Here is a 56,735-nt window from a genome sequence, read left to right as displayed (position 1 = left end):
GCGGCCCTGACTGTGTTCGGCGGGATCCTCGCCTCGGGCGTGCAGGCCGACCCGGCCGACGATGCACTGGCAAAGCTCAATGAGCTGTCGCATCAGGCTGAGATCGCCACCGAGAACATGCACGCCGCCCAGCTCGATCTCGATACCAAGCTGGTCGCGCAGCGCGCCGCCGAACAGAAGCACGCGGCCGACACCGCGGCGGTCGAGGCCGCCAAGGCTGATCTGGCAAAGTTCCAGACCTCCGTGGACAAGATCGCCGCCGCGCAGTACATGGGCGGCCGCACCGATGGTCTGGATTCCATGCTCACCGCGAGCTCCCCGCAGGTGCTCATCGATCAGCTCGCCGTGCAGCGCGTGATGGCCACCGAGATGTCGGCGCAGATGCAGAACTTCCGGAACACCAGCGTGCGGGCCGCGCAGGCCGAATCGGCCTCGGCCCAGTCCGCCGCCAACGCCAAGACCGCCGCCGAGCAGGCCGCCGCGGTACGCGCGGACCTGCAATCCAAGCAAAGCAAGCTGCAGGTCGAGATCGCCGTCGTCAAGTCGCAGTACGAGGTGCTGACCCCGGCCCAGCGCGAGGCGCTGGCCGCCATCCCACCGGTGCCCGCCGCGGTCCCGGCGCCGGCCCCCGAGGCGTTGCCGAACAACGATCCCGGTGTGCTGGCCGCCCCGCCCGAGGGCATCCCGCCCGGTGATGTCGCCCCGCCCGAGGCGGCGCCCGGCGCCGGCTCCGGCACGGCCGCGGTGGCCATGCAGGCCGCACTGACCCGGATCGGTTCGCCCTACTCGTGGGGCGCCGAAGGCCCCGGCGCGTTCGACTGCTCCGGCCTGGTGAAGTGGGCCTTCCAGCAGGCCGGAATCTCCCTGCCGCACTCCAGCTATGCGCAGGCCGCCGGTGGCCAGGCGGTCTCCACCGACCAGATGCAGCCCGGTGACGTCGTCTCCTATTACTCGGATGCTTCGCACGTCGGTATCTACATCGGCGATGGCATGATGGTGCATGCCTCGACCTTCGGTAAGCCCGTGGTGGTCGCCCCGGTCAACAACGCGCCGATCTACAACGTCCGTCGGTACTGAAGCGTCCGTCGGTACTGACGGGCTGAGAGCCCTCGGCTCCGTCGCGCTCATCGCCGCGGTCCTGCTGTCGGGTTGCCAGTACGAGTCGCCGTCCGCGCCGTCGCCACAGAGTTCGCCATCGAGCACCGCCACCACGACCGGCATCTCGCTGCCCGACGGGCGCACCGCACAGCTGCGCGGCCTCGGCGGTGAGCGCAGCGCGCCGATGATCGACCGGATCGCGGCCGAACTGCCCGGCGCAGCGGCCGCCGTCACCGGGTTCTGGGGACCGGACTGGCCCCGCGAGATCGTGGTCGTGGTGACCGAATCCGATGAACAGTTCCGCGTACTCGCCCACGGCAGTCCCGATATCGCGGCAGCCACCACCGCCGACGGCATGGTGTTCGCGCCGGGCGCATCGGGGATGAGTGACGATGCCCTGCGGATCGTGGTGCGCCACGAACTGTTCCACTACGCGGCCCGCCCGCACACCGTCGCCGACGCGCCGCTGTGGGTCACCGAGGGCGTCGCCGATTACGTGAGCCGGCCGGCGGACGGCTGGCCCGCCCGCGAGCAGGCCGAGGAACTTGCCCAATTGCCCACGGACGCCGATCTGCAGACCGAAGGCGCGGGCCGCTCGCTGGCCTACGACCGGGCCTGGTGGTTCAGCCGCTTCGTGGCCGAACGGTACAAGCAGGAGACGCTGCGAGCGCTGTACGTGCGCGCCTGCGGACCCGGGCATCCCGACCCGCCCACAGCCGTCCGCGAGACACTGCACGAGGACCTCGATGCGGTGCTGGCGCAGTGGCGCCAGTGGATGACCGATCGCGTTGTCAGCCGGTAGCTAGGAGAACGATGACCCGGGTCCTGTTGGTGACCAACGACTTTCCCCCGCGCCGCGGCGGCATCCAGTCCTACCTGGAGGCCTTCGTCGGCGAACTGACCGCGGCGGGTGGCCACGAGCTGACCGTGTACGCGCCCACGTGGAAGGGTGCCCCGGAATATGACGAACGTGCCGGTTACCGGGTGGTGCGACACCCCACCACCCTGATGCTGCCCGAGCCGACGGTCGCCAACCGGATGCGTGCCCTGATCGCCGAGCACGATGTCGAGACGGTGTGGTTCGGCGCGGCGGCGCCGCTGGCCCTGCTGTCGCCGTTGGCCCGCAGCGCCGGGGCGTCCCGGGTGGTGGCCAGCACGCACGGCCATGAGGTCGGCTGGTCGATGCTGCCGCTGGCGCGAAATGCGCTGCGCCGCATCGGCGACGATGCCGACGTCGTCACCTACGTCAGCGGTTACACCCGGGGCCGGTTCGCCGCGGCCTTCGGCCCGCGGGCCTGCCTGGAGCGGCTCTCACCCGGGGTCGACATCGACCGCTTCGCCCCCGATTCGGTGTCGCGTGCGCGGCTGCGGGCCCGCTACGAGCTGGGGGACCGGCCGGTGGTGGTGTGCCTGTCCCGGCTGGTACCGCGCAAGGGGCAGGACATGTTGATCCGCGCGTTCGGCCAGATCCGTGCGCGGGTGCCCGACGCCGCGTTGGTGATCGTCGGCGGCGGGCCGTACCGGGAGGATCTGGAGAAACTCGCGCAGCGCACGGGCGTCGCCGACGACGTGCTGTTCACCGGCGGCGTCCCCGGTGAGGAACTACCGGCCCATCACGCGATGGCCGACGTTTTCGCAATGCCGTGCCGCACCCGCGGCGCGGGTCTGGACGTCGAGGGCCTGGGCATCGTGTTCCTGGAGGCCTCGGCGTGCGGCGTGCCGGTGGTGGCGGGCCGCTCCGGCGGCGCCCCGGAGACGGTGCGCGACGGTGAGACCGGCTGGGTGGTCGACGGCACCGACGTGGATGCCATCGCCACCGCCGTCAGCGATCTGCTCGCCGACCCGGCCACCGCCGCCCGGATGGGGGCGGCGGGGCGGGACTGGGTCGTGCAGAGCTGGCAGTGGCGCACCCAGGGTGCGCGACTGCAGCGGCTGCTCGGGGGTTAGGCGGTCAGGCGTAGATCGCCGCGATCTGATCGGCGAACTTCTCCGCGACCACCTTGCGCTTGACCTTCAGCGTCGGGGTGAGTTCGCCGGTGTCCTCGGTGAAGTCGACCGGCAGGATCCGGAACGTGCGGATGGCCTCGGCCTTGGACACCGCCTGGTTGGCGTCCTTGACCGCCAGTTCGACCTCGCCCTTCAGGTCCGGGTCCTCGGCCAGATCCGCCACCGACGCCGACTCGGCCTTACCGTTGCGCTGCTTCCAGCCGACGAAGGCCTCCGGATCGATGGTGATCAGCGCCGCGATGAACGGCTGTGCGTCGCCGACCGCCATCGCCTGGCTGATCAGTGGGTGCGCGCGCAGCCGGTCTTCCAGCACTGCCGGGGCGACGTTCTTGCCGCCGGCGGTGACGATGATCTCCTTCTTGCGGCCGATGATCGTCAGGAAGCCGTCCGCGTCGATCGCGCCGAGGTCGCCGGTGTGGAACCAGCCGTCGGTGAACGCCGCCGCGCTGGCCTCTTCGTTGCGCCAGTAGCCGCCGAACACCACGCCGCCGCGCAGCAGCAGCTCGTCATCGTCGGCCAGTCGCATGCTGTTGCCAGGCAACAACTTCCCGACCGAGCCGACCTTGACCGCGCCCACCTGGTTGGCGGTGACCGCGGCGCTGCTCTCGGTCAGTCCGTAGCCCTCGTAGATGGTCAGCCCGACACCGCGGTAGAAGTGCCCGAGCCGGGCACCCAGTGGCGCGCCACCGGAGATCGCGGCGCGGCAGTTGCCGCCGAGCGCGGCCCGCAGCTTGCCGTAGACCAGCTTGTCGAACAGCGCGTGCTTGACCTTCAGGACCAGCCCCGGCCCGTTGCCGTCCTGAGCCTGGCTGAACTCGATGGCGGTGTTGGCGGCGATCTCGAAGATGCGGCCCTTGCCGTCGTTGCGTGCGTTCTGCTCGGCGGTGTTGTAGACCTTCTCGAACACCCGGGGCACCGAGACCACCAGCGTCGGCTTGAACACCCCGAGCGCGGGCACCAGGTTCTTGATGTCGCTGGTGAATCCCAGCGCCACCTTGTTGGCGAACGCGCCGATGGTGATCGCCCGGGCCAGCACGTGTGCCAGCGGCAGGAACACCAGCAACCGCTCACCCTTCTGTAGCAGCGTCGGGAAGGCCGCCTTGGCGCCGCGGATCTCGTAGAGCAGGTTGGAGTGGGTGAGCTGGCAGCCCTTGGGCAGGCCGGTGGTGCCCGAGGTGTAGATCAGCGTCGCGGGATCGTCTGCCTTGATCGCCGCCACGCGGGCATCGACCGCGGCCGCGTCTTCGGACTCCCCGGCCTTGGCCAGCACGTCGAGGGCGGCCTCGGTGGTGCTGCTCTCGATGCGCAACACCGCGCGCACCTCGGGCAGCTGGTCGGTCAGCTGCTCCACCCGGTCGGCATGGGCATCGGTCTCGGCGATCACCAGCACCGCACCCGAATCGTTGAGCACGTGCCGGATCTGTTCGGGCGCCGACGTCTCATAGATCGGCACGGTGACCGCACCGATGGACAGGATCGCGAAGTCGATGATCGGCCATTCGTAGCGGGTGGCCGACAGGATGGCGACCCGGTCACCGGCCTGGACGCCATGGGCGATCAAACCCAAAGCCGCCGAACGGATCTGGGCGGCCGCCTGGGCGCAGGTGACATCGGTCCAGGCGCCGTCGACCAGACGCTGGAAGATCACATGGTCGGGATCCTCGCGTTCATGTGCATAGACCGAGCTGACGACGGTGTCATACTCGGCGATCTCAAACGACGCCGGAACGGTGAACTCACGCACGATCTTGGCCCCTCGGGTCCTGGTTACGGGTTACTGGCGAGTAAGCCTAATGGCAGCACGTCGGCTAGGTCACAGTGCTGCCGTCCGGTATGTGAAGCTAGAGGGCGATGAACAGCGTGCAGATCGCCGATGAGACCTTTGTGTGCGCCGACCCGGCCGACGTCGGGCGGGCGGTCGCGGACCCGGCCGGCTGGCGGCGCTGGTGGCCGGATCTGCGGCTCACGGTCGTGGAGGACCGCGGTCCGGCAGGTCACCGCTGGACCGTGGCCGGCGGGTTGACCGGCACCATGGAGGTCTGGCTGCAGCCCATGATGGACGGCGTCATCCTGCACTACTTCCTGCATGCCGAGCCGGCCGGTGACCCCGCGCGGCTCGATCTGGCAAAGCTGAACCACCACCGCCGGGTGGCGGGCAAGAAGATGGCCTTCGAGATCAAGACGCGGCTGGAGGCGCAGCGCCCGGTAGGGGTCTCCCGCCTGGTCTGATGCGGCCGGCGCTCGACGGAGCGCAGGGCCTCTTGGCGTGAGGGTAGATTTCTGGGCGTGGCGGAAAAGACGGCGCAGACGATTTACATCGAGGCTGATCCCTCGACGGTGATGGACGCGATCGCCGATATCGGTTCCTACCCGGAATGGGTGGCCGAATACAAGGAAACCGAGGTGCTCGACACCGACGCCGCGGGCAACCCGAAGACGGCCCGGCTGGTGCTGGACGCCGCGGTGCTCAAGGACACCATGGTGCTGTCCTACGACTGGCCCGCCGACCGTAATTCCGTCACCTGGACCCTGGTGTCGAGCTCCCTGTTGAAGGCGCTGCAAGGCGCGTACCGGTTGTCTCCCAAGGGTTCCGGCACCGAGGTGACCTACGAGCTGTCCGTCGACCTGGTCATCCCGATGATCGGGCTGCTCAAGCGCAAGGCCGAACGCCGGCTGACCGACACCGCGCTGAAGGATCTCAAGAAGCGAGTCGAGGTGCAGTGAGCTGAGTGCCGAGCTTTCACCCGCGCCCGCCCGGGTCAGCCTGTTCGTCGGCAAGGGTGGGGTAGGCAAGTCCACGTTGGCAACCGCCACCGCTGTGCGTGACGCGCGCAGCGGTCTGCGGGTGCTCATCGTGTCCACCGACCAGGCGCATTCCACCGGCGATGTGCTCGGCGTCAGCATCGTCCCGACCGGTCGGCGTGAGCCCACCCGGGTGCTTGCCGACCTGGACATCGGGACCGGTGACGGCGGAGGCGGCTTCCTCGACGCGCTGGCGCTGGACACCCTGGCATTACTGGAGACCCGCTGGCGTGAGATCGCCGGCATTCTGGTGGAGAAGTTCCCCCAGTCCGATCTGGGAACCGTTGCCCCTGAAGAGCTTTCGGCGCTGCCCGGTATCCAGGAGGTGCTCGGGCTGCACGAGGTCGGTGAGCTCGCCGACTCCGGGCGGTGGGACCACGTGGTGGTGGACTGTGCCTCGACCGCCGACGCCCTGCGGATGCTCACCCTGCCCGCCACCTTCGGCCTCTATCTGGAGCGGGCCTGGCCCCGGCACCGCCGGCTGGCCCAGCCGGCCGCCGACCTTGCCTCGGCCGCCGCGGTCACCCTGCTGGAACGTGTCGCCGACGGCACGGAGAGCCTGACGGCCCTGCTCGCCGACGCCTCGCGGGTGAGCGCGCACCTGGTGCTCACCGCCGAACGGGTGGTCGCCGCCGAGGCCGCCCGCACCCTCGGGTCGCTGGCGCTGATGGGTGTACGGGTGGCCGAGCTGCTGGTCAACCAGATTCTGGTACAAGATGATTCGTTCGAGTACCGCAACCTTCCGGCGCACCCCGCATTCGACTGGTACTCCGAGCGCATCGCCGAGCAACAGGTGGTGCTCGATGAGCTGGACACGGCCATCGGCGACGTGAAGCTGGTGCTGGTGCCGCACCTGGCGGGGGAGCCGATCGGGCCCAAGGCGCTCGGTGAACTCCTGGATGCCGCCCGGCTGCGCGACGGCTCGCCGCCACCCGGACCGCTACGCCCCGTGGTGGACCGCGAATCCGGAACCGGCCTCGATGCGGTGTACCGGATGCGGTTAGAGTTGCCGCAGGTCGACCCCGGTGCGCTGACACTCGGCCGGGTCGACGACGACCTCATCATCGGCTCCGGCGGGATGCGGCGACGGGTGCGGTTGGCCTCGGTACTGCGGCGCTGCGTCGTGATCGGCGCACAGTTCCGGGGCGGGGAGTTGACGGTACGTTTCAAGCCGAATCCGGAGGTGTGGCCGAAGTGAGCGAGCACTCGGACATCCCGCCGGAACTGCGCCAACTCGCCCAGGCCATCCTGGACAAACTCGATCCTGCGGTGCGGCTGGTGGCCGCCCGCGCCAGTGCCGAAGGCGCCGGACCCGGTCCGTGCCAGCAGGTGTGGTGCCCGGTCTGCGCGCTGGCCGCGCTGGTGAACGGCGAACAACATCCGCTGCTGTCGGTGATCGCCGAGCACAGCGTGGCGCTGCTGACGGTGGTCCGCGCGATGGTCGGCGACCAGGAGCCGCCTCCACCTCCACCGCCGCCCGCCGACGGCGATCGAGGGCCCAACGGATTCAGCCGCTACGAGCAGATCCCTGTGACGTTGGACGACTGACGGCTCACCGTGTGGTCGCACTCACCGACGCTGGGTACAGTTGACCCCGTCCGGCCCGGTCTCGGAGTCAGGCGCCGTTGCAGGAGGGTCCATGTTTTTCTGGTTCTACAAGTACATCTTGATGGGCCCGTTGCTGTCCCTGTTGGGCCGGCCGAAAGTGCAAGGCCTGGAGTATGTTCCGGACTCCGGCGCGGTGATCCTGGCCAGTAATCACCTGGCCGTCGCGGACAGCTTCTACCTGCCCCTGGTACTGAAGCGTCGCATCACCTTCCTGGCTAAGGCCGAGTACTTCACCGGCACCGGCCTCAAGGGCAAGCTGACCAAGTTCTTCTACTCCTCGACCGGCCAGGTGCCGATCGACCGCACCGATGCCGACTCCGCGCACGCTGCGCTGACGACGGCACAGCGAATCCTCGGTGAGGGCAAGCTGCTCGGGATGTACCCCGAGGGCACCCGCTCACCGGATGGGCGGCTGTACAAGGGCAAGACCGGCCTGGCCCGCGTCGCCCTGGAGAGCGGCATCCCGGTCATTCCCGTCGCGATGATCGGAACCGACGTCGTCAACCCGCCGGGCAGCAAGATGTGGCACTTCGGCCGCGTCGAGGTCCGGTTCGGCAAGCCGATGGATTTCAGCCGGTTCGAGGGGCTGGCTGGCAACCGGTTCATCGAGCGCGCCGTCATCGACGAGGTCATGTACGAGCTGATGCGCCTCGGCGGTCAGGAGTACGTGGATCTGTACGCCGCCGATCTCAAACTGCAGGCCGAAGAGGCCAAGGCCCCGGCCGCGGTCACCGCGAAGGCCGGCTAGGTCGCCTTCGCCGCGCGCAGCGGGTCAGCGGGCTGTTCGCCTGCGACCGTGGCCCGGGACGCGGGCACCGTGCCCGCCGCGACGATCACCGCCAGCGCCCACCACAGATAGGACCCACCGGCCAGTCGCCGCCACAGCGAGGCCGCGGTCTCCTGGTGCTCGGGCATCAGGGTGATCGGCGTCCAGATCGTCAGCGCCAGGCCGGCCAGCCCGATCAGCGTCAAAGGCAGGTGGTGCCGGCGCAGCCCGACCACCACGGTGACCACCACGGTGGGCAGCGCCCACACCCAGTGATGTGACCACGACACCGGGGACACCATGAGGCCGAACATGGCCACGCAGATCACCGCCAGCACCGCCTCATCGCTGTCGGCACCGGCACGCAGCAGCCGCAGCACCGCCCAGACGGTCAGACCCAGCACCGCGAAGCACAGCACCACCCACAGTGCGAAGCGCGCATCCTCGCCGGCGCCGAGCCGGGCCAGCATGCCGGAGATGTTCTGGTTCGTGTTCAGCGTGGCGGACCCGATGCGGTCGGTGTCGCGCAGCGTCTCGGTCCAGTACACCCACGAGTCGCGCCAGGCCAGGGCGAACCCGAGCAGGGTCGCCGCCACCGCCGACGCCGTGGTCATCAGCAGCGCGCGCACATCGCGGCGCAGCAGGAAGTACAGCAGGAAGACCGCCGGGGTCAGCTTGACCGCGATGGCCAGCCCCAGCAGCAGGCCGCGCGGCCACGGGGTGCGGCGCGGCACGCAGTCGGCGATCACCAGCGTCATCAGCACCACGTTGATCTGGCCGAACTCGAAGTTGGCCCGGATGGGTTCGACGAAGACCACCGCCGGCGCCACCAGTGCGGCGGCCAGCCAGCCGCGGCGCGCCCAGGCCGGGGCCCGCAACGACGAGTGCTCCCACACCTGCAGGCGGGTCAGCACGATATGGGTGGAGACGATCAGCAGCACCAGCGTGGTCAGCGTGATCGCGGCACTGGCCGCGGGCAGCGACAGCCAGGCGAACGGGGAGAACGCGGCGGCGGCCAGCGGCGGGTAGGTGAACGGGAGATCGAGCCCGGCCTGGGTCTGGAAGACGGTGGCGTCGTTGTAGAGCTCCGTGCCGTCCAGCCAGGCACGCCCGCCCATCCGGTACACGTCGATATCGATGCGGTAGATGGCGTGACCGAGCAGACGCCAACCGGCCCAACCGAGCATCGCCAGAGTGGCCAGCTGGAAAAGCCGCCACAGTATGGACAGCCGCCCAGCAGGCCCGACGGGCGTCCACCGATTCCTCATTTCGCCGACCAGCCTATCGGGGGCCGGCGACGCGACGGACGGCACACGGTGGCCGATGGCCCGGAGTGGGTGCCGACCGGCGTATCTTCTCGACCGTGCATCTGAACGTCCAGCTGGACTTCATCACCGGGGACCGCCTGCCACTACTGTGCTGCCTGATCGCATTCATCCTGACGTTCTTCGTGACGCGTCTCATCGTCCGTTACATCCGCAGCCACCCCGGTACCGACGCGCCGCGCAAATGGTGGCAACCGCGCAACATGTCCGTCGGTGGTGGCGTTCACCTGCACCACGTGGTGATCGGCGTCGTGCTGGTGATGGTGTCCGGGGTGGCCATGGTGACGCTGGCGGTCAGCGGGGGAGTCGCGGAGTTCACGGTCGCCGCAATCTTTTTCGGTGTCGGGGCGGCGCTGGTGCTCGACGAGTTCGCACTCATCCTGCACCTGCAGGACGTGTACTGGGCCGAGGACGGTCGCACCTCGGTGGACGCGGTGTTCGTCGCGATCGCCGTCGCGGGCCTGCTGATCCTGGGCTTCAACCCGCTGTCCTTCTTCGACATCAACATCTGGCGCGCCGATGACACCCTGGCGGCCAGGGCCCTGGTCGTCGTGCTGGCGGTGCTGACGCTGGCGCTGGCGGTGGTGGTGCTGCTCAAGGGCAAGGTGTGGACGGGTCTGGTGGGCATGTTCATCACCCCGCTGCTGTTCGTCGGTGCCATCCGGCTCTCCCGCCCGCACGCGCCGTGGGCCCGCTGGCGTTATACGACGCGACCCCGCAGGATGCACAAGGCGCTGGAACGGGAACGCAGGTTGCGCCGGCCGGTGGTGCAGGCGAAGTTGTGGGTGCAGCACGTGGTCGCGGGCGAACCGCACTTCCCGGACGATGCCAAGGTCAACGAGGAACTGGACCGCGAGATCCACGCCGCGCCGGCGCCCGCCCCCAGCCAGGGAGTTGCTTGAGACATGCGCTTTTTCTACGACACCGAGTTCATCGACAACGGTCGCACCATCGAGCTCATCTCGATCGGGGTGGCCGCCGAGGACGGCCGCGAATACTACGCAGTGTCAAACGAATTCCCGCCGGAGCAGGCGGGCAAATGGGTCCGCACCCATGTGCTGCCGAAACTCCCGCCGCCGTCATCGCAACTGTGGCGCTCACGCAGGCAGATCCGGGAGGACCTGGAGGAGTTCTTCGGCATCGACGGTGACGAGGCGATCGAACTGTGGGCCTGGGTGGCGGCATATGACCATGTGGTGCTGTGCCAACTGTGGGGGCCGATGACCAGCCTGCCGCCGCAGATCCCCCGGTTCACCCGGGAGCTGCGGCAGTACTGGGAGGAGCGCGGCAGCCCGCGGATGCCGCCGCGCCCCCGCGACACCCACGACGCACTGGTCGACGCCAAGCACAACCTGCGGCGCTTCCAGATCATGACCGAGAACGAGGACGACTACGCCCGGTGGGCCGCCGGTCGCTGATGGCTACCATGGAGCGGTGAACTGGACCGTCGACGTGCCCATCGACCAGCTGCCCGCGCTTCCGCCGCTGCCCGAAGACCTGCGCCAGCGCCTCGATTCCGCACTGGCCAAGCCGGCGCTGCAACAGCCCAGCTGGGATCCCGGTCAGGCCAAGGCGATGCGCACCGTGCTGGAGAGCGTCCCGCCGGTGACCGTGCCCTCCGAGGTCGAGAAGCTCAAGACCCAGCTGGCCGCCGTCGCCCGGGGTGAGGCGTTCCTGCTGCAGGGCGGCGACTGCGCCGAGACGTTCGTGGACAACACCGAGCCGCACATCCGCGCCAACATCCGCACCCTGCTGCAGATGGCGGTGGTGCTGACCTACGGCGCCAGCATGCCGGTGGTCAAGGTGGCCCGCATCGCGGGCCAGTACGCCAAACCGCGTTCCTCGGACACCGACGCGCTGGGCCTGAAGTCCTACCGCGGCGACATGATCAACGGGTTCGCCCCCGATGACGCCGTGCGCCAGCACGACGCGTCCCGACTGGTACGCGCGTACGCGAATGCCAGCGCGGCGATGAACCTGGTGCGTGCGCTGACCTCCTCGGGCATGGCCTCGCTGCAGGCGGTGCACGACTGGAACCGCGAGTTCGTGCGCACCTCACCCGCCGGGGCCCGGTACGAGGCGCTGGCCGGTGAGATCGACCGCGGATTGCGCTTCATGACGGCCTGCGGGGTCAACGACCGCAACCTGGACACCGCCGAGATCTACGCCAGCCATGAGGCGTTGGTGCTCGACTACGAGCGCGCCATGCTGCGGATGGATTCCGGTGCCGCGCCGGACTCGACCGACGAGCCCAAGCTCTACGACCTGTCCGCGCACTACCTCTGGATCGGTGAGCGCACCCGTCAGATCGACGGCGCCCATGTGGCGCTGGCCGAGGTGATCTCGAACCCGATCGGTATCAAGATCGGCCCGACCACCTCACCGGAGCTGGCCGTCGAGTACGTGGAACGGCTGGACCCGCGCAACGAACCGGGCCGCCTGACCCTGATCAGCCGGATGGGCAACAGCAAGGTGCGCGACGTGCTGCCGCCCATCATCGAGAAGGTGCAGGCCTCCGGGCACCAGGTGATCTGGCAGTGCGACCCGATGCACGGCAACACCCACGAATCGTCGACCGGCTACAAGACCCGGCACTTCGACCGGATCGTCGACGAGGTGCAGGGATTCTTCGAGGTGCACCACGCGCTGGGCACCCATCCGGGCGGCATCCACGTCGAGATCACCGGTGAGAACGTCACCGAATGTCTCGGTGGCGCACAGGACATCTCCGATTCCGATCTGGCCGGCCGCTACGAGACGGCCTGCGATCCGCGGCTGAACACCCAGCAGTCCCTGGAGTTGGCGTTCCTGGTCGCGGAGATGCTGCGCGGCTAGCTGTCGGTCAGATCAAATTGGGCAGATTGTTGCCCAGCGTCCAGGCGCCCATCGCCAGCAGTCCGGCCAGAATGAGCACGATGACCACCCAGGCCGCCAGCACCCGCTTGCTGCGCTGCCGGGCCCAGTGGAACTGCTCGAGTTCGATACCGGCGAATTGCCCTGAGATGGGCTGATATTCGGGCTCGTCCTGCAATGGTTCGGGCGGTAGCGGCAGTTCGGCCGGGGTGAAGACCCGGGTGTCGCGGCGCGGGTCCGGCGGGCGCACGGCTGCGGTGGCCGGGTCCTGCAGGACCCGGCTGTGAAAAGCGGTGGCGGCGCGGTGCTGGGCCGACTGGGTGGGCGCGGGGACCCGGAATGCGGGCAGCCCCAGTTCGTCGATCACCTCGGCCAGTGCGGCGCCCAGCTCGGCGGCGTCGGCGAACCGGGCGGCCGGATCACGATCGGTGGCCCGGCCGATCAGCGCGTCGAACTGTGCGGGCACCCCGGCGATCGCCGAACTCGGCGGCGGCACATCGTTGTCCATCCGCTGGTAGGCCACCGACAGCGCGGTGTCCCCGGTGAACGGGGTGCGCCCGGTGAGCAGTTCGTAGGCCAGGATGCCCACGGCGTACACATCGCTGCGCGGGTCCGAATCGCCGGAGCCGACCTGTTCGGGGGACAGGTAGGCGGCAGTGCCCAGGATGACGCTGGTCGAGGTGATCCCGGCCTCGGCGACGGCGCGCACCAGGCCGAAATCGGCGATCTTGACCTCGCCGTCGTCGGAGATCAGGACGTTTTCCGGCTTCACATCGCGGTGCACCAGCCCCGCGGCGTGTGCGACGGCCAGGCCGCGGCAGATCGGCGTCAGGACCGCGGCGACCGCGTGCGGCGGCATCGGCCCGCGTTCGCGCAGCAGCTCACGCAGGGTGCCCCCGTCGACCAGTTCCATGACCAGAAACGGCGGCTCGTCGCCGGGGGATCCGCCGCCCTGGTCGTACACCGCGACCAGCCCGTCGCCCTTCAACCGGGCCACAGCCTTGGCCTCGCGCTGGAAGCGGGTGAGGAACTGGACGTCACCGGAATAGCGGGAATCCATCACCTTGAGCGCGACGGGCCGGTCCAGCCGGGTGTCCAGGCCGCGGTACACCGTCGACATGCCGCCGGTGGCGATCACGGCGTCGACGCGGTAGCGGCCCTCCAGCGCGGTGCCGATGAGCGGGTCGGCTCGCTGGTAGGTCTCCATCGAAGTCATGGTACGGATCTCGACGACTCCGCTTAGAATCTGTGCGGTGAGCATCCCGGCGGCCAAAGACATCCTCGACCCCGACGAAACTGTCCTCGAACTGGCCGAGGTGTCGAAGCTTCTCGGCGTCTCGGTCACCAAGGTGCATCAGCATCTGCGTGACGGCCACCTGATGGCGGTGCGGCGCAACGGCTCCCTCGTCGTGCCGAAGGTGTTCTTCGACGAGAAGGGCACCGTGGTCAAGCCCCTTCCGGGGCTGCTCGTCGTCCTCAAGGACGGTGGTTTCGACGTCACCGAGGCGATGCGCTGGCTGTTCACCCCGGATCCGTCGCTGACGGTGAGCCGGGACGGCAGCACCGATCGCCAGGAGAACGCCAGGCCGGTGGACGCGCTGCGTTCCCACCAGGCGCGCGAGGTAGTGCGGCGCGCGCAGGCGATGGCTTACTGACCGGGCGCCGGTCGTGGCTTACTGACCGGTTCGTGCTCGGGTGCCCGGGACAGCGAATACCAGGCCGCCACCGCACACGCGGTGGCCAGCAGCACGTGGATCCACGAGTACATGCCGTGTGAGCCGTCGGGTTTGAAGATCACCATGATCCACGTCGAGAAGCCGGCGATCAGAGCGATCGCGGCGCGGCTCTGCCACAGCGTGGACAGCACCGCCAGCGGCCAGGTGTAGTACCAGGGCAGCGCGGCGGGGACGAACAGCACCACCACGCCGAGCGCCAGCGTGATACCGGTCAGCGCGTCCCGGTCGGTGTGCCGGAAACGCCACCACAGCAACGGAAGTGAGATCGCGATGATCGCGATGCCGATGATGCGGGTGACTTCCAGCACGGCGTAGAAGTTGACCGGCATGAGCAGTCCGCCGATCGCGTTGATCAGGTTGGCCGCCGCGGTGGGCAGGGTGAGCCAGTTGATGATCTTCACCGAACCGGCCAGTGCCGTCAGCCAACCCAGGCCAACCCCGGCGAGTAGGGACAGCACCGCGAACACCGCTCCGAAGATCGCCACCGACGCCGCGGTCGCGAAGGCGAAGGCCGGCAGCGGACGGTAGCCACGGGTGTCGCGCAGTCGCCGCATCCAGACCCACACCATGAACGGCAGCGCGATACCCGCGGTCGCCTTGACCGCGACCGCCGTGGCGATGAAGCCGACCCCGATGATCGGTCTGCCGCCGAAGGTCAGCGCGATCGCGGCCATCATCAGCCCGACCATCAGCATCTCGTTGTGCACGCCGCCCATCAGGTGGATGATCACCAGCGGATTGAGCACACAGATCCACAGTGCCGCAGCCGAGTTGGCGCCGATGTGGCGTGCGACCCGGGGCGTCGCCCAGATCAGCAGGGCCAGCCCCGGCAGCATGCACAGCCGCAGCAGCATGGTGCCCTCGACGACGTTGTTGCCGACGATCATGGTGACGAACTTGGCGATCAGGATGAACGCCGGGCCGTACGGGGCGGTGGTGGTGGTCCAGATCGGGCTGACATCGTCGAGCAGCGAGTTCGGATTCTCGATCGGGCCCACGACGTACGGGTCGAAACCGTCGCGCAGCAGGGCGCCCTGGGCCAGATAGGAGTAGGTGTCGCGGCTGAACACCGGTGCGCTCAACAGCAGCGGCGCCAACCAGAAACCGGTGGTCGCCAGCATCGTGTACTGGGTGGCGGTGCGGTCGACCACGCGCCGGCCCAACCACATCCAGGCCAGCAGCATCAGCGCGACGCCGCCCCACAGCAGCAGCGAGGACAGCACCAGGCCGTGGCCGAAACGCAGCCAGGACATGTGCAGAGACTCCAGCAGCGGATCGTGCAGACGGGTGCTGCCCGCCCCGAGCCCGCCCGCGGTGATCAGTGCCGCGCCGAGAAAGCCCAGCCGGGCCGGCCGTGCCTCGGGCGATGCGGCGAACACCAGCAACCGGGACAGCTGCTTGTTGAGACCACTTTTCGTGGACTCGACCGATGCCGGGGTGGTCATCTCCTCAGGCGGACCGGTTCGACGCCAGACTGGCCAGCTCGGCGAGGCCGATCTTGGCCTCCGGGTCGATCTGGGCCTCGTTGAGCGCCTCGATGGCGCGGCGGTTCAACATGTCGATGCGGCTCTCCACGGCGGCCAGCGCACCGACCGATTCGATGGCCATGCAGACCTCTTTGACGGCCACATCGGTCAACTCGGTGCCGATCGACTCGCGCAGCAGCTTTGCCGCCGCCGGGTCGGTGCGTTCGGCGAGCTCGACCGCCTCGGCCAACAGCACGGTGCGCTTGCCGGAACGCAGGTCGTCACCGGACGGCTTGCCGGTGACCTGGGGGTCGCCGAACACGCCGAGCACGTCGTCGCGCAGCTGGAAGGCCACCCCGAGGTCGGTGCCGATCTGATGGAAGACGGCCTGCACATCGGGGCGGTCGGCGGCGGCGGCCGCGCCGAGCTGCAGCGGACGGGACACCGTGTAGGAGGCGGTCTTGTAGGTGTTGACGTTCATCGCCGAGGCCACCGAGTCCGCGCCACTGGATTCCGCCACGATGTCGAGGTACTGCCCACCCAGGACCTCGGTGCGGATGTCGGCCCACACCTTGTGCACCCGCAGGTGTGCGTCGGCGGGCAGGTCGGCGGTGGCGACGATGTCGTCGGCCCACACCAGCGACAGGTCGCCGAGCAGGATCGCCGCCGACAGACCGAACTGCTCGGAGGAGCCATGCCAGTTGTTGGCGCGGTGCCGGTCGGCGAAATGCCGGTGCACGGTCGGAAGTCCGCGGCGGGTGGCCGAGGCGTCGATCACGTCGTCATGGGCCAGGGCGCAGGCGTGCAGCAGTTCCAGCGCGGAGAACAGCCGCAGCGCATCCGCGTCGGAGGGCCGGTCCTCGCCGGCGACCGCGCGCCAGCCCCAGTATGCGAACAGTGGTCGCACGCGTTTGCCGCCGCGCAGGACGAATTCTTCGAGGGCTGCCGTCAGCTCGGCGTACTCGGGACCGATGTAGGCGGAATCGCGCCGGCGTTCGGCCAGATACTGCCGTAACTGCTCGACCACGGCGTTCACCAACTCGGCGGCCGACGGTGCCGCTGTGTACACGCTCAGCGGTCGCCCCTTTCTGATCCCGATTTGCTCCCCCGAGCGTCTTCAGCGTAGAGCGTCGCCGGTGGGTCATGGGAGTCAGGCGCGCTTACAACCACGCAATTATGCTGTCGTCGTGTCAAATGTGCGCGGTGGCGCTACGCGGGGCGTCAGCCGCACCACCTCGGTGGTGGACCGGATCGCCGAGATCGGCCGCAACCGGGTTCCCTTCTCGGTGGAGTTCTACCCGCCGCGGGACGCCGATGCCGAGGCCAGGCTGTGGCGGGCGGCACGCGTTTTCGAGCGGATGACACCGGCGTTCGTGTCGGTCACCTACGGCGCCGGGGGCTCCACCCGGGACCGCACCGTCCGGGTGGTGCGCGAGCTGGCTCGCGACACCACGCTGCTGCCGGTCGCGCACCTGACCGCGGTCGGGCACAGCGTGGCGGAACTGCGTTCGATGATCGGGGCGTTCGCCGACTGCGGCATCACCAATGTGCTCGCGCTGCGCGGCGACCCGCAGGGCGGGGTGCACGACGAATGGATCAAGCACCCCCACGGGCTTGAGTACGCCACCGAGATGGTGGAGCTGGTACGTGGGCTCGGCGATTTCCACGTCGGCGTGGCGTCCTTCCCGGAGGGCCATCCGCGCGCCGGGGGACTGGCCAACGACACCGCGAACCTGGTGGCCAAGCTGCGTGCGGGCGCCGAGTACTCCATCACCCAGATGTTCTTCGAGGTCGACGACTACCTGCGGTTACGTGACCGGGTGGCGGCCGTCGACCCGGAGCAGGCGGCCAAACCGATCATCCCGGGCCTGATGCCGATCACCTCGCTGCGCACGGTGCAGCGTCAGGTGGAGCTGTCGGGTTCGGCGATCCCGCCGGCGCTGCTGGCCCGGCTGACCGCAGCGGCCGGGGACGGCCCGGTCGAGAACCGCGATGAGGTGCGCAAGATCGGCATCGAGCTGGCCACCGAGATGAGTGTGCGGCTGATCGCCGAGGGCGCGCCGTGCCTGCACTTCTGCACCCTGAACTTCGCCCGGGCCACCGGTGAGGTGCTGGCCAACCTGGGGATGAGCCTGGCGGCCTGAGGTTCAGGCTGTCTTGTCGGCCTGGCCGACGCGTGGTGACTGGTCGCGGCTCACCCACGCCACCGAGGCCAGGATGCCCGCCACCACCAGCGATCCGATGCCCAGCCAGATCGCGGCGCCGGTGAACGACCGCGCACTGGGATCGGTGTAGCGGGCCTGGGCGTTCATCGTGGTCACCACGCCGGGCTTGAGCTTCCACTCGACGACGTCGCTGGACACCTGGTCCCCGTTGGTGGACGTCACCTCGCCGGGGAACGACACACTGAGCGAGACATCGGCTTCCGGATCGCCGAGCGAGGTGAGGTCGACCCGGCCCTCCAGGATCACCAGGTTCCCGGCGCGGCGCAGTGAGATGTCCACCCCGGCGGCGTCGCGATTCATGTTCGCCAGCTGCGGCAGTTCGGCGAAGGTCAGATCGGAGAACACCGCCTGCGAGCCGACGTAGTCACCGCGCTCGTACTTGGAGACCGCCACCTTGTTGCTGAACGGCAACGAGTTCAGCAGCTGCGGTCCCTTGTCGTCGCCGTCGCGGGGGATGGCGGCGGCAACGATCTGGCCGGACACCCGGTCGTCGGGGGACACCGTGATCGAGGCGCGCACCCGCACGCAGCCCACGGCCAGTGGAACGAGGATCAACAGCAGCAGGACCAGGGCGGGAAGCCGGTGGCGACGGGGGCGCGCGTGCACCCGGTAATCGTGCCAGACCCGGTCAGTCCAGGGGCAGCGACCGGCCAAGGATGGCGAAGGGCCGCGGATCCCCGGCGAAGTGATAGTCGCGGATGACATCCCCGAACCCGAGCCGGCGGTACAGCCGCCAGGCACGGTTTGCCTCGCCGTTGATCTCCGGTGTGGACAGCAACACGTGTGCCTCGGTGCGTCCGGCGAGCAGTCGGCGGGCCAGCGCCTCGCCGAGCCCGTGGCCCTGGGCGCGCGGGTGGATGTGCAGTTCGGTGAGCTCGAAATAGTCACCGAGCAGCGCGTCTGCCTGCTCGGGATCGGTACCGGTGCGGCGCAGGCCGTGCACCACCTGCTGCTGCCACCACTGATCGGGCGCCCCGCTGTAGCCGTAGGCCACCCCGAGCAGCTCGGTGCCGTCGAGCGCCGCGACGGCCTTCCAGCCGAGCCGGCGGGTGTGCTCCAGCCACATCGACGCACGCTGCTCTTCGGTGCCACGCGGATAGCGCATCGCCTCGACGTAGACGGTCAGAGCCTCGGACAGCCGTTGGCGCATCACATCGGCCGAGAGGTCCACCAGATATGTCGACAACGGGTGTCCTTCGCGGTCTTGTTCGGTGCGCACGGTCACCGTTCATTATCGGGCCCGGGTTGGGGGTTGTGGTCGCGCGGGTGAGGTGATGACCGGCTTTGGTGTTGCACGTCATACAATCGTGTACCAAGTAGGTGGTACGGCTCAGATTGACCTCGTATCATGGTGATCAGACGTCCGTGATCGCGGGCGTATTACACGTTGATGACACGGTTCCGGAACCACCGGACCAGGGCGCGGATAAGGAGGGACGGATGCCACTCTCCGATCATGAGCAGCGCATGCTCGACCAGATTGAAAGCGCGCTCTATGCCGAGGACCCCAAATTCGCGTCCAGCGTTCGGGGTGGCGCCATGCGGGCCCCCTCGGCGCGTCGTCGGCTACAGGGTGTCGCACTCTTCGTCGTCGGCCTCGCGATGCTGGTGTCCGGCGTCGCCATCAACGCGACCTGGATCGGCGGCCTGCCCATCCTCTCGGTCATCGGCTTCATCGTGATGTTCGGTGGCGTGGTGTTCGCGATCACCGGCTCSCGCGCGTCCGGTCCGACCGACAAGTCGGCGCCCTCGTCGGGTTCGGCGCGGCCCAAGCGCGGTAAGAGCTCCGGCGGCGGGTCTTTCACCAGCCGCATGGAGGATCGGTTCCGTCGGCGTTTCGACGAGTAGCGGTTAACCCACTTCTCCCCACCGGGGTAGCTCCGTCAGGAGCTGCCCCGTTTTTTGTGCCCGATGGCACCCCAGGAACCGCGGCGTGTCGGCGGTGTCAGGGCGGCGTCCCCACTTTCTCCCCACCGCTCCCCACCAGTGCCCGCAAAGGGTCTACTGGCGCCTCTAGCTGCGGTTTCGCCCAATCGGACGGGTGCCGTGGGGATATGGCGGGTGGGGCGTAGGGGCGCTCGTGGTCCTGGAGTGGGGCGTGGGACCAACTCGGTGGCAGCAAATGGAGCTAAGTGGGGGATTGTGGGGTAAAGTGGCGGACAACGGAGCAACCGGAGCTCCGCCAAGAGGGCAGAAGCGACTCGGGATCCAACCGAGTGGTGGGAGGTGGCGAGATGTTTCTCGGCACCTACACGCCCAAGCTCGACGACAAAGGGCGACTGACATTGCCCGCCAAGTTCCGCGACGCACTGGCAGGAGGGTTGATGGTTACAAAGCACCAAGATCACAGCCTGGCCGTGTACCCGCGGACGGAGTTCGAGAAGCTGGCCGAGAAGGCGATGCTCGCCTCACGCAGCGATCCTCAGGCCCGCGCCTATGTGCGGAACCTGGCGGCCGGTGCCGATGAGCAGCATCCCGACGCACAGGGCCGGATCACCCTGTCGGCCGAACATCGCCGGTACGCCAACCTGTCCAAGGAATGCGTGGTGATCGGCTCGCTCGGTCACCTGGAGATCTGGGACGCACAGGCTTGGCTGCAGTACCAGGAGACCCACGAAGAGACCTTCTCCGCGGCCAGCGATGACACTCTTCGCGACATCATCTGACCACCCTGCCCGTGCAACGCGGCCTCTGTCCGAACCGGCCCTGGCGTACTTCCCCGACGCCAGGTCCGCACCCTCGGACAGGGACCCCGTTGCAGGGGCGCCCCTTCGCAACAGGGGAGCCGCAGTGCCTGACGATTCCGATCATGGCCACGTCCCCGTCCTCCTCGACCGCTGCGTCGAGCTTCTGAGGCCGGCACTTACCCGTCACCACCCCGACGGCACCGGAGCAGTCCTGGTCGACGCGACCCTGGGTGCCGGCGGGCATACCGAACGCTTCCTCACCGAACTGCCCGGACTGCATGTCGTCGGCCTGGACCGCGACCCCGATGCGCTGCGCATCGCCACCGAACGGCTGGCGCCCTTCGGCGACCGTTTCCGGTTCGTCCGCACCCGCTACGACGGTTACTGGGCCGAGCGGGACGAAATCACCGTCGACGGAGCGCTTTTCGACCTCGGCGTGTCCTCGATGCAGCTGGACCTGATCGACCGCGGCTTCTCCTACGCACACGACGCGCCACTGGACATGCGGATGGATCCCGACGCCGAACTCACCGCGGCCGACATCCTCAACACCTACGACGAGCGGGCGCTCACGCGGGTGCTGCGCGAATACGGCGAGGAGCGGTTCGCCAGCCGGATCGCCTCCCGAGTGGTGAAACGTCGTGCGCGGCAACCGCTGAACAGCACCGCCGAGCTGGTGGAGCTGCTGTACGAGGCGATTCCCGCCGCGACCCGGCGCACCGGCGGCCATCCGGCCAAGCGGACCTTCCAGGCGCTGCGAATCGCGGTCAACGCCGAACTCGATTCGTTGCGTGATGCCCTGCCGGCCTCGCTGGCGGCGTTGTCCGGCGGCGGGCGCATTGTCGTGATGGCCTATCAGTCGCTGGAGGACAAGATCGTCAAGGGACTGTTCGCCGCCGCCACGGCATCCCGCACGCCGCCCGGGCTCCCGGTCGAATTACCCGGGTATGAAGCCGAATTCGTCTCACTGACCCGCGGGGCCGAACAGGCCGACGCCGACGAGATCGAACGGAACCCGCGAAGCGCCTCGGTGCGGTTACGGGCATTGGAAAAGGTTGCCGGAAAGGACCACTCATGAAGGGCAAGCGACCCGCACCGGTGCCCGGCGCCGACGAGGCTCGGCGCGGCAACCCCCAGCGTTCCCGCGCCCGGCAGACCGAAGCGCCGGCCCGCAAGCGCCGCGGTGCGCCCGAGCAGCGTCCGCAGCGGTCGGCGCCGAAGAGCACCCCGATGCGGCGTCCCGCCGACGCGCCCGCCCGGCCCAAGAACGCCAGCCAGGCCAAGGCCCGCGCCAAGGCACGTAAGGCCAAGGCCCCCAAAGTTGTCCGTCTGCCACTGCGGGAACGGCTGATCGCCCGGCTGTCCGAGATCGAGTTCAACCCGCGGACCCTTGCGGCGCGGGTGCCGTTCGTGGTGCTGGTCATCGGCGCCCTCGGCATCGGACTGGGCGTCACGCTGTGGCTGTCCACCGATGCCGCCGAACGCTCCTATCAGCTCGGGCATGCACGTCAGCTGAATCAGGCTCTGGCCCAGCAGAAAGAAGCCTTGGAACGCGATGTGCTGGAGGCGCAGGCCCCGCCGGCGCTGGCCGAGGCCGCCCGCGAACTGGGCATGATCCCGTCCCGTGACACCGCGCATCTGGTGCAGGATGCGACCGGCGCCTGGGTGGTGGTGGGCACACCCAAGCCGGCCGAGGGTGTTCCGCCGCCGCCGCTGAACTCCCCGCTGCCCGATGACACCCCGGTGACGGAGCGGCCGGCACGTCCGGCCGCCGATGCGCCGCCGGCACCCCGGGTCGTGGACCCACGCGAGGTCGTGGTGCGGGTACCACCGCGAGCGCAGGCCCCGGTTCCCGCGACGCCACTGACCGCCCCGCTCGCCCCTGCCGCACCGCTGGCCGCACCGCTTGCCGCCCCGATGGATCCCGCCGCCGTGCCGCCCGTCGCCGACCTGCTACCCGCTCCGCTGCCCGCCGACGGACTCCCGCATCTGGCGGCTCCGGAGCTGCCCGCGCAGCCCGGCCCGGTCGGCGGTATCGAAAACGTCGGGCCCGCACCGGTTGAGGCGCCGGCACCGGTCGAGGTTCCGGTCGCTCCCGAGGCGGCCGTGGCCGTGCCCGGGGCGCCGGCATGAGTCGCAAGTCGCAGGAACACGCCGCGACAGACCGGCGGATCCGTCGCCCGGAGCCCCAGACCGGTTTGCGCAGTTCGTCCTTCGTCTTCCGGCACCGCGCAGGCAACGTCGTCATCTTTCTGGTCCTCGTCGTCGCCGCCGCGCAGCTGTTCAATCTCCAGATCTCCAATGCCGCCGGTCTGCGCGCGGAGGCCGCCGGTCAGCTCAAGGTGACCGACGTGCAGAAAGCCGTGCGCGGCAGCATCGTCGACCGCAACGACGACAAGCTCGCCTTCACCATCGAGGCCCGGGCGCTGACCTTCCAGCCGGTGAAGGTGCGCAAGCAGCTCGAGGAGGAGAAGGCCAAGGATCCCGAGGAGCCCGATCCGGACACCCGGCTTCGTGAGATCGCCACCGAGATCGCGACCCGGCTGAACAACAGGCCCGACGCCAGGACCCTGCTGGCCAAGCTCACCAGCAAGGACTCCTTCGCCTACCTGGCCCGCGCGGTCGATCCGGCCGTCGCCGAGGCCATCATGGCCAAGTTCCCCGAGGTCGGTTCCGAGCGTCAGGACATCCGTCAGTATCCCGGTGGCTCGCTGGCCGCCAATATCGTCGGCGGAATCGACTGGGACGGACACGGTCTGCTGGGGCTGGAAGACTCGATGGATGCCAAGCTGGCCGGAACCGACGGCTCGGTCACCTATGACCGCGGCTCCGACGGCGTGATGATCCCGGGCAGCATGCGCAACCGTCATGAGGCGGTCGATGGTTCGACCGTGCAACTGACCCTCGACGACGACATCCAGTTCTACGTCCAGCAGCAGGTCCAGCAGGCCAAGGACGTCTCCGGCGCGAGCAACGTCTCCGCGGTCGTCCTGGACGCCAAAACCGGTGAGGTGCTGGCGATGTCGAACGACAACACGTTCGACCCCTCCCAGGACGTCGGCCGGCAGGCCACCAAGCAGATGGGCAACCCGGCCGTCGCCTCGCCCTTCGAGCCGGGCTCGGTGAACAAGATCGTCGCCGCCGCCACGGCCATCGAGATGGGACTGACCAATCCCGATGAGGTGCTGTCCGTTCCGGGCTCCATCGACATGGGTGGGGTCACGGTCAAGGACGCCTGGAACCACGGCGTCGACCAGTACACCACCACAGGCGTTTTCGGGAAGTCCTCCAACGTGGGCACCCTGATGCTGGCCCAGCGCTTCGGGCCCGAGAAGTACGCCGAGATGCTGGCCAAGTTCGGGCTCGGTGAGCGCACCGGCGTCGGATTGCCGGGTGAGAGCGCGGGTCTGGTCCCGCCCATCGATCAGTGGTCGGGCAGCTCCTTCGCCAACCTGCCCATCGGGCAGGGTCTTTCGATGACCCTGCTGCAGATGGCGGGGATGTACCAGGCCATCGCCAACGACGGTATGCGCATCCCGCCGCGGATCGTGAAGGCCGTCGTCGCCGCCGACGGCACCCGCAGCGCCGAGGACGCGCCCGAGGGTATCCGGGTGGTCTCGCCGGCGACCGCGGTGGCGGTGCGCAACATGTTGCGCGCCACCGTGCAACGCGACCCGCGCGGCGTGCAGCAGGGCACCGGGTGGCAGGCGGCGGTCGAGGGCTATCAGATCGCCGGAAAGACCGGAACCGCCCAGCAGATCAACCCGAACTGCGGCTGCTACTACGACGACCACTACTGGATCACATTCGCCGGACTGGCTCCCTCCGACGACCCCCGCTACGTCGTCGGCATCATGGCCGACAACCCGCACCGCACCGCCGACGGGCAGCCGGGCACCACCATGGCCCCGCTGTTCCACAACATCGCGGCCTGGTTGCTGCAGCGCGAGAACGTGCCGCTGTCGGCCGATCCCGGTCCGCCGCTGACGCTGGTGGCCGAATAACCGCGGTCCGCGTCGTCGCGGCCGTTGTTCTGCTCCCCGGTACTGTGGCAACGCCATGAAACTGCGTCCCTCCCAACCCTCCGGTGAGCTGCTCGGACCGCTGGCCGAGCGGATCGGAGTGCTCGCGGTGAGCGCCCACACCCGGGTGACCGGTGTGACATTGCGCAGCCAGGACGTCCGGCCCGGGGACCTGTTCGCCGCGCTACCGGGGGCATCGGCACACGGAGCTCGATTCGCCGCCGACGCCGTGGCCGCCGGTGCGCTGGCCGTGCTGACCGATCCGGCCGGTGCCGAACAGCTGCCCGCCGACCTGGATGCCGCGGTGCTAGTGCATCCCGAACCGCGGGCGGTGCTCGGCGCGCTCGCCGCCGATGTCTACGGTCATCCGTCCCGGACGCTGCGCGTCATCGGTGTCACCGGAACGTCGGGCAAGACGACCACCACCTATCTGGTCGAGGCGGGCCTTCGGGCCGCCGGTCGGACCGTGGGCCTGATCGGCACCGTCGGCATACGCATCGACGGACGCGACGAGCCCAGCTCACTGACCACACCGGAGGCCCCCGACCTGCAGGCGCTGCTGGCGGTGATGCTGGAACGCGGCGTGGACACGGTGGTGATGGAGGTGTCCAGCCATGCGTTGACGCTGGGCCGCGTCGACGGGACGGTCTTCGAGGCCGGCGGTTTCACCAACCTCTCCCGCGACCACCTCGACTTCCATCCGACGATGGAGGACTACCTGGACGCCAAGGCCCGGCTGTTCGAACCCGCGGCGCCCACCCATGCCGCGCACGCGGTGGTCTGCGTCGACGATGACTGGGGCCGCCAGATCGCGGAGCGGTCCCGATCGCCGGTGCGGGTCAGTGCCGGCGGCGCGGACGCCGACTGGGGGATCGACGCGGTGCGCGCGGTCGGGCAGGGCGGCCAGGAGTTCGTCGCCGTCGACCCCGCCGGGGTGCACCACACCCTGCAGATCGCCCTGCCGGGGCGCTACAACATCGCCAACGCGCTGCTCGCGGTGGCACTGCTCGACGTGGTCGGGGTGTCGCCGGAGCAGAGCGCCCCCGGTCTGCGTGCCGCGGCGGTGCCGGGCCGGCTGGAGATCGTCGACCGCGGTCAGGACTTCCTGGCGCTCGTCGACTACGCCCATAAGCCGGGTGCGCTGGAGGCGGTGCTGCAGACATTGCGCGACCAGGAGCCCGGCGCCCGGATCGCCGTGGTGTTCGGCGCCGGCGGCAACCGTGACGTGGGCAAGCGCGAACCGATGGGCCGGGTCGGCGCCGAACTGGCCGACCTCGTGGTCGTCACCGATGACAACCCGCGCGATGAGGACCCGGCGGCCATCCGGGCCGCCGTGCTGGCCGGTACCACCGGCCGGACCGCCGAGGTCGTCGAGATCGGGGACCGCCGCGCGGCCATCGACCACGCCGTGGCCTGGGCGCGCACCGGAGATGTGGTGCTGATCGCCGGAAAGGGCCACGAATCCGGGCAGACCAGCGGTGGCGTCACCCGTCCGTTCGACGATCGGGTAGAGCTCGCCGACGCGCTGACCGCCCTCGGGCGGACCCGATGATCGCGATGACGCTGGCCCGGGTCGCCGAGATCGTCGGTGGCGAGCTGGCCGATATCACCGAGGCCGAGGCCGAAACCGTCCGGATCACCGGCACCGTCGAGTTCGATTCGCGGGCGATCACCCCCGGCGGGCTGTTCCTGGCCTTGCCGGGCGCCCGCTCCGATGGCCATGATTTCGCGGCTGGGGCCATCGCCTCGGGCGCGGTGGCGGTGCTCGCCGCCCGCCCGGTCGGCGTGCCTGCCGTCGTGGTGCCCGCCGTCGCGGCCGCCGACACCGCGTCGGGTGCACTGGAGCACGATGACGCGGCCGGGTCGGGCGCCGCGGTGCTCGCCGCGCTGGCCAAGCTGGCCTCCGCGGTGGCCGCCGAGTTGGTGGCGGGCGGACTGCGCATCATCGGTGTCACCGGGTCGTCGGGAAAGACCTCGACCAAGGATCTTCTGGCTGCGGTGCTGGCGCCGCTCGGCGAGGTGGTGGCCCCACCGGGTTCGTTCAACAACGAGCTCGGCCATCCGTGGACCGTGCTGCGCTCCACCGCCGAGACCGACTTCCTCATCCTGGAGATGTCGGCACGCCATCCCGGCAATATCGCGGCACTGGCCTCCATCGCGACACCGTCGATCGGGGTGGTGCTGAACGTCGGCACCGCCCATCTCGGCGAGTTCGGCTCGCGCGAGATCATTGCGGCGACCAAATCAGAACTGCCGCAAGCTGTTCCGGAGTCCGGGGTGGTCGTGCTCAACGCCGACGACTCGGCGGTCGCCGCGATGGCCGAGAAGACCCGGGCCCGGGTGGTGCGGGTGTCACGCGGTTCGGGCGCCGATGTCTGGTCGAGTGCGGAGTCCCTGGACGAGCTGGCGCGCCCGCGCTTCACGCTGCACGCCGGCGACGGTGCGGTCGACGTCGCGCTGGCCGTGCACGGCGAACACCAGGTGTCCAACGCGCTGTGCGCGGCCGCGGTCGCGCTGGAATGCGGGGCGACCCTGCAGCAGGTGGCCGACGCCCTCGCCGCGGCCGGTCCGGTCTCGGCGCGCCGGATGCATGTCAGCACCCGCGCCGATGGCGTCACCATCATCAACGACGCCTACAACGCCAACCCGGATTCGATGACGGCCGGGCTGAAAGCGCTGGCCTGGATGGCGCGTGAGGCCGTCACGACCACCGGCCGAAAACGGCGTAGCTGGGCTGTCCTGGGCGAGATGGGCGAACTCGGGGACGACGCGATATCCGAACACGATCGCATCGGCAGGTTCGCCGTGCGCTTAGATGTGTCTCGTCTGATTGTCGTGGGAACCGGGAGACCGATGAACGCCATGCTCCAGGGGGCGGTGATGGAAGGCTCATGGGGCAGTGAGGCGGTGCTGGTTCCCGACGCCGACGCCGCACTGGATTTGCTGAGGGCCGAACTGGCCGAGGGGGATGTTGTACTTGTGAAGGCCTCGAACGCCGCCGGACTCGGCGCGCTCGCCGACCTGCTCGCCGAGCAGGGGGGTCAGTAGCGGTGAAGCAGGTCCTTTTCGCGGTCGCCATCGCGCTCGCGGTGTCGATCATCCTGACGCCGGTGCTGATCCGGCTGTTCACCAAGCAGGGATTCGGCCAGGAGATCCGTGAGGACGGTCCACCCAGCCATCAGAAGAAGCGCGGCACGCCGTCGATGGGCGGGGTGGCGATCATCAGCGGCATCTGGGCCGGTTACCTGGGCACCCACCTGGTGGGCCTGGCCTTCGACGGCGAAGGGCCCTCGGCCTCCGGTGTGCTGGTGCTCGGCCTGGCCACCGCGCTGGCCATTGTCGGCTTCATCGACGACTCGATCAAGATCCGCCGGTCCCGCAACCTGGGCCTGAACAAGACGGCCAAGACCGTCGGGCAACTGTCCGCTGCGGTGCTGTTCGGCGTGCTGGTGCTGCAGTTCAGCAATGCCGAGGGGTTGACGCCGGGCAGCGCGCAGCTGTCCTACGTGCGCGAGATCGCCACCGTCACGCTGGCCCCGCTGGTGTTCGTGGTGTTCGTGGTGGTGCTCGTCAGCGCCTGGTCCAACGCGGTGAACCTGACCGACGGGCTCGACGGGCTGGCCGCGGGCGCGATGGCGATGGTCAGCGCCGCCTACGTGCTCATCACCTTCTGGCAGTACCGCAATGCGTGTGCGACCAGCCCGGGACTCGGCTGCTACAACGTGCGTGACCCGCTCGATCTCGCGCTGGTGGCCGCCGCGACGGCGGGCGCCTGCATCGGCTTCCTGTGGTGGAACGCGGCCCCGGCCAAGATCTTCATGGGGGACACCGGGTCGCTGGCGCTGGGCGGCATCATCGCTGGGCTGTCGGTGACCAGTCGCACCGAGATCCTGGCCGTGGTGCTGGGTGCGCTCTTCGTCGCCGAGGTGACCTCGGTGGTGGTGCAGATCCTGGCGTTCCGGACCACCGGGCGCCGGGTGTTCCGGATGGCGCCGTTCCACCACCACTTCGAACTGGTGGGCTGGGCGGAGACCACGGTGATCATCCGGTTCTGGCTGCTCACCGCGATCGCGTGTGGTCTGGGTGTGGCGCTGTTCTACGGCGAATGGCTTTCGATCGTCGGCGCTTAGGCGCCGCGGTGCGGCCGGCGTCGGCGCTTAGGCGCCGCGGTGCGGCCGGCGTCGGCGCTTAGCCGCTCAGTCGTGGCGATTTCGCCGAGACACCTGAAACGACTGCTTTTGCCGCCGTCACGGCGGCCGCTTTGCGTTTCCTGGATTAGCTGACCACCGTCAATCGGACCGTTACCGCGACACGCCCCAGATATCCGCGCCCTCCGGCGCGGGACGGGGGAGGATTCTGGGGTGCAGGGGACTACTGGGGCTGGCGTGACGCCTGTGACTCTTGTGAGTGGCGGGTGAACAATCTTCTGACCGCGGCGCGGTCGCGGTTGCGCCGTCCCGGGAAGTCCGACACGAAGGCCACGTCCGACACGAAGGCCACGTCCGACACGGCGACCGCCGCCAAGAAACCCGCCACCGTCGCCGCCGCCGAACAACCGCGTACCCGGTTCGGTGCCTGGCTGAGCCGGCCGATGACGTCGTTCCACCTCATCATCGCGGTGGCATCCATCCTGGTCACGCTCGGACTGATCATGGTGCTGTCCGCATCGGGGGTCTATTCGTATGACTCCGGCGGCTCACCGTGGACGGTGTTCCTGAAGCAGGTGGTGTGGACCCTGGTCGGCCTGGTGGCCTTCTACATCGCGTTGCGCATGCCGATCAGGATCATGCGCAGGCTGGCGTTGCCCGCGTTCGTGTTCACCATCATCCTGCTTGTCCTGGTGCTCATCCCCGGAATCGGCAAGATCGCCAACGGTTCCCGTGGCTGGTTCGTGTTCGGCGGGTTTTCCATGCAGCCGTCGGAGCTGGCCAAGATGGCCTTCGCCATCTGGGGTGCGCACCTGCTGGCCGCCCGCCGGATGGAGCAGGCGACGCTGCGCCAGATGCTGGTGCCCCTGTTGCCCGCCGCGGGGCTGGCGCTGACCCTGATCTTCATGCAGCCCGACCTCGGGCAGTCGGTGTCACTGAGCATCATCCTGCTCGGCCTGCTCTGGTACGCAGGTCTGCCGCTGAAGTTGTTCGTCAGCACGGTGTCCGGCGCGGTGATCGCCGCCGGCATCCTCGCGGTGTCCGCCGGGTACCGCTCGGCCCGCGTGCAATCCTGGCTCAACCCGATGGCGGACGGCCAGGGCTCGGGATACCAGGCCCGCCAAGCCCGCTACGCGCTGGCCAACGGCGGATTGTTCGGCGACGGCCTGGGACAGGGCACCGCCAAGTACAACTACCTGCCCAACGCCCACAACGACTTCATCTTCGCCATCATCGGCGAGGAACTCGGCTACATCGGTGCCGCCGGCGTGTTGTGCCTGTTCGGCCTGTTCGCCTACACCGGGATGCGGATCGCCCGCCGCTCCGCCGATCCGTTCCTGCGTCTGCTCACCGCCACGGTGACGCTGTGGGTGATCGGTCAGGCCTTCATCAACGTCGGCTACGTGGTGGGCCTGCTGCCGGTGACCGGCCTGCAGCTGCCCCTGATCTCCGCCGGCGGCACCTCCACGGCGACAACGATGCTCATCCTCGGCGTGATCACCAACGCGGCCAGACACGAACCCGAGGCGGTGGCCGCGCTGCGCGCCGGCCGCGATGACCGCGTCACCCGGTTGCTGCGGCTGCCGCCGCCGGTGCCGTATGTGCCCAGCCGCCTCGAAGTGGCCCGCGACCGGCTGCGCACCAAGGAGGCCAAGACCCCTGGCAAGGCCGTCAAGAAGGCACCGGCAAAGGCCAAGACCAAGCAGCCCCGCAAGGCCCCGGCGGCCGACCCACGCCGCACTGCCCAACCGGGCGAACGGGCGGCACGGCGCGCAGGGCATCATGGAGACGGCCGAAACGGCCGCCAGGGGCGTGGCCAACAGGGACGTGCCCGGTCATTGGAAGGTCAGCGTTACGGGTGAGCACGATATCGGTCGTTCTGGCGGGGGGCGGCACGGCGGGACACGTCGAACCCGCGATGGCCGTGGCCGATGCACTGACCGAGTTGGACCCACAGGTACGGATCACCGCGCTGGGCACTGCGCGCGGCCTGGAAACCCGCCTGGTCCCTGAGCGCGGCTACGACCTGCAGCTCATCACCCCGGTGCCACTGCCACGCAAGCCGTCGGCCGATCTGTTGCGGCTGCCGCTGCGGGTGCGCACCGCGGTCCGGCAGACCAGAGCGGTGTTCGACTCGGTGGATGTCGACGTCGTCATCGGTTTCGGCGGCTACGTCTCGGTGCCCGCCTACCTCGCCGCCCGGCCCGGCCTGCGCCGGTCCCGGGTGCCCGTGGTGATCCACGAGGCCAACGCCAGCGCCGGCTGGGCCAACCGCCTGGGCGCGCGTTCCGCGCAGCGGGTGCTGGCCGCGACACCGGATCCGGGCCTCGGCGCCGTCGAGGTGGTCGGGGTGCCGGTGCGCGCCAGCATCACCGCACTGGACCGCGCCGCCCTGCGCGCGCAGGCGCGAGCCGCGTTCGGCTTCGCCGAGGACGCCCGCGTGCTGCTGGTGTTCGGGGGATCCCAGGGCGCGCAGTCGATCAACCGTGCGGTCTCCGGCGCGGCGGGCGCACTTGCCGCCAAGGGTATTTCGGTGCTGCACGCACATGGTCCGAAGAACACCCTCGAGCTGCCCGAACCTTCGGGGCCGCCCTATGTCGCGGTGCCCTACCTGGACCGGATGGACCTGGCCTACGCCGCCGCCGATCTGGCCATCTGCCGGTCGGGCGCGATGACGGTGGCCGAGGTCAGCGCCATCGGCCTGCCCGCCGTCTACGTCCCACTGCCCATCGGCAACGGCGAACAACGCCTCAATGCGCTGCCGGTGGTCGACGCCGGCGGCGGTCTGCTGATCGATGACGCCGACCTGTCACCGTCCCTGATCGCCGACACCGTGGCCTCGGTGCTGGCCGATCCCGACCGCCTGCAGCAGATGACGGCGGCCGCCGCGCTGGCCGGGCACCGCGACGCCGCCCGCCGGGTGGCCGAGGTGGCGCTGGAGGTGGCGCGCCAGTTCCGCGCGAACCGAAAGTCAGTGCGGTGAAAGGGTTACCGCCGGAGCTGCAGCGCGTGCACATGGTGGGCATCGGCGGTGCCGGGATGTCCGGTATCGCCCGCATCCTGCTCGACCGCGGGGGGCAGGTCTCGGGCTCGGATGCCAAGGAGTCCCGGGGTGTCGCGGCGCTGCGGGCCCGTGGCGCCGTGATCCGGATCGGGCACGACGGTTCGGCGCTGGACATGCTCGACGGCGGTCCGACCGCGGTGGTGACCACGCACGCGGCGATCCCGAAGACCAATCCCGAACTCGTCGAGGCGCGCCGCCGGGGTATCCCGGTGATCCTGCGCCCGGTGGTGCTGGCCAAACTGATGGCCGGTGACACCACGCTGATGGTCACCGGGACGGCCGGCAAGACGACCACGACCTCGATGCTGATCGTGGCGTTACAGCACAGCGGATTCGACCCGTCGTTCGCCGTCGGCGGGGATCTCGGCGCGGCCGGCACCAACGCGCACCACGGCAGCGGCGCCTACTTCGTCGCCGAGGCCGACGAGAGCGACGGATCGCTGGTGCAGTACCAGCCCGATATCGCCGTGGTGACCAATATCGAGGCCGACCATCTCGACTTCTTCGGCAGCGAGCAGGCCTATGTCGACGTGTTCGACGCCTTCATGGAGCGCCTGACGCCCGGCGGCGCCCTGGTTGCCTGCGTCGATGATCCAGGCGCCGCCGCACTCGCCGGACGCACTGCGGCCCTGGGTATCCGGGTGCTGCGTTACGGCAGTGCCGGCGATGACCTGGCCGGAGCCCTGCTGGACTGGGAGCAACACGGCACCAGCGCGGTGGCGACGGTGCAGTTGGCGGGGGAGAGCGGCCCGCGGACCATGCGGCTGTCGGTGCCCGGCCGGCACATGGCGCTCAATGCGCTGGGCGCGCTGCTGGCTGCGATGCAGGCCGGCGCCGATCCCGACGTCGTGCTCGACGCGCTGGCCGAGTTCGAGGGTGTGCGCCGCCGGTTCGAACTGGTCGGTGTGGCGGCCGAGGTCAAGGTGTTCGACGATTACGCCCATCATCCGACGAAGGTGTCGGCCGCGTTGTCCGCGGTGCGCACGCTGGCCGCCGAATCGCAGGGCCGCGCCATCGTCGTCTTCCAGCCGCATCTGTATTCGCGCACACAGACTTTCGCGCGCGAGTTCGGCGCGGCGCTGAGTGCGGCCGATGAGGTGTTCGTGTTGGACGTCTTCGCGGCGCGCGAGCAGCCGATCGCCGGAATCAGCGGGCGCAGCATCGCCGAGCATGTCAGCGTGCCGGTGCACTACGTGCCGGATTTCTCGGCGGTCGCCGAGAAGGTGGCGGCCGCTGCCGGACCGGGTGACGTGGTGGTGACGATGGGCGCCGGCGATGTCACCCTGCTGGGCCGCGAGATCCTGGACGCCGTGACTGCGCGTGCCGACCGGGCGGCGCGCTAGATGACCGGCCCGGCCGACGGGCAGGACGAGCCCGAAACCACCTCGGCTGACGGGGTAGCCGCCGACGAGACGGCAGCGCCCGTCGAGGACGCCCCGCCCGCCGCGGACACCGAGTCTCCCGAGCAGGGCGCCGAGCCCGACGAGGACTTCGAGGGGCCGCGCCGCCGCGCCCGGCGGGAACGCGAGGAACGCCGCACCGCGCAGGCACGCGCCATGGCCATCGAGCAGAACCGTCGCGAGGCCAAGCGGCGCGCCTTCGGGCGCACCGAGGAACAGCCGGCACCGAACAGTCGCGGGGTGATCCGCGGTCTGAAGGTGCTGATGTGGTCGGCGTTGCTCGCCGTGCTGATCGTCGGCGCCGGCCTGCTGCTGTACTTCACGCCGATCATGTCGGCGCGCGCGACCGTGGTCACCGGCCTGACCGCCCTCACCGAGGAGGAGATCCGGCAGGCCGCGGCCGTGCCGTCGGGGACACCCTTGCTGCAGGTCAACACCGATGCGGTGGCCGAGCGGGTGGCCTCCATCCGGCGGGTGGCCAGCGCCCGGGTGCAGCGCGAGTACCCCTCAACGCTGCGTATCACCGTCGAGGAGCGGATTCCGTTGGTGGTCAAGGACTATCCCGACGGTCCGCACCTGTTCGACAAGGACGGCGTCGATTTCGTGACCGCCCCGCCGCCGCCCGGCCTGCCCTATATCGACACCGAGGCACCGGGGCCCAGCGATCCGGCGACCGAGGCGGCCCTCGAGGTGCTCACCTCACTGCCGCCGGAGGTGGCGGGTCAGGTGAGCCGGGTCGAGGCGCCCTCGGTGGCGGCCATCACACTGATCCTGTTCGACGGCCGGAAAGTGGTGTGGGGCACCACCGATCGCACCCAGGAGAAGGCGCTCAAGTTGGCGGCGCTGCTCACCCAGCCCGGGCAGGTCTACGACGTCTCCAGCCCGGATCTGCCGACCGTCAAGTAGGACACGCCGCGCGCGGCAAGAGGACACGGCGCGCAGAGCCAGAGAAATTGTCGCGTCGTGTCGGCGCGCCTGCAGTGTTCCTGCGCCGGGTCGCCCTACCGTTCTGTTTGCGCGGAACTACTTGACATAACTCTAAGCCTATGGTTGAGGTTGAGGGTTTCGCACACCGACATCGATACTTCAGGGCAGGAAAGGGCGACCCGCGATGACCCCCCCGCATAACTACCTCGCCGTTATCAAGGTGGTCGGCATCGGCGGCGGCGGCGTCAACGCCGTCAACCGGATGATCGAACAAGGCCTGAAGGGAGTGGAGTTCATTGCCATCAACACCGACGCTCAGGCGTTGTTGATGAGCGATGCCGACGTCAAGCTCGACGTCGGTCGCGACTCCACCCGTGGCCTTGGCGCCGGCGCCGACCCCGAGGTCGGCCGCAAGGCCGCCGAAGACGCCAAGGACGATATCGAGGAACTGATCCGCGGCGCGGACATGGTCTTCGTGACCGCAGGAGAAGGCGGCGGCACCGGCACCGGTGGCGCACCCGTGGTCGCCAGCATTGCGCGCAAGATGGGTGCGTTGACCGTCGGCGTCGTGACGCGGCCGTTCTCCTTCGAGGGCAAGCGCCGGTCCAACCAGGCCGAGACCGGGATCACCGCGCTGCGCGAAAGCTGCGACACCCTGATCGTCATCCCCAATGACCGGCTGCTGCAGATGGGCGACGCCGCCGTCTCGCTGATGGACGCGTTCCGCAGCGCCGACGAGGTGCTGCTCAACGGCGTCCAGGGCATCACCGACCTGATCACCACCCCGGGTCTGATCAACGTCGACTTCGCCGACGTCAAGGGTGTGATGAGTGGCGCGGGCACTGCCTTGATGGGTATCGGCTCGGCCCGCGGAGACGGACGCGCGCTCAAGGCCGCCGAGATCGCCATCAACTCCCCGCTGCTGGAAGCCTCGATGGAGGGCGCGCAGGGCGTGCTGCTGTCGGTGGCCGGTGGCAGCGACCTCGGACTGTTCGAGATCAACGAGGCCGCCTCGCTGGTGCAGGAAGCCGCCCACGCCGAGGCCAACATCATCTTCGGCACCGTGATCGACGATTCCCTGGGCGACGAGGTCCGGGTCACCGTCATCGCCGCCGGATTCGACACCACGGGCCCCAGCCGCAAACCCGTTGTCGGTGAAGGCGCCGCCGGCGTGACTCCCGGTACGGCCGGCAAGGTGCGCTCCAGCGTGTTCGAGCCCGCCGACGCCATGTCGGTCCCGGTGCACACCAACGGCGCGACGGTGAAGATCGGCGGTCCGGACGACGGTGGCATCTCCGACGACGACGTCGACGTGCCGCCGTTCATGCGCCACTGATCCGTCGTGCCCGTTCGGGTTCGGCGCGTGACCACCACCCGCGCGGGCGGAGTATCGGCACGTCCGTTCGACACATTCAATCTCGGCGACCACGTCGGCGATGACCCGGCCGCGGTGGCTGCCAACCGGAAACGGTTGGCGACCGCGATCGGTCTGGCCGAGGACGCCGTGGTCTGGATGAATCAGGTGCATTCGGCCAATGTCGTGGTGGTCGACGGCCCGCAAGACGCCGTCGTCGACCAGACCGATGCGCTGGTGAGCACCACCCGCGGGCTGGCGCTGGCCGTGGTGACCGCGGACTGTGTCCCGGTGCTGCTGGCCGATGCGCGAGCCGGGGTCATCGGCGCCGCGCACGCGGGCCGGGTGGGGGCCCAGATCGGGATCGTGCCCCGCACCGTGGAGGAAATGGTGAAGGCGGGCGCTTCCGTCGCCGATATCTCGGTGCTGTTGGGTCCCGCGGTGAGCGGGCGCAACTATGAGGTACCCGCGGAGATGGCCGCCGAGGTGGACGCCGTACTGCCGGGCAGTCGCTGCCGCACCGCCAAGGGCACCCCCGGCCTGGACATCCGCGCCGGGCTCGCCCGACAGCTCACGAATCTGGGGGTCAAGGCCATCGATATCGATCGCCGCTGCACCGTCGAGGACACCGCGCTGTTCAGTCATCGCCGCGATGCTCCGACCGGGCGCCTGGCGTCCTTGGTGTGGATGGAATGAGCACTCACCGCGATGTCGAACTGGCCGGGTCGCTGGCCGCGGTGCGGACCCGGCTGGCCCATGCCGCCGAGGCCGCCGGCCGACCGGTGCGCGATATCGACCTGCTCCCGATCACGAAGTTCTTCCCCGCCTCCGATGTCGTCATCCTGCGGCGATTGGGCTGTACCGAGTTCGGCGAGTCGCGGGAGCAGGAAGCCGCCCGCAAGGTCGCCGATCTGCGCTCCGCGTTTCCCTCCGACGAGATCCGCTGGCACATGGTCGGCCACATCCAGCGCAACAAGGCGCGCGCGATTGCCCGCTGGGCCTATGCCGCACATTCGGTGGACAGTGCCCGGCTGATCGCCGCGCTCGGGGGAGGCGCCGAGCAGGAGTTGGACGGCGGAGGGCGCACCCGGCCGCTACGGGTCTATCTGCAGATCAGTCTCGACGGCGATCCCGATCGTGGCGGGGTGGATGTGAACAAGCCGGACCTCATCGACGAGCTATGTGCCGCAACACATGCCATCGACGCACTGGAGTTCGCGGGGTTGATGGGTATCCCACCGCTGAACTGGGAAGCCGAGGACGCGTTCGCGCGGCTGCAGGCCGAACGCGACCGGGTACAGCGGTCCTTCACCCATCCGCTGGGGCTTTCGGCGGGGATGTCGGGGGATATGGAGACGGCCGTCCGATACGGATCCACGTGTGTGCGTGTCGGAACCGCGTTGATGGGGCAACGTCCTCTAACGTCACCCTGAGTAGTCACTCCAGTCACATCTTCATCACAGACAACACAGACACAAGTCGTTAAAGGGGCAGGCGATGAGCACTCTGCACAAGGTCAAGGCCTACTTCGGTATGGCGCCGATGGACGATTACGACGATGAGTACTACGACGACGAGCGTGGGCCGCGTGCGTACCCGCGGCGCGGCGCCGAAGAGCGTTTCGAGGACGAGGGTTACGGCCGCGAGCCCCGGGCGTTCGACGACCGGGTTCCGGCCCGCGAGTACGAGGACGTCCCCGGCGCGTACCGCGGCGGCTACGGCGATGCCCCGCGCTTCGAGGGCCGGCTGCGCGCACCGCGTGAGTTCGACCGCCCGGCACCGCGTTTCGCAGGCGCGCCGACCCGTGGCGCGCTTGCCATGGAACCGCGCCGGATGGCCGAACTGTTCGAGGCCGGTAGCCCGCTCGCCAAGATCACCACGCTGCGTCCCAAGGATTACAGCGAGGCGCGCACCATCGGTGAGCGTTTCCGCGACGGCACCCCGGTGATCATGGACCTGGTGTCGATGGACAACGCCGACGCCAAGCGGCTGGTCGACTTCGCCGCCGGCCTGGCGTTCGCGCTGCGCGGCTCCTTCGACAAGGTCGCCACCAAGGTCTTCCTGCTCTCGCCTGCCGATATCGACGTCAGCGCCGACGAGCGCCGCCGAATCGCCGAAGCGGGCTTCTACTCCTACCAGTAGAGCCATCAGCAGTGGCGACGCTGCGTCTCTCAGGTCGTCTCGGCCCGCCAGGTAGGCTGACGTCCTGGGATCGCATGCTCGTCCCATCTGCTCAATGTCCCTAGTACCTGCCCGTCTGTGTATGCAGTAGTGAGGTCGGCTTCAGTTGTCGATGGTCTTTCAAATCCTGGGTTTTGTGCTGTTCGTCTTCTGGCTGCTGCTGATCGCCCGGGTCGTTGTCGAATTCATCCGGTCGTTCAGTCGTGACTGGCAGCCGAAGGGTGCCACCGTGGTGGTGCTCGAGCTCATCCTCAGCGTCACCGATCCGCCGGTGAAGCTGCTGCGCCGGATCATCCCGCAGCTCACCATCGGCGCGGTGCGATTCGATCTGTCGATCATGGTGTTGTTGCTGGTCGCGTTCATCGGGATGCAGCTGGCATTCGGTGCCGCTGCCAGCGCCACGATCTGACCGCGATCGTCTCCGCATGTCGCCCCGAACATTGAAATTCGCTCTTAATTATGAGCCTCCGGTGCAACCGTAGAGTCTGCTGTGACAGGATGGACGCCAGTTACTTCTACTGACGCTCTACACTTCGAAACCGGTTGACGGTCCAGACTTCAAGGGGGCAGACAATGCCGCTCACTCCAGCCGACGTTCACAACGTCGCATTCAGTAAGCCGCCGATCGGCAAGCGCGGCTACAACGAGGACGAGGTAGACGCCTTCCTCGACCTGGTCGAGAACGAGCTGACCAGGCTCATCGAGGAGAATGCCGACCTGCGTCAGCGGGTGTCCGAGCTCGACTCGGAGCTGGCCGGTGCACGTTCCGGCGGCGGCATCCAGGCGACTCAGACGATCCCGCCCTATCAGGCCCCGCAGCCCGAGCCGGAGCCCGAGCCGGTCCAGCCGGTGTACGAGGCCCCCGCGCCCGTCGCACCGGTGGCGCAGCAGGCCCCGGTCTCCGAGGATTCGCATCTGCGGGCGGCCAAGGTGCTCAGCCTGGCCCAGGACACCGCGGACCGCCTGACCGGCACGGCCAAGGCCGAGTCGGACAAGCTGCTCGCCGATGCCCGCGCCCAGGCCGACGCCCTGGTCAGCGAGGCGCGCAGCACCGCCGAGACGACTGTGGCGGACGCTCGCGCCAAGGCCGACGCCCTGCTGTCCGATGCCCAGACCCGCTCCGAGACGCAGTTGCGTCAGGCGCAGGAGAAGGCCGACGCCCTGCAGGCCGACGCCGAGCGCAAGCACTCGGAGATCATGGGCACCATCAACCAGCAGCGCACCGTGCTGGAAGGTCGCCTCGAGCAGCTGCGCACCTTCGAGCGCGAGTACCGCACCCGCCTCAAGACCTACCTGGAATCTCAGCTCGAAGAGCTGGGCCAGCGTGGTTCGGCGGCACCGGTCGATTCCGCTGCCGGTAACGAGGGTGGCGGCTTCAACCAGTTCAACCGGGGTAACAACTGACCGGCTCAGCACCGGTTAAGTTCGTCCCATGCTGATCATCGCGCTCGTTCTAGCTGTCATCGGTCTGGTCGCCCTGGTGGCCGCCGTCGTCACCAGCAATGAGCTGATCGCCTGGGTCTGCATCGGGGCCAGCGTCATCGGCGTGTTGTTGCTCATCGCCGATGCGCTGCGTTCCCGGCGCGACGGCGACCCCGACGTCGATGCCGCCGATGCGGACGAGGACGAGCAAGGTGTCCAGGACTATCCCGAGGAGCCGGAAGTGACAGAGCCCGATCGCCACGACTCCGAGGCCGTGGACGCTGATACCGAGGTCGCCGGGGTCACCGACGCCGACGACAACGACAACGAGTCCGGCGGCGCCGTCGAGATCTCGCCCGACCCCGAGGACACCCCGAAGAGCTAGCGGTGTCCGGCCAGTAGCGCGCGTACCTCGTCGTCGCTGGTCTGGGTGAAATCGTCGTAGGCCTGCCCCACCGCGCGGAAGTCCGGCGGGGCATCGACACAGATCAACTCGTCGACCTCGTCATCGATCAGGTGGCATGCCGTGCGGGATGCCACCGGCACCGCCACCACCACGGCGGCGGCCCCCGCCGCGCGAACGGCCCGGACCGCGGCGAGCATGCTCGCGCCGGTGGCGATGCCGTCGTCGACCAGAATCACGGTGCGTCCGGCCAGATCCGGTGCCTGCTGGACACCGTAGGCCGCCTCGCGGCGGCGCAACTCCACCCGCTCGGCTTCGATGACCTCCTGCAGCTGGTCCTCGGTGATCGCCTGACTGCGGATCAGATCCGCGTTGCGCACCACCGCGCCGCCGGTGGCCAATGCCCCCATCGCCAGCTCGGGCCAGTGCGGCAAGCCGAGCTTGCGGACCAAAAAGGCATCGAAGGGAAGGCCGAGCGCGGCCGCGACCTCGAAACCGACCGGGACGCCGCCCCGGGCCAGACCGAGCACCACGGTCGCCGTCGCGCCGCGGTGATGCGCGAGCGCGGTGGCCAGCGAGCGCCCCGCTGCGCGTCGATTCGGAAACCGGATGCCCGTTTCGTTCACAGGATCTGGGGTACCCCCCGGCCCGCAGGGTCCAACCAGGAACGGAAGTCCATGGGTATCGAGTACGACAGCATCGTCGACCATCCGATTGACGAGGTCTTCGCCTGGCACACCCGGCCCGGGGCGATGCGGCGGCTGGTACCGCCGTGGCAGCCGATGACGGTGATCGCCGAGACCGACTCGCTGGCCGACGGACAGGCCATACTCGGGCTGCCCGGCGGACTGCGCTGGGTGGCCCAGCACGAACCCGCGGAGTTCGACCCGCCGCACCGGTTCGTCGACACGCTCGCCACCGACGGCCCGGCCTCCTGGCCGGCCCGGGTGATCGGCACCTGGCGGCACACCCACGAGTACGCCGAGGCGGGCGCCGGCACCCGGGTATACGACCGGATCGACGCGGTGGTGCCCGCGGCGGCGTTGCGCCCGATGTTCGTTTACCGGCACACCCAGCTGGCCGAGGACCTCGCCGCGCACCGTGCGGCCGGTCTGGCGCCGATGGTGATCGCCGTGACCGGCGCCAGCGGTCTGGTCGGTGATGCGCTGACCGCGTTCCTGAGCACCGGTGCTCACCGGGTCATCCGGCTGGTGCGTGGCACACCGGCGGGATCGGATGAGCGCCACTGGGATCCGGACAACCCGGCTCCGGACCTGTTGGCCGGCGTGGACGCCGTCGTGCACCTGGCCGGGGCCTCGATCGCGGGGCGGTTCACCGACTCGCACCGGGCGGCCATCCGGGACAGCCGGATCGGGCCCACCCGCAAGCTCGCCGAGGCCGCTGCGAGTGTCGTCGACGGCCCGAAGATCTTCGTCAGTGCCTCGGCCGTCGGCTATTACGGATACGCGTGCGGCGACTCGCTGCTCACCGAGGACGCCACCCGGGGCGACGGGTTCCTCGCCGAGGTGGTGGCCGACTGGGAGGCCGCGACCGAGCCCGCCGCGGCCGCCGGTCTGCGCGTCGTCAACGTGCGCACCGGTGTAGTGCAATCGGCGCGCGGCGGCACCCTGCGACTGATGCGCCCGCTGTTCGCCGCCGGTCTGGGTGGCCGGTTGGGCAGCGGCACCCAGTGGCTGTCCTGGATCGGCATCGACGATCTGCTCGACGTCTACCATCGCGCGCTGTATGACGACCGGCTGACCGGGCCGGTGAACGCCGTGGCGCCAGAACCGGTGCGCAACAACGACTACACCGCCGCGCTGGGCAGGGTGCTGCACCGGCCGACGCTGCTTCCGGTGCCCTCTTTCGGTCCGAAGCTACTGCTGGGCGCGCAGGGCGCCCAGGAACTCGCCGAAGCCGATCAGCGGGTGATACCGGCCAAGCTCAACGGGCTGGGGCACACCTTCCGCCGCCCCGTCATCGACGCGGCGTTGGCTCACGAACTGGGGCACGGCTGACGGGCCGTATAGGTCAGGAACCCTCGGACCAGGCGTCTGATCCGCCGCGCCGCGTCGTCGTGTAATTCGGCTGTGCGGGCGCGTAATTCGTCGTGGGTGCGGCCGGCCAGCGTGGCCTCCCCGGCCTCGCGGTCATCATCGAGCCAGAGTTCGAGCAGGGCCGGATCCAGTTCGGGGTGGAACTGCAACCCCACCGACCGGCCGAGTGTGAAGGCCTGGGATGCGCCCGGGGTCCGCCCGATCTCGGTGGCACCCGGAGGTAGCGTCCAGCGGTCGAAATGCCATTCGAACCACGGGCCTGCCGGGATCACCTCATGCTGATCGGATTCCAGTTCGTACCAGCCGATCTCGGGGGTCTCCGAGCGGAAGACACTGCCGCCGAAGGCCTGCGCCAGCAGCTGCCCGCCGAAGCAGACGCCGAGGGTGGGGATGCCCGCGACCGCGGCCTCGCGGACCAGTTCGGTCTCCGCGCCGACCCAAGTGGACTTCAGCGCCTCGTCGTACACCGGCCAGCGTGCTCCCAGCGGAACGATGACGTCGAAGGCGGTGGGGTCGGGAAAGCTGACGGCCACCGCCGGGTCGGCGGTCCGCGACAACGGCACGACTTCGAAGGTCTGCACGTCGTAGCCGGCGTCGGTGAATGCCTCGCCGAGCATCGCCTCGGTCGCGATGGGGTCGTTGTAGAGGAACAGAACTGTCGGTGCCACCCGACAAATCTACTTCGGAGTACCCGGTGGTGTCGGGGGAGCGTCGTCGGGAGCGAGCTCGGCGCCCACCGTGCGGAACAGCGTCTCGGCCTCGTTGGGGTAGCCGCCGGTGTCGTCGAACGCGTCGGGCAGATAGGTGAGCGCGATGGCGATCGCGATCTTCTTCGAAGGCAGGTACGCGGCGACGCCGGCCTGCCCGGCGAACAACGGGTTCTGCAGCAGCCAGCCACCGGAGATGACGATGCCGAGCCCGTAGGTGTAGCCCTCGGTCTGCGGCGCGCAGGTGGGGCAGCCCGGCAGGGTTGTGGTCTTTCCGCGCAGGTCCGGTGCGGTCATCGTCTGATAGGACTCGCGGGTCAGCAGCCTGCCCGAGCCGATGGCGGCGGCGCCGGCTTCCATGTCGTAGATGTTCGTGGTCTGCACGGCTCCGTGTGTGATCGTCCAGGACGGGTTCCAGAAGGTGGATTCCTCGTAAAACGCTGTGCCGCTGGCAATGCCGAGCGTCTCCCGGCGCTCGGAGGTGAAGGCGTGCAGCGCGGGCGCGGGAATCTCGGCGGTGAACGAGTTGGCGGTGTTCGTCAGTCCGAGCGGGCCGAGCACCTCATCGTCGAGCAGGTCCGCCATAGCGCGCCCGGTCGCCTTCTCCAGTGCCAGCCCGAGCAGCACGTAGTTGGTGTGGGCGTAATTCCAGTTGGTGCCGGGCGGGTAGTGCAGCGGCTTGGCGGTCGCGAACCGCAGCAGATCCTCGGGTTCCCATCGTCGGAAGGGATTGTCGTAGAAGGCTTTCTGAAATTCCTCGTTACCGATCACGTAGTCGGCGTACCCGGAGGTCATCTGGGCGAGCTGGCCCAGGGTCGCCTGGTCGGCGTGCGGGGTGTCGGGCAGCCAGGTCGACAGCGTGTCATCGAGGCTCACCGTGCCCTGCTCGACCAGCTTCAGCAGCAACGTGGCCACATAGGAGATCGCCACCGCGCCGTTGCGGAAGTGCATGGTGGGGGTGGCGGGCACGCCCGTCATGGACTCACCGAAGGCGCGGGTCAGGACCTCCTGTCCGTCCTCGGTGACCCGGATGATGACGGCCTTGAGGTGGCCCCGGGCCATCACCGCCTCCACGATGCGGGTCACCGCGTCGGCCACGGCGGGATCGTTGCGCGCCGGGCCGGGTGATTCGCCCGCCCCTGCCGAGCACCCGGTCAACACGACAAGGGTGAGCAGTGCCCCGAGGGCACGCCGGGTAGCCGTCATCCGCGGATCGTGGCACACCGCTGCCTGCAGCATCGGCTTATGGTTGTCACCCGGCGAGGGCGTACTCCATGGGCAGGGCGGCCGGGCCGCTGATACCGGTGAGCGGACGCCACGGCACCGCGCCGACGATGTGTGCGTCCGGCATGGCCTGGGTGATGGCCACCAATGCCTCCACCAGCTCGAGCCGGGCCAGATGCACGCCCAGGCAGTAGTGCACGCCGCCGCCGAAGGTCAGCATGGCCGGCGCGCCCTCCCTGGTGATGTCGAGCCGGTCCGGCTCGGGGTAGATGGCCGGATCCCGGTTGGCGGCAGCGGTATTGGCCACCACGAGGGTGCCTGCCGGGATGAGGTAGCCGGCCAGTTCGACATCCTGCAGGGTCTCGCGGATGGTGCTGAAGACCACCGGTGTGTGGCGCATGAGTTCTTCGACGGCGTGCGCGGCCAGTTCCGGATGGCCCGCCAGCAGCGACCACTGCTGGGGATGCTCGCACAGCACCTGCACCGCGGCCGCGAGCTGATTGCGGGTGGTGTCGGTGCCTGCGATCAGGATGCCGCCGGCCAGCATCAGCAGCTCGGTGTGGGTCAGCCGGTCACCGTCGCATTCGGCGCGGATCAGATCCGACAACAGGTCATCGGTGAGCGTCTCCGTGCGTCGGTGCACCATGGCGTCCACATAGCCGTCCAGCGCATCCCAGGCGCGTTCCACGACCGGTGCCTGGTCGCCGAGATTCCAGCTGAACATCTTGAAGATGTCATCGGTCCACGCGGAGAACAGTCCCCAGTCCTCGCGGGGTGCGCCCAGCAGCGCGCAGATGATCGGGATCGGGTACTGCCTGGCGATGTCGGCGACCATATCGCAGCGACCGGCATCGGTCCGGGCGATCAGATCGTTGATGACTTCCACGCAGATGGGGCGTAGGCGGGCCGCCGATTTCGGGGTGAACGCCCGCGCCACCAGCTTGCGCAGTCGGGTGTGCGGAGCCCCGTGGAGGCTGAGCAGGTTGCTGATCGCGCGATCCCACAGCGGGCCCGAGGTGATGCCCTGGTTGGCCAGGAACAGCCCCTCGGGCACCCGGAACCGGTCGTCGCGCAGCACCGCGCGCACCAGGTTGTAGTCCAGGATCTCCGGCCCGTGCGCGCCGATGGCGATCGGCGCCTGTCGGTGCGCGGCACCGATCGCGGCGTGCGCTGCCGCGGAACTCGGCAACTGTTCGTAGCTCAGGGTCGGCAGATCGGCGTCGAAGACGTCGCGGCCGGTGGTATCGGCAGCAGTCATGGGCCCAGTGTGGATCCCCCGGACCGGGATCGACCGAGTAGAGCGGTACCCGGTTTCAGCCCGCGGTGCGGTAACGGCGCTCCGGGCGGCCCGCCCCGTACTGCAGACGCAGTTCCAGCACCCCGGCGGCCAGATAATGCTCCAGGTAGCGCCGGGCGCTCACCCGTGAGATACCGACCAGGTCGGCGCATTCTGCGGCCGACACCTCGTCGGCCGTGCGTACCGCGTCGAGCACCAACCGTCCCGTCTCGGCGCCCAGCCCCTTGGGCAGGGCGTCCGGTGCGGCAGCGGCGGCGGGGCCGCCGAACAGTGCGTCGATCATCGACTGGTCCGCCCCTCGGTCGGAGGCCAGCGCGTCGGCGCGGGCTGCGAACGCGGCCAGCTTGGCCGCCAACTGGTCGAACTCGAACGGTTTGATCAGATAGTCGGCCGCGCCGCCGTCGAGCGCGCCTCGGACGGTGTCGAGTTCGCGGGCGGCGGTGATCATGATGACGCCGACGCGATCGCCTTCGGCGCGCAGCCGGTGCAGCACCTCCAGACCCGTCATATCGGGCAGGTACACATCCAGCAGGATCAGCTGCGGACGGTGAGCTGCTGCCGCCGCGAGCGCTTCCGCGCCGGTGCGGGCCACCGCCACCGGCTGGAAGCCCTCGATGCGCTCCACGAAGCGGCGGTGGATCTCGGCCACCATGAAATCGTCGTCGACGATCAGCACATCACGCACGGGCTGACTCGCTGCTTCCGCGTCGCTCCGCTCGCCCCGCCGCCAGTGCCGACTCCGGCAACCGCACCACGAACGACGCCCCGCCGCCGGGTGCGTCGTCGATCTCGGCGTGCCCGCCGTGCTGGGCGGTCACCAGCCGAACCAGGGCCAACCCGATACCGCGTTTCTCTGCCGGCCCACCCGGGCCCTCGGGCTTGGAGGTGACACCGCGGGCGAACACCAGTTCCCGAAGCTCCTGCGGCACACCGGGACCCGAATCGGTCACCGCCATCAGCAGGCCGTCGGCGTCATCGACGCGGACGGTGACCTGGGCGCGCTCGGAGCCCACCGAGACGTCGACGGCATTGTCGATCAGATTGCCCAGCACGGTGATCGCGTCGGTGGCCAGCGCCGGCGGCAGCGCGCGCAGATGGCTGTCGTTGTCCAGCGTCAGGGTCACCCCGCTCTCGGCGGCCAGCGATGTCTTGGCGATCAGCAGTGCCGCCACCGCCGGGTCGGAAACCCGTTGGGTGACAGCATCGTTGATCTCGGCGCGGCGCCGGGTCAGGGTGCCCACCAGGTCGTGCACCGCGTCGAACTCGCCCAGCTGGACCAGCCCGGAGATGGTGTGCAGCTGATTGGCGAACTCATGGGTCTGGGCTCGAAGGGTATCGGTCACACTGCGGTGGGAGGACAACTGTGCCTGCAGGGCCGCCAGTTCGGTGCTGTCGCGCATCGTGGTCACCGTACCGATACGTCGGCCTTGGCTGCTGGCCGCGCGCCGGTTGAGCGCCAGCACCCGGCTGCCGGTGGCGATCACCACATCATTCTCGCCTTCGCCGGAGAGCAGGAAATCCACCACGGCCTGCTCCAGGCCGATGTCGTCGGCGCGCCGGCCGACGGTGTCGGCCCCGACCCCCAGCAATTCCTGGGCGCTGTCGTTGAGCACCGTGATCTCCCCGTCGGTGTTCACCGCCACCACCCCCTCCCGGATGCTGTGCAGCAGTGCTTCCCGATGATCGGCCAGGCCGGCGATCTCGGCGACCTCCAGTCCGCGGGTGTGCCGCTTGATCCGCCGCGACAACAACCACGAGGCCACCATCCCGAGCACGGCGCCCAGCCCCAGATAGATGAGCAGGCGTTCGCCGGCGCCGCTGAAAAGCTGCCACACCGAGGGATAGCCCTCGCTGACCGAGGCGACCGCCAGCACCTCGCCGTCGCTGGACAGGATCGGGACCTGCCCGATGAGGCTGTGTACCCCGGCCACGTCGGCGTCACCGAACCAGGCCCGGCCCTCGTCGGCCCGGCTGGGACCCAGATCGGTCTGCGCCCCGATGCGGGACGGATCCGAGGAGGCCCGCACCGTGCCGTCGGGGCCGAGGATCTCGGCCAGGCTCGCGCCGGACAGCGCCACCGCCCGGTCGACCTCGGGCGCCAGAAATTTCTCGGCGAACGGGTCGGAGAACCGGTCCCGCACGATCGGGGTCGACGCCATGTTCTCGGCGACGGCGATCATCCGCAGACCGCGCACCTCGCGGAACTCGCTGGTCGACTGCGCCACCGACACCGCGGCCACGGCGACGAGCACCACCGCCACGACGACCAGCTGAAACGCCAGGAACTGCCCGGCGAGGCTGCGGCTCCAGCTCGTGTTCTTAATGACCAATACTTCCTTTGCGTCCATATCAGTGACCTGAGTCACTGCCGGGGTCCAGTATTGCTGAGCATCACAAACAAGTGATTGGGGACGACATGTTCGAACGGGGTCGGGTGACCACAGGCGTGGTCATCGCCGTGATCGCCGCGCTTCTGCTTTCCGCGTGCGGGGTCACCCGCGGCGAGGAGACCGGTCTGCACCGCCTGCGCATGATGGTGCCCAACAGCCCGGGTGGTGGTTACGACCTCACCGCGCGCACCGCGGTCAAGATCATGGAGGACGACGACATCACCGGTCGCGTCGAGGTGTTCAACGTGATCGGCGCCGGTGGCACCGTCGCGATGGCGCGCCTGATGAACGAGCGCGGTAACGGCGACCTGATGATGATGATGGGCCTCGGTGTGGTCGGCGCGGTCTTCACCAACGGATCCACCGCCCGCGCCTCGGATGCTACCGCGCTGGCCAAGGTGGTCGAGGAGCAGGAAGGCATCCTGGTGCCCGCCGATTCGCCGTTCAAGACGGTGCAGGATTTCGTCGACGCGTGGAAGGCCGACCCGGCAAAGGTCACCGTCGGCGGGGGTTCGAATCCCGGCGGTCCGGACCACCTGTTCCCGATGGAGACAGCCAAGGCGGTCGGTCTGGACCCGACCAAGGTCAACTTCATCTCCTATGACGGCGGCGGCGATCTGCTGACTGCTCTGCTGGGCAACAAGATCGCGGCAGGCACCTCGGGTCTGGGTGAATACGTCGACCAGATCGAGGCCGGCCAGGTGCGGGTGCTCGCGGTGTCCGGAGACGAGCGGGTCGAGGGGGTCGATGCGCCGACGCTCAAGGAGGCAGGCATCGACCTGACGTTCACCAACTGGCGCGGAGTTCTTGCGCCGCCGGGAATTTCCGAGGACGACCGGGCGGCGATGGTCAAGATCCTGGAAGAGCTGCACGCAACCGACGCATGGAAGGAGGCGCTGGTGAAGAACGGGTGGACGGATGCCTTCATGACCGGCCCCGCATTCGAGGAGTTCCTCGCCGAGCAGGATCGCCGTGTCGAGACGACGCTGACGGATCTGGGGCTGGTGTGAGTACCGAAGTGGACGCGGCCGAGAAGTCCCGGCCCGATTACGCGCAGTACGTCGTCTGTGCGGTGATGGTCGCCGTCGGCGCCTTCCTGCTCTATGACGCGCTGAACATGCCGGGCGGCTACGCCGAGGTGGATCCCGTTGGGCCGCGCTTCTTTCCGATCGTCATCGGTGCGGGTCTGCTGGTGATGGCGGTCATCCTGGCCATCGCGATCCCGCGTGGCCTCAAGGGTGAGGCCGACGCCGGCGAGGACATCGATCCGGACATGCCCAGTGACTGGCGCACCGTCGGGATGCTGGTCGGACTGTTCGTCATGCTCATCGTGCTGGTGAACCCGCTCGGGTGGGCCATCACCAGTGCGCTGTTCTTCGCCGGCTGCGCCACTGTGCTGGGCAGCAGGCATTACGTGCGCAACATCGCGATCGGCGTCGTGCTGGCGCTGGCCAGTTTCTACGCGTTCTACTCCGGGCTCGGAATCCCGCTGCCCGCAGGCATCTTGGATGGGATTCTGTAGATGGAGAATTTCGACTGGCTCCTGCAGGGGTTCGCCGAGGCGGCGACCCCGATGAATCTGGTGTACGCCGCGATCGGCGTGCTGCTGGGTACCGCGGTCGGTGTGCTTCCCGGTATCGGGCCGGCGATGACGGTGGCGCTGCTGCTGCCGATCACCTATAACGTCAGCCCGAGTGCGGCGTTCATCATGTTCGCCGGCATCTTCTACGGCGGTATGTACGGCGGTTCGACGACCTCGATCCTGCTGAACACGCCCGGTGAATCGTCGTCGGTGATCACCGCGATCGAGGGCAACAAGATGGCCAAGGCCGGCCGCGCCGCGCAGGCGCTGGCCACCGCCGCCATCGGTTCGTTCGTGGCCGGCGCCATCGGCACCGTGCTGCTGGCGGCCTTCGCGCCCGCGGTATCCCGGTTCGCGGTCACCCTCGGTGCGCCGTCCTACCTGGCGATCATGCTGTTCGCGCTGGTCGCGGTGACCGCGGTGCTGGGTTCCTCGAAGATGCGCGGGCTGATCTCGCTGCTGCTGGGTCTGGCGATCGGCATCGTCGGCATCGATTCGCTGACCGGTCAGCCGCGCGCCACCTTCGGGGTGCCGCTGCTGGCCGACGGTATCGACATCGTGGTGATCGCGGTCGCGGTGTTCGCGGTCGGTGAGGCACTGTGGGTGGCCGCGCATCTGCGCCGGCGTCCCGCCGATGTCATCCCGGTCGGGCGGCCGTGGATGGGCAAGAGCGATTGGAAGCGGTCGTGGAAGCCGTGGCTGCGCGGTACCGCGTACGGCTTCCCGTTCGGTGCGCTGCCCGCCGGTGGCGCCGAGCTGCCGACGTTCCTGAGCTACATCACCGAGAAGAAGCTGAGCAAGCATCCCGAGGAGTTCGGCAAGGGCGCCATCGAGGGCGTCGCCGGGCCGGAGGCGGCCAACAATGCTTCGGCCGCAGGCACTCTGGTACCGATGCTGTCGCTGGGTCTGCCGACCAACGCGACGGCCGCCGTGATGCTGACGGCGTTCGTGTCCTACGGCATCCAGCCCGGTCCCACCCTGTTCGACAAGGAACCGCTGCTGATCTGGACACTGATCGCGAGCCTGTTCATCGGCAACTTCATGCTGCTGGCGCTGAACCTTCCGCTGGCGCCGCTGTGGGCCAAGCTGCTGCGCACGCCGCGACCGTATCTGTACGCGGGCATCCTGTTCTTCGCCGCGCTCGGTGCGTTCGCGGTCAACCTGCAGCCGCTGGATCTGTTGCTGCTGTTGGTCTTCGGGTTGATGGGTCTGATGATGCGGCGGTTCGGACTTCCGGTGCTGCCGTTGATCATCGGTGTCATCCTCGGTCCGCGGATCGAACGGCAACTGCGCCAGAGCCTGCAGCTGGGCGGTGGCGAATGGGGCAGCCTGTTCACCGAGCCGGTCGCGATCGTCACCTATGTGCTGATGGCGCTGCTGCTGCTCGCTCCGCTGGTGCTGCGGTTGTTCCACCGCAGCGAGGAGACGCTGCTGATCGTCGAGGACGATAAGGACCAGAAGGAAAAGGCGGGCCAGGCATGATCGTCATCGGATACACCGCCGACCAGTTCGGTCATGCGGCGCTCGAACACGGGATCGCCGAGGCCAAGCTGCGCAACACCAGCCTGCTGGTCATCAACTCGACATCGGGTGAGTCCTACGTGGATTCGCGGTTCGCCAGCGGGACGCAGGTGCAGGACGTCGAGACCCGGCTGGCGGAATGCGGGGTGCCGTTCGAGCTCGCCCAGCCGGTCGGGGTCGACGCCGTCGAAGAGCTGCTGACCACGATGGACCGCCCGGAGGCTGAACTGCTGGTCGTCGGTATCCGGCACCGCAGCCCGGTGGGCAAGCTGCTGCTCGGCAGCGTCGCGCAGAAGCTGATCCTGGAATGCCCGAAACCCGTTCTGGCGGTGAAGCCCTCCGAGTTCTGACTCAGCCATCGTCGTCCTCCTCGGGTGGTGGGAGGAGTTCTTCGGGGTGGAAGTGGTGGTTGAGGGTGTCGCCGCCGGTGTCCATGAGTGGTGGTGGGTGCCAGTGCACGCGGCCGGTGCGGGGGTCGATGCTGTTGGTCCAGCCCAGTTCGGCGAGCCGGTTGTCCGGTCCGCAGCCGAGTGCGAGGTCGGGGGCGTCGGTGAGCCCGCCGTGGTGCCAGCTGGGGTGGGCGTGATGGGCCTGGCAGTGACAGGCGCCTTTGGTGCAGCCGGGGCGGGTGCAGCCACGGTCGCGGTTGTAGAGCAGTAGCCGTTGGGCTTTGGTGGCCAGGCGTTTGGTGCGGCCCAGGTAGAGCGGTTCGGCGGTGTGGTGGCGGTAGACGATCAGATAGTGGTGGGCGTGCTCGGCGAGGCGGATCAGATCCCGCATGGGCATGCGGGTTCCGGAGCCGGTGACCGCGATCCCGGCACCGGCCTCCAACTCGGCCAGCGTGGTGGAGACCACCACGGTGACCGGTAGCCCGTTGTGTTGGCCGAGGCGCTTGGACATCAGGGTGTCGCGCAGGACCGCTTTGATGGCGTCGTGGTTGCGCTGGGCTTGGGTGCGGTGATCACCGGCCGGCGGTTCCAGGTCGCGCTTGATCGGTGGTGGGAGGGTGTCGGCGAGGTCGGCGAGCTCGCCGAAGTCGCGTGGAAGTGGGCGCTCCTCGGCAGGCTCCGATTCGGGCGCAGGCTCAATTGCAGGTTCGGGTGCGGGTTCGGGTTCCGGTGTTGGATCGGGCGCTGGTTCAGTGTCGGCCGCGGGTTCGGCCCGTTCTTCCAATGGATTTGGTTGCGGATTGTGCTGGGGTTCCGCGTCGTCGGGGTTGTTAATCCCCGGCCGCGCCCACACGTCCAGGATGGTGCGCAGGTAGGCCGCGAACTCCGAATCCACCCGCCCCGACACTTTCGACAATCCATCCACATCGGGCTTGCCGATGGTGAGCCCTACCTTGTGCCGCGTCAGGTCCGGGCTGTCGCCGTTCTGGTTGAGCACGTAGACCATCTGGTCGGCGAGCTCGGCCAGCGTCTCGGGGGTATTGGCTTCGGCGACCGCGACCAGGGTGGCCTCCATCTGGGCTCGCTCGCCGGCGTCGAGATATCGCGAGGCCTGCTTGAGTGCGGACCGGATGACTGTGATGTGGGCGGTGTTGATGGACCCCGTCGCCAACGCGTGAGCGCATGCGGGTAGCAGCGGCTCCAACACCTCCCCGTTCAACGCGTCCCGGGTGGCCAGTACGTCGTTCCAGGATTTCCCGCCGATCTCGTGCGGGGTGGCCCGATCCATCAGGGCGGCCAGGATGCGGTGATCGACCGCTGCGTCGGCGCGGGCGTACTGCTCCCGCTCGGACAACAGTCCGAGCAACTCCGCGGTGTCGAAGACGGTGAAGTCGGCGTCCAGCAGTGCCTTGAGCGACGCGGCGCGATCGGAGAGTGCGTGCTGCACCGCCTCCCGACCACCGACCACGTCACCGTTCATACGTCGAACATACGTGCGATCACCGACAATCCGTCACGAAAAGTGACGGCCGTGATTAATGAGTCCAAAGAAATTTTTGGGACTCACCTGTCGCTCGAAAGTCGCTGAGAGGTGGGCACTTTCATACCGAACGCGCTGTTGCAGCCGCGGCGCAATCGGCAGACGCTAGGGTCGGTCCATGAGCAACACGGATCTGGTCGAAGCGACCGCCACTGCGGGAGGCGCCATCGAACAGGCGGTGGCAGTCTTCATGCTGCACCCACAGACCTACGGCGAGAGCGTCGCCGCCGGCTATCAGAACCCCCTGGCCGGATACGTGGCCGGCCGCGGTGGCGTGCTCGGTGAGGTGACCGGTGCGACCGTCAGCGCGGTGTTCGCCGTCTTCGAACCCGCCGGCCTTTCGGCCATGTGGGAGGAAGGCGTCGCCGTGCGCGGCGCCGCCGGTGCATCGCAGGTGTATTGGGATCAGGCCGCCGAGTTCGGACGTAAGTATCTGGCCGGCGCGGACGGGCTGGACCGTATTGCGGCATTGGGGGAGAAGCTCATTGCGGTGGCGCCGATTGCGGCATCGCCGTTGTTCGCCGGCTGGCGGACCATGCCACTGGCCGACGATGCGCCCGCCCGGGCACTGCAGGTGATGTTCGTGCTGCGGGAGCTTCGCGCCGGACTGCACTTCAATGCGCTCAGTCTGTCGGGCGTCAGCCCCATCGAGGCACACATGCTCAACAAGGGCCCGCGATACGCGGCCATGTTCGGCTGGCCCCAGCCCTTCGCGGACGGCGCGGACAAGAAGGACCGCTACGTCGAGATCGAGCAGGCCACCAACCGCCGGATGGCCGAACTCGTGAGTGCCGCGCTGGACGTGGACGAGGCGGCCGAGCTCGCGGACCTGACCACGGCGGCGCTGGCCACCCTGACCGCGAACGTGCCGCGTTGACACCCACTTCGAGCAGGAAGTCCGGACCGACTGGTTAACTGACGCATGCCCGCGGAAACCGCGATCCACTTTTTCCTCCAGCTGACCGTCATTCTCGCGGCGTGCAAGCTCGCCGGACTGGCCGCTCAGCGGGTGGGTCAGCCGCAGGTCGTCGGTGAGATGATCGCCGGCGTCGTGCTGGGGCCTTCCCTTCTTGGCCGGATGGCCCCCGAACTGCAGAGCGACCTGTTCCCGACCGGAACGTCGAACCTGGTGCTCTACACCGCGGCGCAGGTCGGGCTGGTGCTCTACATGTTCATCATCGGATTGAATTTCGACGTCGATCACGTCAGGCAGCGGGCCGGCACCGCGGCCGCCGTGTCCATCACCGGAACGGTCGCACCATTGGCCGTCGGCGCGCTGGCCGCAATACCGCTGCTGGGCGCCGGTGGTTTCTTCGGTGACGGCGTCAACCTCGGTATGGCGATGATGTTCCTCGGCGCGTCGATCGCGATCACCGCATTCCCGATGCTTGCCCGGATCATCTTCGAAAAGAAGCTGACCGGAACGTCTTTGGGCACCTTGGCGCTGGCGTGCGGCGCGACGGCCGACGCCATCTCGTGGTGCATCCTGGCCGCCGTGCTGGCCATCCACCGCAGCAGCCCGATGCTGGCCGTCGTCGCGATCGGTGGTGGTCTGCTCTACACCGTGGTTCTGCTGACGATCGGTCGCCGTGGCCTGAGTTCGTTGGGCCGGATGGCCGACGACAACCGGGCCGTAACGCCGTCGATGCTCAGCACCGTGTTGATCCTGCTCATGGCCTGCGCATGGTTCACCGATGTCATCGGCATCTACGCGATCTTCGGCGCCTTCATTCTCGGCGTCGCCATGCCGTCGGGATTGTTCGCCACCGATCTCACCGACAAGCTGGAGCCCCTCACCACGAAGCTGCTGCTGCCGCTGTTCTTCGTCTATTCGGGTCTGAACACGCAGATCGGTCTGGTGAACTCCCCGGCGCTGTGGGGGGTGACGCTGGGTCTGATCGTCGTCGCCGTCGTGGGAAAGGGCGTGGCATGCGCGGTGGCGGCACGGCTCAGCAAAGTCCCCATGCGCGAGTCGGTGGCATTGGGCGCACTGATGAACGCGCGCGGCCTGATCGAGCTGATCCTGCTCAACATCGGTCTGGAGGCGGGGATCATCACGCCCACCTTGTTCACCATCCTGGTGCTGGTGGCCGTGGTCACCACCCTCATGACATCACCGATCTTCGAATGGGTCTACGGACGACATCGCCAGCTTTCCGAGGCCGCGTAGCGCGGACCGTTGCCTGTTGTTTCAGGGTCTGAACCCCGCCCGTTGTGGGTATGTTGAAATGCATGCGGCCCCAACTCTCGCGACTCGATGCGCAGGCCCGGGCGGCCCTCGCACGAAAGATCAGAAGCCAGCTGCCCACCGCCGATGCCCCGTCGACCGATCACGATGTCGCGATCGCCGGTGGTGGCATCGCCGCCATGGCCCTGGCGCTGGAAATCAGGAACGCGCGTCCGCACACCCGCATCCTGATCATCGAGCCGAACACCCATCCGGTGCCGGAGATCACCCACACCGTCGGTGAATCGACGGTCGAGGTGTCCGCGCACTACCTGCGTGACCGGCTGGGCTTGGGCGAACACCTGAGCACCGCCCACATCCGCAAGATGGGTCTGCGGATGTTCTTCTCGCACGGGCGCAACAGCGACATCGCGTCCCGGATGGAGCTCGGCGGTTCGTCGTTCGTCCCCCTGGTCACCTATCAGATCGATCGGGGACGACTGGAGAACGAGTTGCACACCCGTTGTCTGGCAGCGGGTGTCGACATCCGGCGCGGTCGCGTCGCCTCCGTCGCCCTCGGCGGTGACGACAGCTCCCACACGGTGTCCATTCAGACCGATCAACACCGCGCGGACACCACGGTCAGGTGGGTGGTCGACGCGTCTGGCCGTAACCGGGTGTTGCCCCGACAACTCAACCTCAAACAGCCCAACGAGCATCACTGCAATGCGGCATGGCTGCGTGTGGCCACTGAGATCGATGTCAATGGGTGGAGCGACGACCCCGACTTTCACAGCCGTCTCGTGGAGGGCAATCGGGCCATGTCGACGAACCATCTGATGGGGGAGGGCTACTGGGTCTGGCTGATCCGACTGGGCTCCGGAGCCACCAGCGTGGGTATCGTCGCAGACCCCGCTCTGCATCCGTTCGAGGGGTTCAACACGCTGCCCAAGGCCAGGGCGTGGCTGGGTGAACACGAACCGCAGTGCGACGCGGTGCTGGCCGAACATGAGCACCAGATCAAGGACTTCCGGGTCATGAAGAAGTACAGCCATGGCGCCAGCAAGATCTTCGACGGTGCTGACCGCTGGTGCCTCACCGGTGACGCCGGTGTGTTCCTGGATCCGCTGTACTCATCCGGGTTGGACCTCGTCGCGATCGGCAACGGCCTGATCACCGACATGGTCGTCCGCGACCTGAACGGCGAGCACGTGGTGGCCCGCGCGCAGGTCAGTGACACGCTGTTCCGGTCGCTCACCGAGATGTGGCTGGCCGTGTACCAGGACCAGTACGTGCTGATGGGAACCCCGGCGGTGATGTCGGCGAAGGTCGTCTGGGACATCGCCTTCTACTGGGGATTCATCGGCCTGCTCTACATGAACGACCGGTTCGTCCGCATCACCGACGACCCGGAGTTCGTCCCCCAGCTCGAAGGTCTCATCGCGCTCAGCAACCGTATTCAGCGTTTCTTCCGGGAGTGGGCTGCGTTGGAGGGCAGTGGACCCGCGAACGAGTTGGCGACGGTACCGTTCATGGACTTGTACGCGCCGTTGAACTTCATGGTGTCGCTGCACACCGCGATGGTGGAGCCCAGTCCGAACTTCGATGCCCAGTTCGACGCCAATGCTCGGTTGCTGCACCAGATTGCAGGTCAGCTCGTCGAGACGGTGCTCGCGGCGAAGTCCACGATGTTCGAGGACGACGAGGCCATGCATCAGGTCCAGGCCTGGCAGCGCGATCCGCTGTTGCGCGAGTTGCGGGCGGCGTACCGCAGGGATCAGGAGGCCGACCCGATCAGCTCCGACTGGATCGTCACCGGATCGCCGGTCTTGCAGCCGAGCTGAGCCCGCGAACATTGGCCGAAATTCATCCGTCCGGGACCCCATCCGTCGCGACCGCGGCTACGAATACCTCGGGAAGTGTGTAGCGCGACGAGAAAGTGCCGATGACTGTGACCGATCCACTGCCCAGTAACCGTGAACCGCTCGCGATAGTCGGAGTCGGATGCAGATTCCCCGGTGGTGCCGACTCGGCAGAGGCCTTTTGGCGCTTGCTGTGCGATGAGGTCGATGCGACCGGTGAGGTTCCCGCGTCACGGTGGGATGCCGCGCGCTACCACGACCCCAACCCGGCGAAAATGGGCAAGGTCGCCACTCGGCGGGGCGGATTCCTGCCCGAGGTCGATCAGTTCGATCCCCAGTTCTTCGGTATCTCGCCGCGCGAGGCCCACTCTCTCGACCCCCAGCAACGTCTGCTGCTGGAGGTGACCTGGGAGGCGTTCGAAGACGGGGGGATACCCGTGGATCGACTGGCGGGTACCGACGTCGGTGTGTTCATCGGAGGTTTCACCCTCGACTATCAGCTCCT

The 56,735-nt window shown here is 68.6% G+C and carries 55 protein-coding genes (2 of these 55 cut by a window edge); 41 read left to right on the top strand and 14 right to left on the bottom strand.

Features of this window, described 5'->3' with window-relative positions; genetic code table 11:
• The 3 genes in view from ripC to ASE48_RS08660 are tightly spaced (at most 11 nt apart) and all read left to right on the top strand, a layout consistent with a single transcriptional unit that may run on beyond the window.
• Window positions 1-1,077: the 3' portion of a peptidoglycan hydrolase RipC gene (gene ripC / locus ASE48_RS08670; protein ID WP_057166658.1), read on the top strand. 63 nt of this gene lie to the left of the window's left edge; only the last 1,077 of its 1,140 coding nucleotides appear in the window; the start codon falls outside the window, past its left edge; its stop codon occupies window positions 1,075-1,077.
• Window positions 1,001-1,900: a peptidase gene (locus ASE48_RS08665; RefSeq protein WP_057166657.1), complete on the top strand. Its 900-nt coding sequence runs from the start codon at window positions 1,001-1,003 to the stop codon at window positions 1,898-1,900. The genes ripC and ASE48_RS08665 overlap by 77 nt, the downstream gene beginning before the upstream one ends.
• 11 nt (window positions 1,901-1,911) lie before the next feature.
• Window positions 1,912-3,045: a glycosyltransferase family 4 protein gene (locus ASE48_RS08660; RefSeq protein ID WP_057166656.1), complete on the top strand. Its 1,134-nt coding sequence runs from the start codon at window positions 1,912-1,914 to the stop codon at window positions 3,043-3,045.
• 4 nt (window positions 3,046-3,049) lie between these two features.
• Here the strand turns inward: ASE48_RS08660 and ASE48_RS08655 are convergent, their stop codons facing one another.
• The gene (locus tag ASE48_RS08655; RefSeq protein ID WP_057166655.1) at window positions 3,050-4,849 is read right to left on the bottom strand and encodes an AMP-dependent synthetase/ligase; all 1,800 of its coding nucleotides are present in this window, start codon (window positions 4,847-4,849) and stop codon (window positions 3,050-3,052) included.
• A gap of 107 nt (window positions 4,850-4,956) precedes the next feature.
• Here ASE48_RS08655 and ASE48_RS08650 point away from each other — a divergent pair, with 107 nt between their 5' ends.
• From ASE48_RS08650 to ASE48_RS08630, 5 genes are all read left to right on the top strand, one after another.
• A complete protein-coding gene (locus ASE48_RS08650; RefSeq protein WP_057166654.1) occupies window positions 4,957-5,334 on the top strand; it encodes a polyketide cyclase / dehydrase and lipid transport in 378 nt (125 codons plus the stop codon).
• A 57-nt stretch (window positions 5,335-5,391) separates the two neighbouring features.
• Complete coding sequence (locus tag ASE48_RS08645) at window positions 5,392-5,829, top strand: SRPBCC family protein (protein ID WP_057166653.1); 438 nt, start codon at window positions 5,392-5,394, stop codon at window positions 5,827-5,829.
• Between the two features lies 1 nt (window position 5,830).
• Entirely contained in the window at window positions 5,831-7,105 is a 1,275-nt protein-coding gene (locus ASE48_RS08640) for an ArsA family ATPase (protein ID WP_057166652.1), read from the top strand.
• Window positions 7,093-7,455: a hypothetical protein gene (locus tag ASE48_RS08635; RefSeq protein WP_057166651.1), complete on the top strand. Its 363-nt coding sequence runs from the start codon at window positions 7,093-7,095 to the stop codon at window positions 7,453-7,455. The genes ASE48_RS08640 and ASE48_RS08635 overlap by 13 nt, the downstream gene beginning before the upstream one ends.
• 91 nt (window positions 7,456-7,546) lie before the next feature.
• The gene (locus ASE48_RS08630; RefSeq protein ID WP_057166650.1) at window positions 7,547-8,263 is read left to right on the top strand and encodes a lysophospholipid acyltransferase family protein; all 717 of its coding nucleotides are present in this window, start codon (window positions 7,547-7,549) and stop codon (window positions 8,261-8,263) included.
• Here ASE48_RS08630 and ASE48_RS08625 read toward each other — a convergent pair.
• On the bottom strand, window positions 8,260-9,549 hold the full coding sequence (locus ASE48_RS08625) for a glycosyltransferase 87 family protein (protein WP_057166701.1): 1,290 nt from the start codon (window positions 9,547-9,549) through the stop codon (window positions 8,260-8,262). The genes ASE48_RS08630 and ASE48_RS08625 overlap by 4 nt on opposite strands.
• Window positions 9,550-9,644: 95 nt before the next feature.
• On the opposite strand from ASE48_RS08625, the gene ASE48_RS08620 reads away from it, so the two are divergent.
• The 3 genes from ASE48_RS08620 to ASE48_RS08610 are packed head-to-tail and all read left to right on the top strand — an operon-like array spanning window position 9,645 to window position 12,441.
• Window positions 9,645-10,508, top strand: a complete 864-nt coding sequence (locus tag ASE48_RS08620) for a hypothetical protein (protein WP_057166700.1) — start codon at window positions 9,645-9,647, stop codon at window positions 10,506-10,508.
• A gap of 3 nt (window positions 10,509-10,511) precedes the next feature.
• Complete coding sequence (locus ASE48_RS08615; protein WP_057166649.1) at window positions 10,512-11,024, top strand: polyadenylate-specific 3'-exoribonuclease AS; 513 nt, start codon at window positions 10,512-10,514, stop codon at window positions 11,022-11,024.
• A gap of 16 nt (window positions 11,025-11,040) precedes the next feature.
• Window positions 11,041-12,441 carry a class II 3-deoxy-7-phosphoheptulonate synthase gene (locus ASE48_RS08610; RefSeq protein WP_057166648.1) on the top strand — a complete coding sequence of 467 codons (1,401 nt, stop codon included), beginning with the start codon at window positions 11,041-11,043 and terminating at the stop codon, window positions 12,439-12,441.
• Window positions 12,442-12,448: 7 nt separating this feature from the next.
• Here ASE48_RS08610 and ASE48_RS08605 read toward each other — a convergent pair whose 3' ends face one another.
• Complete coding sequence (locus ASE48_RS08605; RefSeq protein ID WP_057166647.1) at window positions 12,449-13,675, bottom strand: protein kinase domain-containing protein; 1,227 nt, start codon at window positions 13,673-13,675, stop codon at window positions 12,449-12,451.
• Between the two features lie 37 nt (window positions 13,676-13,712).
• Here ASE48_RS08605 and ASE48_RS08600 point away from each other — a divergent pair, with 37 nt between their 5' ends.
• Window positions 13,713-14,114, top strand: coding sequence for an Rv2175c family DNA-binding protein (locus ASE48_RS08600; RefSeq protein WP_235570946.1), 402 nt, complete (start codon window positions 13,713-13,715; stop codon window positions 14,112-14,114).
• On the opposite strand, the gene ASE48_RS08595 is transcribed toward ASE48_RS08600, so the two are convergent.
• Complete coding sequence (locus tag ASE48_RS08595; protein WP_057166645.1) at window positions 14,108-15,640, bottom strand: alpha-(1->6)-mannopyranosyltransferase A; 1,533 nt, start codon at window positions 15,638-15,640, stop codon at window positions 14,108-14,110. The two genes, ASE48_RS08600 and ASE48_RS08595, sit on opposite strands and share 7 nt — an antisense overlap.
• 4 nt (window positions 15,641-15,644) lie before the next feature.
• A complete protein-coding gene (gene idsA2, locus ASE48_RS08590) occupies window positions 15,645-16,730 on the bottom strand; it encodes a bifunctional (2E,6E)-farnesyl/geranyl diphosphate synthase (protein ID WP_057166644.1) in 1,086 nt (361 codons plus the stop codon).
• Between the two features lie 169 nt (window positions 16,731-16,899).
• On the opposite strand from idsA2, the gene ASE48_RS08585 reads away from it, so the two are divergent.
• Window positions 16,900-17,805 (top strand): methylenetetrahydrofolate reductase, encoded by a 906-nt coding sequence (locus ASE48_RS08585; protein ID WP_235570961.1) that lies wholly within the window; start codon window positions 16,900-16,902, stop codon window positions 17,803-17,805.
• Window positions 17,806-17,808: 3 nt separating this feature from the next.
• Here the strand turns inward: ASE48_RS08585 and ASE48_RS08580 are convergent, their stop codons facing one another.
• The gene (locus ASE48_RS08580) at window positions 17,809-18,492 is read right to left on the bottom strand and encodes an LppM family (lipo)protein (RefSeq protein WP_057166642.1); all 684 of its coding nucleotides are present in this window, start codon (window positions 18,490-18,492) and stop codon (window positions 17,809-17,811) included.
• 22 nt (window positions 18,493-18,514) lie between these two features.
• A complete protein-coding gene (locus tag ASE48_RS08575; protein WP_057166699.1) occupies window positions 18,515-19,072 on the bottom strand; it encodes a GNAT family N-acetyltransferase in 558 nt (185 codons plus the stop codon).
• A 254-nt stretch (window positions 19,073-19,326) separates the two neighbouring features.
• Here ASE48_RS08575 and ASE48_RS08570 point away from each other — a divergent pair, with 254 nt between their 5' ends.
• From ASE48_RS08570 to ASE48_RS08480, 19 genes are all read left to right on the top strand, one after another.
• Window positions 19,327-19,734 carry a DUF3040 domain-containing protein gene (locus ASE48_RS08570; RefSeq protein WP_057166641.1) on the top strand — a complete coding sequence of 136 codons (408 nt, stop codon included), beginning with the start codon at window positions 19,327-19,329 and terminating at the stop codon, window positions 19,732-19,734.
• A gap of 386 nt (window positions 19,735-20,120) precedes the next feature.
• Window positions 20,121-20,552, top strand: a complete 432-nt coding sequence (mraZ, locus tag ASE48_RS08565; RefSeq protein WP_057166640.1) for a division/cell wall cluster transcriptional repressor MraZ — start codon at window positions 20,121-20,123, stop codon at window positions 20,550-20,552.
• Window positions 20,527-21,651 carry a 16S rRNA (cytosine(1402)-N(4))-methyltransferase RsmH gene (gene rsmH, locus ASE48_RS08560; RefSeq protein ID WP_082614070.1) on the top strand — a complete coding sequence of 375 codons (1,125 nt, stop codon included), beginning with the start codon at window positions 20,527-20,529 and terminating at the stop codon, window positions 21,649-21,651. Before mraZ ends, rsmH begins: the two co-directional genes overlap by 26 nt.
• On the top strand, window positions 21,648-22,706 hold the full coding sequence (locus ASE48_RS08555) for a hypothetical protein (RefSeq protein ID WP_057166638.1): 1,059 nt from the start codon (window positions 21,648-21,650) through the stop codon (window positions 22,704-22,706). The genes rsmH and ASE48_RS08555 overlap by 4 nt, the downstream gene beginning before the upstream one ends.
• Window positions 22,703-24,577 (top strand): peptidoglycan D,D-transpeptidase FtsI family protein, encoded by a 1,875-nt coding sequence (locus tag ASE48_RS08550; protein ID WP_057166637.1) that lies wholly within the window; start codon window positions 22,703-22,705, stop codon window positions 24,575-24,577. Before ASE48_RS08555 ends, ASE48_RS08550 begins: the two co-directional genes overlap by 4 nt.
• 55 nt (window positions 24,578-24,632) lie before the next feature.
• Window positions 24,633-26,147 (top strand): UDP-N-acetylmuramoyl-L-alanyl-D-glutamate--2,6-diaminopimelate ligase, encoded by a 1,515-nt coding sequence (locus ASE48_RS08545; protein ID WP_057166636.1) that lies wholly within the window; start codon window positions 24,633-24,635, stop codon window positions 26,145-26,147.
• The gene (locus tag ASE48_RS08540) at window positions 26,144-27,643 is read left to right on the top strand and encodes a UDP-N-acetylmuramoyl-tripeptide--D-alanyl-D-alanine ligase (protein ID WP_057166635.1); all 1,500 of its coding nucleotides are present in this window, start codon (window positions 26,144-26,146) and stop codon (window positions 27,641-27,643) included. The genes ASE48_RS08545 and ASE48_RS08540 overlap by 4 nt, the downstream gene beginning before the upstream one ends.
• A 2-nt stretch (window positions 27,644-27,645) precedes the next feature.
• Entirely contained in the window at window positions 27,646-28,725 is a 1,080-nt protein-coding gene (mraY, locus tag ASE48_RS08535) for a phospho-N-acetylmuramoyl-pentapeptide-transferase (RefSeq protein WP_057166634.1), read from the top strand.
• Between the two features lie 284 nt (window positions 28,726-29,009).
• Window positions 29,010-30,605 carry a putative lipid II flippase FtsW gene (gene ftsW / locus ASE48_RS08530; protein ID WP_057166633.1) on the top strand — a complete coding sequence of 532 codons (1,596 nt, stop codon included), beginning with the start codon at window positions 29,010-29,012 and terminating at the stop codon, window positions 30,603-30,605.
• 56 nt (window positions 30,606-30,661) lie between these two features.
• Complete coding sequence (gene murG, locus ASE48_RS08525) at window positions 30,662-31,726, top strand: undecaprenyldiphospho-muramoylpentapeptide beta-N-acetylglucosaminyltransferase (protein ID WP_235570951.1); 1,065 nt, start codon at window positions 30,662-30,664, stop codon at window positions 31,724-31,726.
• A gap of 32 nt (window positions 31,727-31,758) precedes the next feature.
• Window positions 31,759-33,150: a UDP-N-acetylmuramate--L-alanine ligase gene (murC, locus tag ASE48_RS08520; protein ID WP_057166698.1), complete on the top strand. Its 1,392-nt coding sequence runs from the start codon at window positions 31,759-31,761 to the stop codon at window positions 33,148-33,150.
• Complete coding sequence (locus tag ASE48_RS08515) at window positions 33,151-34,113, top strand: cell division protein FtsQ/DivIB (protein ID WP_057166631.1); 963 nt, start codon at window positions 33,151-33,153, stop codon at window positions 34,111-34,113. It abuts the gene before it with no gap.
• Window positions 34,114-34,318: 205 nt separating this feature from the next.
• Window positions 34,319-35,470, top strand: coding sequence for a cell division protein FtsZ (gene ftsZ, locus ASE48_RS08510; RefSeq protein WP_057166630.1), 1,152 nt, complete (start codon window positions 34,319-34,321; stop codon window positions 35,468-35,470).
• 6 nt (window positions 35,471-35,476) lie between these two features.
• Window positions 35,477-36,184: a peptidoglycan editing factor PgeF gene (pgeF, locus tag ASE48_RS08505; RefSeq protein WP_057166629.1), complete on the top strand. Its 708-nt coding sequence runs from the start codon at window positions 35,477-35,479 to the stop codon at window positions 36,182-36,184.
• A complete protein-coding gene (locus tag ASE48_RS08500; RefSeq protein ID WP_057166628.1) occupies window positions 36,181-36,921 on the top strand; it encodes a YggS family pyridoxal phosphate-dependent enzyme in 741 nt (246 codons plus the stop codon). Before pgeF ends, ASE48_RS08500 begins: the two co-directional genes overlap by 4 nt.
• Before the next feature lie 64 nt (window positions 36,922-36,985).
• A complete protein-coding gene (locus tag ASE48_RS08495; RefSeq protein ID WP_057166627.1) occupies window positions 36,986-37,630 on the top strand; it encodes a cell division protein SepF in 645 nt (214 codons plus the stop codon).
• A gap of 145 nt (window positions 37,631-37,775) precedes the next feature.
• Window positions 37,776-38,078, top strand: a complete 303-nt coding sequence (locus ASE48_RS08490; RefSeq protein WP_057166626.1) for a YggT family protein — start codon at window positions 37,776-37,778, stop codon at window positions 38,076-38,078.
• A gap of 164 nt (window positions 38,079-38,242) precedes the next feature.
• Window positions 38,243-39,073 carry a DivIVA-like cell division protein Wag31 gene (wag31, locus tag ASE48_RS08485; protein WP_057166625.1) on the top strand — a complete coding sequence of 277 codons (831 nt, stop codon included), beginning with the start codon at window positions 38,243-38,245 and terminating at the stop codon, window positions 39,071-39,073.
• Window positions 39,074-39,101: 28 nt separating this feature from the next.
• On the top strand, window positions 39,102-39,476 hold the full coding sequence (locus ASE48_RS08480; RefSeq protein WP_057166624.1) for a hypothetical protein: 375 nt from the start codon (window positions 39,102-39,104) through the stop codon (window positions 39,474-39,476).
• Here the strand turns inward: ASE48_RS08480 and ASE48_RS08475 are convergent.
• Window positions 39,473-40,120, bottom strand: coding sequence for a phosphoribosyltransferase (locus tag ASE48_RS08475; RefSeq protein ID WP_235570945.1), 648 nt, complete (start codon window positions 40,118-40,120; stop codon window positions 39,473-39,475). The two genes, ASE48_RS08480 and ASE48_RS08475, sit on opposite strands and share 4 nt — an antisense overlap.
• Before the next feature lie 51 nt (window positions 40,121-40,171).
• On the opposite strand from ASE48_RS08475, the gene ASE48_RS08470 reads away from it, so the two are divergent.
• Window positions 40,172-41,512 (top strand): TIGR01777 family oxidoreductase, encoded by a 1,341-nt coding sequence (locus ASE48_RS08470; RefSeq protein WP_057166623.1) that lies wholly within the window; start codon window positions 40,172-40,174, stop codon window positions 41,510-41,512.
• Here the strand turns inward: ASE48_RS08470 and ASE48_RS08465 are convergent.
• From ASE48_RS08465 to ASE48_RS08445, 5 genes are read right to left on the bottom strand one after another with little or no spacing between them, the layout of a single operon-like run.
• On the bottom strand, window positions 41,491-42,219 hold the full coding sequence (locus ASE48_RS08465; RefSeq protein ID WP_156409112.1) for a type 1 glutamine amidotransferase: 729 nt from the start codon (window positions 42,217-42,219) through the stop codon (window positions 41,491-41,493). The genes ASE48_RS08470 and ASE48_RS08465 overlap by 22 nt on opposite strands.
• A gap of 9 nt (window positions 42,220-42,228) precedes the next feature.
• Window positions 42,229-43,464, bottom strand: coding sequence for a serine hydrolase domain-containing protein (locus tag ASE48_RS08460; RefSeq protein WP_057166695.1), 1,236 nt, complete (start codon window positions 43,462-43,464; stop codon window positions 42,229-42,231).
• Window positions 43,465-43,510: 46 nt separating this feature from the next.
• Window positions 43,511-44,740 carry a cytochrome P450 gene (locus ASE48_RS08455; protein ID WP_057166622.1) on the bottom strand — a complete coding sequence of 410 codons (1,230 nt, stop codon included), beginning with the start codon at window positions 44,738-44,740 and terminating at the stop codon, window positions 43,511-43,513.
• A gap of 55 nt (window positions 44,741-44,795) precedes the next feature.
• Window positions 44,796-45,464, bottom strand: a complete 669-nt coding sequence (locus ASE48_RS08450) for a response regulator (protein ID WP_057166621.1) — start codon at window positions 45,462-45,464, stop codon at window positions 44,796-44,798.
• Window positions 45,457-47,127 carry a sensor histidine kinase gene (locus tag ASE48_RS08445; RefSeq protein ID WP_057166620.1) on the bottom strand — a complete coding sequence of 557 codons (1,671 nt, stop codon included), beginning with the start codon at window positions 47,125-47,127 and terminating at the stop codon, window positions 45,457-45,459. Before ASE48_RS08445 ends, ASE48_RS08450 begins: the two co-directional genes overlap by 8 nt.
• 68 nt (window positions 47,128-47,195) lie before the next feature.
• Here ASE48_RS08445 and ASE48_RS08440 point away from each other — a divergent pair, with 68 nt between their 5' ends.
• The 4 genes from ASE48_RS08440 to ASE48_RS08425 are packed head-to-tail and all read left to right on the top strand — an operon-like array spanning window position 47,196 to window position 50,622.
• The gene (locus ASE48_RS08440; RefSeq protein ID WP_057166619.1) at window positions 47,196-48,179 is read left to right on the top strand and encodes a Bug family tripartite tricarboxylate transporter substrate binding protein; all 984 of its coding nucleotides are present in this window, start codon (window positions 47,196-47,198) and stop codon (window positions 48,177-48,179) included.
• Window positions 48,176-48,691, top strand: a complete 516-nt coding sequence (locus ASE48_RS08435) for a tripartite tricarboxylate transporter TctB family protein (protein WP_057166618.1) — start codon at window positions 48,176-48,178, stop codon at window positions 48,689-48,691. The genes ASE48_RS08440 and ASE48_RS08435 overlap by 4 nt, the downstream gene beginning before the upstream one ends.
• Window positions 48,692-50,233, top strand: a complete 1,542-nt coding sequence (locus ASE48_RS08430; protein WP_057166617.1) for a tripartite tricarboxylate transporter permease — start codon at window positions 48,692-48,694, stop codon at window positions 50,231-50,233.
• Window positions 50,230-50,622: a universal stress protein gene (locus tag ASE48_RS08425; protein WP_057166616.1), complete on the top strand. Its 393-nt coding sequence runs from the start codon at window positions 50,230-50,232 to the stop codon at window positions 50,620-50,622. The genes ASE48_RS08430 and ASE48_RS08425 overlap by 4 nt, the downstream gene beginning before the upstream one ends.
• Before the next feature lies 1 nt (window position 50,623).
• Here the strand turns inward: ASE48_RS08425 and ASE48_RS08420 are convergent, their stop codons facing one another.
• Window positions 50,624-52,141, bottom strand: coding sequence for an HNH endonuclease signature motif containing protein (locus ASE48_RS08420; protein ID WP_057166615.1), 1,518 nt, complete (start codon window positions 52,139-52,141; stop codon window positions 50,624-50,626).
• A 178-nt stretch (window positions 52,142-52,319) separates the two neighbouring features.
• Here ASE48_RS08420 and ASE48_RS08415 point away from each other — a divergent pair, with 178 nt between their 5' ends.
• The 4 genes from ASE48_RS08415 to ASE48_RS08400 form a co-directional block, all read left to right on the top strand.
• Window positions 52,320-53,078, top strand: coding sequence for an SCO6745 family protein (locus ASE48_RS08415; RefSeq protein WP_057166614.1), 759 nt, complete (start codon window positions 52,320-52,322; stop codon window positions 53,076-53,078).
• A gap of 45 nt (window positions 53,079-53,123) precedes the next feature.
• Window positions 53,124-54,371, top strand: a complete 1,248-nt coding sequence (locus tag ASE48_RS08410; RefSeq protein WP_057166613.1) for a cation:proton antiporter domain-containing protein — start codon at window positions 53,124-53,126, stop codon at window positions 54,369-54,371.
• A 62-nt stretch (window positions 54,372-54,433) separates the two neighbouring features.
• The gene (locus ASE48_RS08405) at window positions 54,434-56,212 is read left to right on the top strand and encodes an NAD(P)/FAD-dependent oxidoreductase (protein WP_057166612.1); all 1,779 of its coding nucleotides are present in this window, start codon (window positions 54,434-54,436) and stop codon (window positions 56,210-56,212) included.
• Between the two features lie 101 nt (window positions 56,213-56,313).
• Window positions 56,314-56,735 carry the 5' end (the start) of a type I polyketide synthase gene (locus tag ASE48_RS08400; RefSeq protein WP_057166694.1) on the top strand. Its footprint extends 5,080 nt past the window's final position, so 422 of the gene's 5,502 nt are visible here — the first part of the coding sequence; its start codon is at window positions 56,314-56,316; the stop codon falls past the right edge of the window.

Origin of the sequence: Mycobacterium sp. Root265, from assembly GCF_001428895.1 — a bacterium.
GTDB lineage: Bacteria > Actinomycetota > Actinomycetes > Mycobacteriales > Mycobacteriaceae > Mycobacterium.
The sequence above is the reverse complement of the archived record's forward strand: the minus strand, read 5'-3'. Positions and strand labels throughout refer to the sequence as shown.

Bases quoted from the DNA above. Each gene is read 5' to 3' on its own strand.
- ASE48_RS08665 (WP_057166657.1), top strand. From the start codon at position 1,001: ATGCCTCGACCTTCGGTAAGCCCGTGGTGGTCGCCCCGGTCAACAACG.
- ASE48_RS08660 (WP_057166656.1), top strand. From the start codon at position 1,912: ATGACCCGGGTCCTGTTGGTGACCAACGACTTTCCCCCGCGCCGCGGC.
- ASE48_RS08650 (WP_057166654.1), top strand. From the start codon at position 4,957: ATGAACAGCGTGCAGATCGCCGATGAGACCTTTGTGTGCGCCGACCCG.
- ASE48_RS08630 (WP_057166650.1), top strand. From the start codon at position 7,547: ATGTTTTTCTGGTTCTACAAGTACATCTTGATGGGCCCGTTGCTGTCC.
- ASE48_RS08625 (WP_057166701.1), bottom strand. From the start codon at position 9,549: ATGAGGAATCGGTGGACGCCCGTCGGGCCTGCTGGGCGGCTGTCCATA.
- ASE48_RS08615 (WP_057166649.1), top strand. From the start codon at position 10,512: ATGCGCTTTTTCTACGACACCGAGTTCATCGACAACGGTCGCACCATC.
- ASE48_RS08605 (WP_057166647.1), bottom strand. From the start codon at position 13,675: ATGACTTCGATGGAGACCTACCAGCGAGCCGACCCGCTCATCGGCACC.
- ASE48_RS08595 (WP_057166645.1), bottom strand. From the start codon at position 15,640: ATGACCACCCCGGCATCGGTCGAGTCCACGAAAAGTGGTCTCAACAAG.
- mraZ (WP_057166640.1), top strand. From the start codon at position 20,121: ATGTTTCTCGGCACCTACACGCCCAAGCTCGACGACAAAGGGCGACTG.
- rsmH (WP_082614070.1), top strand. From the start codon at position 20,527: ATGACACTCTTCGCGACATCATCTGACCACCCTGCCCGTGCAACGCGG.
- ASE48_RS08555 (WP_057166638.1), top strand. From the start codon at position 21,648: ATGAAGGGCAAGCGACCCGCACCGGTGCCCGGCGCCGACGAGGCTCGG.
- ASE48_RS08550 (WP_057166637.1), top strand. From the start codon at position 22,703: ATGAGTCGCAAGTCGCAGGAACACGCCGCGACAGACCGGCGGATCCGT.
- ASE48_RS08545 (WP_057166636.1), top strand. From the start codon at position 24,633: ATGAAACTGCGTCCCTCCCAACCCTCCGGTGAGCTGCTCGGACCGCTG.
- ASE48_RS08540 (WP_057166635.1), top strand. From the start codon at position 26,144: ATGATCGCGATGACGCTGGCCCGGGTCGCCGAGATCGTCGGTGGCGAG.
- murG (WP_235570951.1), top strand. From the start codon at position 30,662: ATGGCCGTGGCCGATGCACTGACCGAGTTGGACCCACAGGTACGGATC.
- murC (WP_057166698.1), top strand. From the start codon at position 31,759: ATGGTGGGCATCGGCGGTGCCGGGATGTCCGGTATCGCCCGCATCCTG.
- ASE48_RS08515 (WP_057166631.1), top strand. From the start codon at position 33,151: ATGACCGGCCCGGCCGACGGGCAGGACGAGCCCGAAACCACCTCGGCT.
- ftsZ (WP_057166630.1), top strand. From the start codon at position 34,319: ATGACCCCCCCGCATAACTACCTCGCCGTTATCAAGGTGGTCGGCATC.
- ASE48_RS08500 (WP_057166628.1), top strand. From the start codon at position 36,181: ATGAGCACTCACCGCGATGTCGAACTGGCCGGGTCGCTGGCCGCGGTG.
- ASE48_RS08495 (WP_057166627.1), top strand. From the start codon at position 36,986: ATGAGCACTCTGCACAAGGTCAAGGCCTACTTCGGTATGGCGCCGATG.
- wag31 (WP_057166625.1), top strand. From the start codon at position 38,243: ATGCCGCTCACTCCAGCCGACGTTCACAACGTCGCATTCAGTAAGCCG.
- ASE48_RS08480 (WP_057166624.1), top strand. From the start codon at position 39,102: ATGCTGATCATCGCGCTCGTTCTAGCTGTCATCGGTCTGGTCGCCCTG.
- ASE48_RS08470 (WP_057166623.1), top strand. From the start codon at position 40,172: ATGGGTATCGAGTACGACAGCATCGTCGACCATCCGATTGACGAGGTC.
- ASE48_RS08460 (WP_057166695.1), bottom strand. From the start codon at position 43,464: ATGACGGCTACCCGGCGTGCCCTCGGGGCACTGCTCACCCTTGTCGTG.
- ASE48_RS08455 (WP_057166622.1), bottom strand. From the start codon at position 44,740: ATGACTGCTGCCGATACCACCGGCCGCGACGTCTTCGACGCCGATCTG.
- ASE48_RS08445 (WP_057166620.1), bottom strand. From the start codon at position 47,127: ATGGACGCAAAGGAAGTATTGGTCATTAAGAACACGAGCTGGAGCCGC.
- ASE48_RS08440 (WP_057166619.1), top strand. From the start codon at position 47,196: ATGTTCGAACGGGGTCGGGTGACCACAGGCGTGGTCATCGCCGTGATC.
- ASE48_RS08430 (WP_057166617.1), top strand. From the start codon at position 48,692: ATGGAGAATTTCGACTGGCTCCTGCAGGGGTTCGCCGAGGCGGCGACC.
- ASE48_RS08425 (WP_057166616.1), top strand. From the start codon at position 50,230: ATGATCGTCATCGGATACACCGCCGACCAGTTCGGTCATGCGGCGCTC.
- ASE48_RS08420 (WP_057166615.1), bottom strand. From the start codon at position 52,141: ATGAACGGTGACGTGGTCGGTGGTCGGGAGGCGGTGCAGCACGCACTC.
- ASE48_RS08415 (WP_057166614.1), top strand. From the start codon at position 52,320: ATGAGCAACACGGATCTGGTCGAAGCGACCGCCACTGCGGGAGGCGCC.
- ASE48_RS08410 (WP_057166613.1), top strand. From the start codon at position 53,124: ATGCCCGCGGAAACCGCGATCCACTTTTTCCTCCAGCTGACCGTCATT.
- ASE48_RS08405 (WP_057166612.1), top strand. From the start codon at position 54,434: ATGCGGCCCCAACTCTCGCGACTCGATGCGCAGGCCCGGGCGGCCCTC.